Raw genomic sequence first — 57,671 nt, 5'->3', positions numbered from 1 at the left:
CAGCATCGCCTTCCACCGCGAGATCGTGGAGACGGCGGGGAACCGGCTGCTCGTCTCCGTCTGGGAGGGCCTCGGCATCGAGCTGTGGACGACGCTGTCCCTGCGCCTCCACCACACGGAGATCTACTCCAAGTCGGCCGAGCACGCGGAGCTGATCGAGGCGTTCCGCCGCCGCGCCCCGGAGGCCCCCCGCATGCTCCACGCCCACGTCATGAACTATGCGCCTTAGTTCATGCGATCCCGGCCCAGGCGCGCGCCCGCGTGCGTGGCCGAGGTCGTCGTCACTCCGGCTCTTTGTAGGCGGTGGTCAACTGGGTCTCCGCGTCGTTGAGGTAGGCGCGTAGCTCCCGCTCGGCCTCGTCGGCGGCACCGGCCGCCAGCAGGTCGTAGATGCGCCGGTTGCGGGCAAGGTACGGTTCGTGGAACTCGCGCGGCGATCCCATCTCGTGGAAGACGAGGCGCATCTCGGCCAGCAGGTGCCGGGTCATCTCGTCCACCCGGGGGCTGCCCACCAGCGCGGCGATCGCCTGGTGGAAGCGGATGTCGGCGGTGCCGACGCCGGGCCAGTCCCCGGAAGCGGCGGCGCGCTCGCCGTCCTCGACCGCCGCCCCGACCCGTCCGAGGGCCTCCGGCCCGGCGGACGCGGCGCACCGCACCCCCTCGCACTCCAGGATCCGGCGGACCCGGTACAGGTCGGCGAGTCCGTCGGCGGTGACCCGGCGGACGAACACGCCCCGGTTGAACTCGTGGACGAGCAGCCGCTCCTGGACGAGGAGCCGGAACGCCTCGCGCATGGTGTTGCGCGACACCTTGGCGGCCCGGCACAGGTCCTCCTCGGGGAGCCGCTCGCCGGGGACGAGCCGCCCGTCGGTGATCTGCTCGCGGAGCAGGTCGGCGACCCGGGCGGCGGTGCTCGACCGGCCCAGCCCGTGCCGCGCCGCCGCGATCTCGTCGAGCCACGTCCCCCGCGCAGGCACCGCCATCGGCCCGTCCCTTCCCCCGCTCCCGGAGTCCCAGCGGAGCCAAGCGTAGCCCCGCGGCACCGAGAACTTCCCTACAAGGGGATTGCTGAATTGTTGAACAATTCATACGCTAGCAGGACGCCGACGTCCCGGGAGGGGCAGCCATGACCGACCGCACCGCGCTGGACGCGTCCCCGCCCTCGACCGCGCCGTCGCGCCGCGCGGCGCTCGTCGGCGCCATGTTCCTGATGGCGACCAGCGCCATCGGCCCGGGGTTCATCACCCAGACGACCCTGTTCACCGCCCAGCTCGGCGCCGCGTTCGCCTTCGCGATCCTCGTGTCGGTGCTGGTCGACATCGCGATCCAGCTCAACGTGTGGCGCGTCGTCGGCGTCTCCGGGCGGCGCGCCCAGGACCTCGGCAACAGCGTCCTGCCCGGCGCGGGCTACGGCCTCGCCTTCCTGGACGTGTTCGGCGGCCTCGTCTTCAACATCGGCAACGTCGCCGGCACGGCGCTCGGCCTGAACGCGCTGCTCGGCCTGGACGTCAAGATCGGCGGCGCGCTGTCCGCGCTGGTCGCGATCGCGGTGTTCCTGATCCGGCGGGCCGGCGCGGCGATGGACCGCATCGTGGTCGTCCTCGGCCTGGTGATGATCCTCATGACCCTGTACGTGGCGGTCGTGTCGGGCCCGCCCATCGGCGACGCCCTGCGCGAGACCGTCGCCCCCGGCGAGGTCGACTTCCTCGTGATCACCACGCTGATCGGCGGGACGGTCGGCGGCTACATCACCTACGCCGGCGCGCACCGGATGATCGAGTCCGGGCTGACCGGCGCCGAGCACGTCGGCGAGATCAACCGCAGCGCGGTCACCGGCGTCCTCGTCACCGCGCTGATGCGCGTCCTGCTGTTCCTCGCCGTCCTCGGCGTCGTCGCGGGCGGCGTGACGCTGGCCAAGGACAACCCCGCCCCCTCGGCGTTCGAGCACGCGGCGGGCGAGGCCGGGCTGCGGGTCTTCGGCCTCATCATGTGGTCGGCCGCGATCACCTCGGTGATCGGCGCGTCCTACACCTCGGTGTCGTTCCTCGTCTCGTTCTCGCCCTGGATCGAACGGCACCGCAACCGGCTCGTCGTCGCGTTCATCGTGGTGTCCGCGGCGATCTACCTGGCGATCGGCACCACGCCCGCGAAGCTGCTCGTCCTCGCGGGCGCGCTGAACGGCCTGATCCTGCCGTTCGGCCTCGCCGTGCTGCTGTGGGTCGCGGCCCGCCGCCGCGACCTGCTCGGCGGCTACCGGTACCCGCTCTGGCTGCTCGCGCTCGGCGGCGCCGCCTGGCTGCTCTCGCTCTACCTGGGCTGGAACTCCCTGTCCGGCCTCGACGACCTGTGGAACTGACCCAGTGAAGTAGGGAAGGGGAACGGATGAGCGGTCCCATCGACCCGGGCGCGCTGTCACCGGACCAGGCCAGGGCGCTGTTCCGCACCGGCCTCCGCGTCCCCACGGCGGGCTGGTGTGCCGGCTGGACGCAGGCGAACCTGATCGCGGTGCCCCGGGAGCAGGCCTACGACCTGCTGCTGTTCGCGCAGCGCAACCCCAAGCCGTGCCCCGTGCTGGACGTGACCGAGCCCGGCGCGGTGTCGGCGTCGCTGTTCTCCGGCGACCTGCGCACCGACCTGCCCGGCTACGTCGTGTACGAGCGCGGCGAGCCGGTCGCCGAGGTCACCGATGCCACCCCCTGGTGGCGCGAGGACCTCGTCGCCTTCCTCATCGGGTGCAGCTTCACCTTCGAGGACGCGCTGCGCGAGGCCGGCGTGCCCGTCCGCCACATCGAGCAGGGCGTCAACGTCCCGATGTACCGGACGAACCTGCCGTGCCGCCGCGCCGGGGACTTCGGCGGCCCGCTCGTGGTGTCGATGCGCCCGATCCGCGCCGCGCAGGTCGCGGACGCGGTCCGGATCACGTCCCGCTACCCGTCCGTGCACGGCGCGCCCGTCCATATCGGCGACCCGGAGGAGCTCGGGATCGCCGACCTCGGCGCGCCCGACTTCGGCGACCCCGTCGAGGTCCGCATCGACGAGATCCCCGTGTTCTGGGCGTGCGGGGTGACGCCGCAGGCCGCCGTGATGGCGTCTCGCCCGAAGCTCGCGATCGGGCACGCCCCCGGCCACATGGCGATCACCGACGTCCGCGACACCCGGTACCTCGTCCCCTGAGAACCGGCGAAGCCGGACTTCGCCGGACGGAGGCGGGCATAGGCTTCGCCCATGTCCGAGATCGTCGGGCCGGGCGATCGCCTCGGCGACCGCTACGTCCTGGAGGAGCCCGCCGGGAGCGGCGGCATGGCGACCGTGTGGCGCGCCGTCGACTCCGTCCTCGACCGGTCCGTCGCGGTCAAGGTGCCGCGCGGCGACTGGACGGAGGAGTCCTCGCGGCGGCTCCTGCGGGAGGCGCAGGCCGCCGCCGGCCTGGCGCATCCGAGCATCACCGGCGTCTACGACTACGGCGAGCACGGCCGCGTCCCGTACGTGGTGATGGAGCTGCTGAACGGCGAGACCCTGGCCGCGCGGCTCGCCCGCGGCCCGCTGCCCTGGCGGGAGGCCGCCGGGGTGTGCGCCCGCGTCGCCGACGCGCTCGCCGCGGCGCACGCGGCCGGGGTCGTGCACCGCGACATCAAGCCGGCGAACGTCGTGCTGACGCCGGTGGGCGTGAAGGTCCTCGACTTCGGCATCGCGTTCACCGGCCCCGCGACCGGCGCGGGCGGCCCCCTGCTCGGCACGCCCGCCTACGTGGCGCCCGAGCTGCTCGACGGCGCGGAGCCCTCGGCCGCCGCGGACCTGTTCTCCCTCGGCGTCGTCCTCCGCACGGCCCTGCTCGGCGGACCGCCCTCGGCCGACCCGGCGGGGCTGGACGGCCCGGACGCCATCGCCGCGGACGTCCCGGCCGACGTCGCCGACCTGTGCCGCCGCTGCCTCGCGCCCGACCCCGCCGACCGCCCGTCCGCGGCGGAGGCGGCCGAGGCGCTGGCGTCCGCCGCGGGGATCGAGCTCGCGCCCTTCCCGCACGCCGCCGACCCGCCCCCGGCCGACGCGGACCCCCGGCCTCCCCGGGCCGACCCCGCCACCAAGATCCTGACCGCCCCCGAGGCGCTCGGAGCGACCGAAGCCGAGGCGGCGGAAGCCCGCGCGGCGGAAGCCGAGACCGAGGTCGTGGACGCGCCCGCGCCACCTCCCGCCCCGGCCGCGCCGCCTCCCGCCCGGGACGAGCCCGTCCCACCCGGAGCGTCCGGCACGACGGAAGCCGTGCCCCAGGAAGAAGCGACCGAGGTCTTGGACGGGCCCGCACTCCCGGTTGCCCCGGCCGCTGCGTCGCAGCCCGGAGCGACCCGCGCGGAACGTAGGGACCCGCGCGCGAAGGCGCTACCGTCGGCCGCACCCCATCCGAGCCCGCCCGGAGCGCTTGGCGGTCCCATGCAGGACGGCCGCCTGCCAGGCGGGACCCCGCTGGGCGCGAGCGGGCCGGGCAGTGGCGCGGCGGGTGAGGCGCACGCGGGTGCGGCCGTCCCAGGCGATGCGGGGCTGGGTGGGGGGTCGGCGCGGCGGCCGCTGATCATCGTGGGGGTCGTCGTCGGCGCGCTGGTGCTGGTCGGGGTACTGCTGGCGGCCCTGGCGCCGGACTCCTCGCGGTCGGCGAGCCCGGCCCCGCCGCGGCGGGGGCCCGCGAGCCCGCAGGCGAGCCCGTCCGCGAGCAGGACGGCGGCGGCGGTGCCCTGCCGGGTGTCGTACGCGATCAACGGCTCGTGGCCGGAGGGCTTCCAGGCGACGGTGCGGATCACGAACCTCGGGGACGGCGCGCTCGACGGCTGGCGGCTGGCGTTCACGCTGCCGGACGGCCAGCGGATCACCCAGATCTGGAACGGCGGCCAGGACGCGGATGGGGCCGCGGTGACGGTCACGGCCGCGGACTGGAACCGGTCGATCCCACCTCAGGGGACCGTGGAGTTCGGCTTCCTGGGCCACCGGGACGGCGGGACCGGCAGGCCCGAGCGCTTCACCCTCAACGGCACCGAGTGCCGCACCGGCTGACGCCGACGACCAGCGGAGGCGCGGTCGAGGTGGGAGCGCTCCCAGAACATCGGCGCTGGTCAAGGGCGTGATCGCGGAATTCGTGGGGAGCGGCCTATTGTGTCGTGGCTCACGGTGGGCTTAGCATCCCGGTCAATCGAAGCGCTTCGACAGCGCCTCCGTCCCACCCCGGAGGAAGACCATGTTCAAGACGGGCAGGAGCGCGGCGCTGCTCGCCGCCCTCGCCGCGGGATCCCTGGTCCTGGCCGCCTGCGGCGGCGACGGCGATGGCGACGGCGGCGGCTCGGGCGGCAAGGAGTTGCGGCTCTGGCACTACGAGACGCCCGACAGCGCCATGGGGCAGGCGTGGGCCGAGGCGATCAAGGAGTTCGAGGCGGCCCATCCGGGCGTGAAGGTGAAGTTCGAGGAGAAGGGCTTCGAGCAGATCCAGAAGACCGCGCCGATGGTCCTCAACTCCAAGGACGCCCCCGACGTCATGGAGTACAACAAGGGCAACGCGACCGCCGGGCTGCTGTCCAAGCAGGGGCTGCTCCAGGACCTCACCCCGGAGGCGACCAAGCGCGGCTGGGACAAGCTGGTCAAGCCGAGCGTCCAGGTCACCGCCAAGTACGACGCCAAGGGCACGATGGGCGGCGACAGGTGGTTCGGCGTCCCGAACTACGCCGAGTACTTGCAGGTCTACTACAACAAGGACCTGTTCGAGAAGCACGGCGTGAAGATCCCGACGACGTTCGCCGAGCTGACCGCGGCGATGGACGCGTTCGTCGCCAAGGGCGTCACGCCGATGACCAACGCGGGCGCCGAGTACATGGCGCACCAGTTCGTCTACCAGCTCGCCCTCGACCGGGCGAACCGCCCGTGGGTGGACGCGTTCCAGCGGTACACCACCAAGGCGGACCTCAAGGACGCCGCCTGGACGTACGGGGCGACCACGTTCGCCGACTGGGTGAAGAAGGGCTACGTCGCCAAGAACTCCGTGAGCCTCAAGGCCGAGGACGCTGGAGTGGCGTTCATGCAGGGCAAGTTCCCGATGATGTTCTCCGGGAGCTGGTGGTTCGGACGGGTGGCCAAGCAGGCGAAGTTCCAGTGGGAGACCTCGACGTGGCCGGGCGCGAAGATGACGCTCGGGTCGGGCGGCAACCTCTGGGTCGTCCCGAAGGGGTCGAAGAACAAGCAGCTCGCGTACGACTTCATTGACATCACGATGAAGAAGAAGGCGCAGGACGCGCTCGCCAACGCGGGCGGCGTGCCGGTCGCCGCGGACCCGGCCGCCGTCACCGAGCCGAAGACGAAAAAGCTGATCGCCGACTTCGACGCGATGGCGGGGTCGGACGGGCTGGCCTACTACCCGGACTGGCCGGTCGCGGGCTTCTACGACGTGTGGGTGTCGCAGGTGCAGAAGCTGATGAACGGCACCGCGCCCGGCGAGGTCCTCGGCAACGTCCAGAAGGCCTACGACAGCGGCCTGCCGAAGTGACCACGCGCGACGGCGGGGCGGGCCGGCCGCGGGCGGGGCTGCGGTCCCGGGAGCGGCTGGCCTACCTGCCCTACCTGGTCCCCGGGGTGCTGCTGTTCACCGCGGTCATCGGGGTCCCGTTCCTGATGAACCTCGGGACGAGCTTCACCGAGTGGTCCGGTGTCGGCAGCCCGCGCTGGGTCGGGCTGGACAACTACCGGGAGCTGGCGGAGGACGCGGAGTTCTGGGCGTCGTTCCGGCACAACGTCCTGGTCATCGTCGGGATGGCGATCGTCCCGACGGCGGTCGGGCTGGTGCTGGCGAGCGTGCTCACCGACGTCATCGACCGGCGTTTCGGGCCGCGGACCGCGGCGGCGCTGCGGGCCTGCGTCTACCTGCCGCAGGTGCTGCCGGTCGTGATCACCGGTGTGGTGTGGAGCTGGCTGCTGGCGCCGGAGAACGGCGCGGTGAACGAGCTGCTGGACGCGGTGGGCCTCGGCTCGCTCGCGCACGACTGGCTCGGCGATCCGGCGACCGCGCTGTGGAGCGTGCTCGGCGTCATGGTGTGGATGCAGATCGGGTTCCCGCTGGTGGTGTTCATGTCGGGGCTCCAGCGCGTCGATCCGTCGCTCTACGAGGCGGCGGAGATCGACGGCGCCGCGTGGGCGCGGCGGTTCTGGCACGTGACGGTCCCGCAGATCCGCCCGGAGATCTTCGTGGTGCTGCTGTGGACGACGATCGCGGCGCTGAAGGCGTTCCCGCAGATCTTCGTGCTGACCAAGGGCGGGCCGGGCGGCGCGACGAACGTGCCGTCCTACTACTCCTACGTCAGCTTCTTCGAGAAGACCGACGTCGGCTACGGCTCGGCGATCGCGACCGTGCTCACGCTGATCATCATCGCGCTCACCGTCGTCTTCCTGCGCGTGCAGGGCCGTGACCTGGGGGAGGAGCGTTGACCGCGACGATGACGAAGGCGAAGGCCCCGAAGGCGTCCGCCCGCGACCGGCGCGGGGCCCCGCGCGCGGCCCGCCGCCGCGGCCCGTCGGCGTACGCGGTGCTGGTGGCGCTGATTGCGCTGGCCGGGATCATGCTGATCCCGTTCCTGGTGGTGGTCGCGAACGCGCTGAAGACGCCGGAGGAGTACGCGGCGAACGGCCCGCTCGCGCCGCCCGAGGGGTTCAACCTGGACGGCGTCCGCGACTTCTGGGAGCGGGTCGACTTCGGGCACGTCCTGCTGAACAGCGTGCTGATCAGCGGTTCGGTCGCGGTGCTCGCCGTCCTGCTGTCGGTGCTGAACGCCTACGCGCTCGGCATCGGCCGGATCCGGGGGCGGATGTGGGTGCTGGTCCTGCTGCTGATGGCGAACACGCTGCCGCAGGAGGCGCTCGTCTACCCGCTGTACTACCTGTCCAAGCAGCTCGGCCTCTACGACACCCGGCTCAGCGTGATCATCGTGTTCACGGTGGTGCAGAGCGCGTTCGGCACGTACCTGCTGTCGTCGGTGATGTCGGCGTTCCCCCGGCCGCTGCTGGAGGCGGCGCGGATCGACGGCGCGAACCGCTGGCAGGTCCTGTGGCGGGTGGTCGTCCCGGTGGTCCGGCCGACGCTGTCGGTGCTGCTCGTGTTCTTCTTCGTGTGGACGTGGAACGAGTTCCTCATCCCGCTGGTGTTCCTCATCTCCAACGAGAACCAGACGGTCTCGGTCGCGCTCGGCGTGCTGCAAGGGCAGCGGCTGATGGACGCCACCATGTCCAGCGCCGCCGCGCTGCTCGGCCTCCTGCCGACCGTCCTGTTCTTCCTCGTCTTCCAGCGCACCCTGTCGCGCGGACTAACGGCTGGAGCCATCAAGTGAAGTTCAGCGACGGCTACTGGATGATGCGCGAGGGCGTGCACGCGGTCCATCCGGTGGAGGTCCTCGACGTGGACGCCGGGGCGGCGTCGTTCACGGTGCACGCGCCGACGCAGCGGATCCGGCACCGCGGCGACCTGCTGAAGGGGCCCGTGGTGACGGTGACGTGCGCGTCGCCGATGCCGGACGTCATCGGCGTGACGCTCACGCACTTCGCGGGGGAGCGGCGCCGCGGCCCGGACTTCGAGCTCGCCACCGATCCGTCCGGCGAGGTCCGTGTGGACGACGAGGCGGCGACGCTGACGTCCGGCGCGCTGTCGGTGCGGGTCGCGCGGGGCGGCGCGTGGGCGCTGGACTTCCTCGCGGACGGGCGGCGGTTGACCGGCAGCGCCCCGAAGGCGGCGGCGGTCATCGACACCGACGACGGCCGGCACTACGTCCGCGAGCAGCTCGACCTGGGCGTCGACCACTTCGTGTACGGGCTCGGCGAGCGGTTCGGGCCGCTCGTGAAGAACGGCCAGTCGGTGGACGTGTGGAACGCCGACGGCGGGACGGCGAGCGAGCAGGCGTACAAGAACGTGCCGTTCTACCTGACCAACGCGGGGTACGGCGTGTTTGTCGACCATCCCGGGCGGGTGTCGTTCGAGGTGGCGTCCGAGGCGGTCGCGCGGACGCAGTTCAGCGTCGAGGGCCAGTCGATGCGCTACTTCGTCATCTACGGGCCGACGCCGCGGGAGATCCTCCGCAAGTACACCGCGCTCACCGGACGGTCCGCGAAGCTCCCCGACTGGTCGTACGGGCTGTGGCTGTCGACGTCGTTCACCACGTCCTACGACGAGGAGACCGTCACGTCGTTCATCGACGGGATGGCCGAGCGGGACCTGCCGCTCAGCGTGTTCCACTTCGACTGCTTCTGGATGCGCGAGTACCAGTGGTGCGACTTCGCGTGGGACCCGCGGGTGTTCCCCGACCCGCCGGGAATGCTGCGGCGGCTGCGGGAGCGCGGCCTGCGGATCTGCCTGTGGATCAACCCGTACATCGGGCAGCGGTCGCCGCTGTTCGAGGAGGGGCGGGCGCGCGGCTACCTGCTGCGCCGCCCGGACGGCGACGTGTGGCAGTGGGACAAGTGGCAGCCCGGCCTCGCCGTCGTCGACTTCACCAACCCGGAGGCCCGCGACTGGTACGCCGAGAAGCTGGACGCGCTGCTCGACATGGGCGTGGACTGCTTCAAGACCGACTTCGGCGAGCGCATCCCCACGGACGTCGTCTACCACGACGGGTCCGACCCGGAGCGCGCGCACAACTACTACACCTACCTCTACAACCAGACCGTCTTCGAGCTGCTGCGCAAGCGGCGCGGTGAGGGGGAGGCGGTGGTGTTCGCGCGGTCGGCGACGGTGGGCGCGCAGCGGTTCCCGGTGCACTGGGGCGGCGACTGCGAGTCGACGTTCGAGGCGATGGGGGAGAGCCTGCGCGGCGGCCTGTCGCTGGGCATGTCGGGGTTCGGCTACTGGAGCCACGACATCGGCGGGTTCGAGGGGACGCCCGACCCGGCGCTGTTCAAGCGGTGGATCGCGTTCGGGCTGCTGTCCTCGCACAGCCGGCTGCACGGCAGCTCGTCCTACCGGGTGCCGTGGCTGTTCGACGAGGAGTCGGTGGACGTGCTGCGGCGTTTCACCCGGCTGAAGATGCGGCTGATGCCGTACCTGGCGGGGGCGGCGCGGCAGGCGCACGGCGAGGGGCTGCCGATGATGCGCGCGATGGTCGTGGAGTTCCCGGACGACCCCGCCTGCACGCACCTGGAGCGCCAGTACATGCTCGGGGACGACCTCCTCGTCGCGCCGGTGTTCTCGTCCGATGGCGAGGTGTCCTACTACGTGCCCGAGGGGACCTGGACGCACTACCTCACCGGGGAGCGCGTGCGGGGAGGCCGGTGGGTGCGGGAGCGGCACGGGTTCGGCAGCGTGCCGCTGCTGGTGCGGCCGGGCGCGGTCGTCCCGGAAGGGGCGGTGGACGACCGTCCCGACTACGAGCACGCCGACGGCGTCACGCTGCGGGTGTACGAGCTTCCCGACGGCGCGAACGTGGTCACCCGGATCGGGGATGGCGCAACCTTCACCACCGTGCGGGACGGCGCGACGGTCCGCGTGACCGGCGAGGGCGACTGGAACGTTCTGCTCGTCAACGCGCGCGCGGCGGCGGTCGAGGGCGGCGAGGCCGAGGAGCGTCCGGACGGCGTCCTGGTGAGGGCGACCGGGGCTGAGGTCGTCGTCACTTTGGAAGGGGAGAGCTGATGGGGTTCCCGGACGGGTTCCTCTGGGGCGCGGCCACGGCCGCCTACCAGATCGAGGGCGCGGCGGACGAGGACGGGCGGGCGCCGTCCATCTGGGACACGTTCAGCCGCACGCCCGGGAAGGTGCTGGACGGCGACACCGGCGACGTCGCCACCGACCACTACCACCGGTGGCGGGAGGACGTCGCCACGATGGCGCGGATGGGGATCGGCGCCTACCGCTTCTCCCTCTCCTGGTCGCGGGTGCTGCCGGACGGCGAGCCCAACCGCAAGGGGTTCGACTTCTACTCTCGGCTCGTCGACGCGCTGCTGGAGGAGGGCATCGCGCCGGTCGTCACCCTCTACCACTGGGACCTCCCGCAGGCGCTGGAGGACGCGGGCGGCTGGCCCGAGCGCGACACCGCCCGCCGGTTCGCCGACTACGCCGAGCGGGTCGGGCGGGTCCTCGGTGACCGCGTCCACACCTGGACGACGCTGAACGAGCCGTGGTGCTCGGCGTTCCTCGGCCACGCGTCCGGCGTCCACGCGCCGGGGCGCACCGACGCGGCGGCGGCGCTCGCGTCCGCGCACCACCTGAACCTGGCGCACGGCCTCGCCGTCCGGGCGCTGCGCGGGGTGGTGTCGCCGACCGCCCGGCACTCGGTCACGCTCAACCTGCACCACCTGCGCGGCGACGCGGAGGCGGTGCGGCGCGTGGACGCCGTGTCCAACCGGATCTTCCTCGGCCCGATGCTGGACGGCGGCTACCCCGTCGACCTGCTCGCCGACACGGCCGGACTGACCGACTGGTCGTTCGTCCGGGACGGCGACGCCGAGCTGATCGCGGCGCCGATCGACGTGCTCGGCGTCAACTACTACTCGCCGACGCTCGTCCGCGACTGGGACGGGGTGTCGCCCCGCGCGCACGCCGACGGGCACCGGCGCGGCGCGGCCTCGCCGTTCGTCGGCTGCGACGACGTCGAGTTCGCCGAGCAGCCCGGCCCGTACACGGCGATGGGCTGGCCCATCGACGCCACCGGGCTGGAGGAGCTGCTGCTCCGGCTGCACCGCGAGCACCCGGACGTCCCGCTCATGGTCACGGAGAACGGCGCCGCGTTCGACGACTCCGTGGACGCCGACGGCCGCGTCCGCGACGAGCGCCGGATCGCCTACCTGCGCGACCACGTCGCGGCCGTCGAGCGCGCGATCACCGCGGGCGCGGACGTCCGCGGCTACTTCGCCTGGTCCCTGCTGGACAACTTCGAGTGGGCCTACGGATACTCCAAGCGGTTCGGCCTCGTCCACGTGGACTACGCGACCGGCGAGCGGACCTGGAAGGACAGTGCGTCCTGGTACCGCGGCGCGATCGCGGGGCTACGATCGGCCGGAATCTGAACCGCTACGACGACGGGACGGTCCGTGGTCAAGATCACTGACGTGGCGCGGCACGCGGGGGTGTCGCCGAGCACGGTCTCCTACGTGCTCAGCGGCAAGCGCTCGATCTCCGAGGAGACCCGGCGGCGCGTCCGCGCGAGCATCCGCGAGCTCGGGTACCGGCCGCACGCCGGCGCCCGCGCGCTCGCGAGCAGCCGCTCCAACGTGCTCGCGCTGATGCTGCCGCTGCGCAGCGGCATCGCCGTGCCCGTCGTCATGCGGTTCGCCGTGTCGGTGGTCACCGCCGCCCGCCGGCACGACCACGACGTCCTGCTGCTGACGCAGGACGAGGGCGACGACGGGCTGCGCCGCGTCGCCGACAGCGCGCTCGTGGACGCGCTGATCGTCATGGACGTGCAGATGGACGACCCGCGGCTGCCGCTGCTGCGCTCGCTCGACCGGCCGAGCGTGCTCATCGGCTTCCCCGCGGACGCCGGCGACCTGACCTGCATCGACCTGGACTTCCACGCCGCCGGCGCCGTCTGCGTGGAGCACCTCGCCGGGCTCGGGCACCGCGAGGTCGCGCTGATCGGCTCGCCGCCCGAGGTCTACGCCCGGCGGACGGGCTTCGCGCAGCGCGTCGCGGACGGGTTCGGCGCGGCGGTCCGCGCGCACGGCATGACCGGCGGCGTGCACCCCTGCGAGGCGACCCCGGAGGCGGCGCGGGAACTGGTCGGCCGCCTCCTCGCCGAACGGCCCGGCCTGACCGGCGTCCTCGTCCACAACGAGCCCGTCGTGGACGCGGTCGTGCGGGCGCTGCGGAGCGCCGGGCGCCGCGTCCCCGAAGACGTGTCCGTCGTCGCGATCTGCCCGGACGAGATGGCCGAGCACGCCGAACCGCCGCTGACCTGCGTCGCCATCCCCGCCGAGGAGGTCGGCGGCCGGGCCGTCGACCTGCTCATGGGCAAGCTCGGCGGGACCGCCGTCCCGTCCGCCACCCTGCTTCCGCCCACCCTGACCCCCCGCGCGAGCAGCGCGGCGGCCGCCTTCTAACCCGAGAGGAGGACCACGGGCTCCTGGACGGCCCATCGTCGAAGCGCTTCGACAGTCCGAGGCGCGTCCAGATCGGGGGACAGCCATCCGGCCTCACCGACCGCACTGAGGAGACTCGATGCGCACCACCCGTCGGAACCACCGCCCCCCGGGCCGCCTCTCGCGGCGGCCCCTCGCCCTCGTGCTGGCCGCCGTCGTGGCGGCCCCCGTCGCCTGGACGGCGCCCGCCGCGACGGCCACCGCCCGCCAGGCGTACCCGTTCCGGAACCCGCGGCTCGGCGTGGACGCCCGCGTGAACGACCTGCTCGGACGGCTCACGCTCGACGAGAAGATCTCGCTGCTGCACCAGTACGAGCCCGCGATCCCGCGGCTCGGCATCAAGCGGTTCAAGACCGGCACCGAGGCGCTGCACGGCGTCGCCTGGTCCACCGACATCAACGCGGGCGGCGCCGTCCGCACCGCGCAGGGGACGGTGTTCCCCCAGTCCGTCGGGCTCGGCGCCACCTGGGACCCGCCCCTGCTGGCGAAGGTCGGGTCGGCCGTCGGCGACGAGGCCCGCGGCTACAACAGCGAGAACTCCGACCTGTGGGGCCTCCAGCTCTGGGCGCCGGTCGTCAACCTGCTGCGCGACCCGCGCTGGGGGCGCAACGAGGAGGGCTACTCCGAGGACCCGCTGCTCACCGGCCTGCTCGCCACCGCCTACGGCAAGGGGATCACGGGCGGCGACCCGGAGCACCTGAAGGCGGCGCCCGTCCTGAAGCACTACATGGCGAACAACAACGAGGTCCGCCGCGACCAGACGTCGTCCAGCGTGCGGCCGCGCGTGCGCGAGGAGTACGACCGGGTGCCGTTCCGGATGCCGCTCGCGGCGGACGCGGCGACCGGCATCATGACCTCCTACAACCTGGTCAACGGGCGCCCCGCGACGGTCACGCCCGACGCGGGCGGGGTCGTCCGCTCGTGGGCGGACCAGACGCTCTTCAACGTCACCGACGCCGGCGCCCCCAACAACCTCGTCGGCTCCCAGCAGTACTACCCCGACCTGCCGTCGGCGGACGCGGCCGTCCTCAAGGCGGGCGTGGACAGCTTCACCACCGACGACACCGACGCGTCCAAGACGGTGAACGCGGTGAAGGAGGCGCTGGCGCGCGGGCTGCTCGCCACGTCCGACATCGACCGGACCGTCCGGCACATCCTGTCCCTGCGGGTCCGGCTGGGCGAGTTCGACCCGGGCGGCGGCCCCTACGGGAAGATCACGAAGGCCGCGGTCGACACCCCGGAGCACCGCGCCCTGGCCCGCAAGGCCGCGACCGAGCAGACGGTCCTGCTGAAGAACCAGAAGGGCGCGCTCCCGCTCGCCAAGGGCGGGAAGGTCGCCGTGGTCGGGCCGCTGTCGGACACCCTCTACACCGACTGGTACTCGGGCGCTCTGCCGTACAAGGTGACCCCGCTCGACGGGATCAGGAAGCGCGCCGGGTCGGTCGCCACGAGCGAGGGCGCCGACCGGATCGCGCTCAAGGACGCGAAGACCGGCAAGTACATCGCGGGCGGCACGGACGCCGCCGGGGCCGTCCTGAAGACCGGCCCGACCACCGCCGACGCCACGACGCAGTTCGACGTCTTCGACTGGGGCCAGGGCGTCGTCACCCTGCGCAGCGCCGCCAACGGCAAGACGGTCGGCCGCTACAACTGGGGCGACACCTTCGCCAACGACCAGGACCAGCCGAACGGCTGGTTCGTCCAGCAGATGTTCAAGCTGGAGGAGCAGGACGGCGGCTACCTGCTGCGCTACGCGGGCTATGAGAAGGCCTACGACTGGGCCGACCCCGCCAAGACCTACGTCAAGGCGCAGGACGACGGGACGCTCGTCCTCGCGACCAAGGCCGAGGCCACCACCTTCACCAAGGAGGTGCTCAGCAGCGGCGTGGACGCGGCGGTACGGGCCGCCAAGAGCGCCGACACCGCCGTCGTCGTGGTCGGCAGCATGCCGTTCATCAACGGCCGCGAGGACCACGACCGCACCTCGATGGCGCTCGCCGAGGGCCAGTCCGCGCTGGTCAAGGCCGTCCGCGCCGCCAACCCGAACACCGTGGTCGTGGTGGAGAACAGCTACCCGACCACGCTGAACTGGGAGCAGGCCAACGTCCCCGCCATCCTGTGGACGAGCCACGCCGGAGCCGAGACGGGCAACGCCCTGGCGTCCGTCCTGTTCGGCGACGAGAGCCCCTCGGGCCGGCTCCCGCAGACCTGGTACCGCTCCGAGAGCGACCTGCCCGACATCCTCGACTACGACATCATCAAGTCCGACCGGACGTACCTCTACTACAAGGGCACGCCGCTCTACTCCTTCGGCCACGGCCTGTCGTACACGACGTTCCGCTACGGCAAGCCCAAGCTGAGCTCCACGTCCGTGGGCCGCGACGGCACCGTCACCGTCTCCGTCCCGGTCACCAACACCGGCACCAGGGCCGCGGACGAGGTCGTCCAGCTCTACACCCACCAGCGCACGTCCCGGGTGAAGCAGCCGGTGCGGCAACTGCGCGGCTTCCAGCGCGTCCACGTCGAACCCGGCCGCACCGCGACCGCGACGCTCCGGCTCAAGGCGTCCGACCTCGCCCTCTGGGACGTCACGCGCGGCCGGTGGGCGGTCGAGAACGCGACCCACGACCTGCTGATCGGCTCCTCGTCCACCGACATCCGGCAGCGCGCCGTCCTGGCCGTGCACGGTGAGACGATCCCCGCCCGCGACCTGTCCCGCACCACCCGCGCCGCGGACTTCGACGACCAGAGCGGCGTCCAGCTCGTGGACGAGACCAAGGTGCGCGGCGACGCCGTCGGCGGCACCGCGAACTCCTGGATCTCCTTCGCGGGCGCCGACCTCCGGAAGGCCCGCACGCTCACGGCACGCCTCGCGAGCACCGCCGCCACCACCGTCCAGGTCCGCCTAGACCGGCCGGACGGCCCCCTCGCGGGCACCCTGAACGTCCCGTCCACCGGCGACAAGTACGCCTACCAGGACGTCGCCACCGGGATCACGGCCACCGGCCGCCATGACGTCTACCTCGTGTTCGGCGGCGAAGCGCGCCTCAGCACGTTCTCCGTCACCGGATAGCCGAACAGCCCGCCGGCCCGCCCCGCCCCATGGGGCGGGCCGGAGAGAGGACGCTCCCCATGGGTGCCAGCAGACTCCTCGCCGCCGCGGCGGCCCTCCTCACCACCGTCGCCCTCCTCTGGACACCGCCGCCCCCGGTCGCCGCCGCACCGCGCCCGGCGGCCGTGCACAAGATCACGTACGACCGCTACTCGCTCTCCGTGGACGGCCGCCGCGTCGTCCTGTGGGCGGGCGAGTTCCACTACTTCCGCCTGCCGAGCCCCGAGCTGTGGCGGGACGTCCTGGAGAAGATCCGCGCGGCGGGCTTCAACGGCGTCTCGCTCTACTTCGACTGGGCCTACCACTCGCCGCGTCCGGGAAGCTACGACTTCACCGGCGTCCGGGACGTCGACCGGCTGCTGCGCCTCACCGACGAGCTCGGCCTCTACGTCGTCGCGCGGCCCGGGCCGTACATCAACGCCGAGACCACCGGCGGCGGTCTTCCCGCCTGGCTGAAGACCGTGCCCGGCCGCGCCCGCTCCAGCGATCCGAACTACACGCGCGCGTACCGGGAGTGGCTGGCGCACATCGATCCCATCATCGCCCGGCACCAGCTCACCCGCGGCGGATCGGTCATCGCCTACAACGCCGAGAACGAGTACGCGGCCAACACCGACGCCTCCTACATGGAGGACATCCAGCGCCAGGCGCGCGCGCACGGTATCGACGTCCCGATCACGCACAACCAGTGCTGCGACGCGTCCTGGACCCCCACCTGGGCCACCGGCCAGGGCGCCGTGCAAATCCCCGGAGTGGACGACTACCCGCAAGCCTTCGAGTGCCGCGAGCCCGACGTCTGGGGGACGTGGGGCGACGGCGTCACCGAGCGCCTCAGCCCCGACGCCCCCGCCTACGCCGCCGAGTACCAGGCCGGAGCGATCGACGGAAACCGCGCGGGCTACGACAAATGCCGCGAGCTGACCGGCCCCGCGTTCATGAAGGTCTACTACAAGTCCAACCTCATCGCCTCCGGCGCCACCATGTTCGGCTACTACATGGCGTACGGCGGCACGAACTGGGGGCGGCTCGCCCAGCCCAACGACGTCTACACGTCCTACGACTACGGCGCCCCGATCACCGAGAACCGGGGCTTGACCGCCAAGTACGACGAGTTCAAGCGGCAGGGCTACCTCGTCACCACGGTCGAGCCGCTAGCGCGGACCGACCCGTCCGCCGCGCCCGCGTCCGACAACGCGGCCGTCCACACCGAGGCCCGCGCCAACCCCGAGACCGGGACGCAGTTCGTCCTCGTCCGCCACGCCGACCGCAAGACGAACGCGGACGAGTCCGCCACCCTCACCTGGAACACCCCGGATGGCACGTACCGGCTCCCCGTCCGGCTGAAGGGCCGGGACGCCAAGATCCTCCTCGGCGGATACACGATGGGCGGGCAGCGGCTGGCCGCCACCACGTCCGAACTGCTCACCCACGTCACCGCCGACGGCCGCGACATCGCCGTCCTATACGGCACCGAGGGCGTGGCGGGGACGACCGTCCTGCGCTACGCGTCGCGCCCCAAGGTCAAGGTGCTCTCCGGCTCCGTGCGCGCCTCCTACGGCAACGGCGACCTGCGGCTCGACTACGCCCACCACGGCCTCGCCCGCGTCGAGGTCACGGGCGGCGGGCGGCGCCCGCTCCTTCTCCTGCTCGGCACGGACGCCGAGGCCGCCCGCTTCTGGCGCTCGGACGGCGTGCTCGTGCGCGGGACGTCCCTCGTCCGCTCGGCCGCGCTGCGCGGCGGCACCGCGACGCTGCGCGCCGACCTGGCCGAGGCGGGCGACGTCGAGGTCTTCGCGCGGGTCCGCCGCCTTCGCGTGAACGGCGAGGACGTCCCCGTCCACACCACCCCGAGCGGTACGGCACAGGGCCGCGTGGCCGGTCCGAAGCCGGTGCGGCTGCCCGCCCTCACGGGCTGGCGCGGCACGACCGAGGCACCGGAGGCGCAACCCGGCTTCGACGACTCCACCTGGACACCCGCGGACCACACCACCACCGCGAGCCCGATCAAACCGCCGCGCCCGCCCGTCCTCTACGCAGACGACTACAGCTTCCACCACGGCCACGTCTGGTACCGGGGCCGGTTCACCCCATCGGGCGCCGAGACGTCCATCAAGCTCAACGCGATCACCGGCAAGGGAGGCGTCTACCAGGTCTGGCTGAACGGCCGCTATCTCGGGTCGGCGGCGGGCGGCGAGCAGAAGGACGCCGACGCGCCGGTCAACACCGACCCCGGGCCCGGCACGTTCCCGGTGCCCGCCGGGCTGCTGCCCGCGGGCGAACCGGCGGTGCTGTCCGTCCTGGTCGAGAACATGGGCCACAACGACGACTGGACGGCCGACGACGTCCGGCAGAAGCAGCCGCGCGGGCTGGTCACCGCGAGCGTGGACGCGGCGTGGCGCATCCAGGGCACGGCCGCCGACGACCCCGTCCGCGGCCCGCTGAGCACCGGCGGCCTCTACGGCGAGCGGCACGGCTGGCACCTGGCCTCCACGACGCCCACCGGCTGGGCTGCCGCCTCACCGACCGAGCCCACCAACCCGGGCGTCCGCTGGTACCGCACGAACGTACGGCTCAACATCCCGGACGACCAGGACATCCCGGTCGTCCTCCGCTTCGGCGGCGGCTCGGGCCGCTACCGCGTCCTGATCTTCGTCAACGGCTGGAACATGGGCGAGTACGTCAGCGGCGGCGTGCAGCACGACTTCGCCCTGCCGAACGGCATCCTCCGCCCCCGCAGCGGCAACGCCCTGGCCCTCGCCGTCATCGCCGAAGAGACGGCGACGGTGGGTCCGGTGACGCTCGCCGCCGCGGGCAACGTCCGCACACCCCGGTAACCGCTGCCCGTCCGGACCGGTTCGTGGCAATCTAGTCACAGCTCCACCGGTCCGGATGGGAGGCTTCTTGCGGACGCGCCTGCTCGTCGCCCTGGTCCTCACCGCCTGCACCGCCCTCGCGGGCTGCGGGAGCGACAAGGAACCGTCCATCATGGACAAGGACACGCTCGTCGCCGGTGTCCGCCCCGACCTCCCCGGCCTCGGCCTGCGCCGCGCGGACGGCCAGTTCGAGGGCCTGGACGTGGACGTCGCCCGCTACGTCGCCGGACGCCTCGGCAAGCGCGTCCGCTTCGAGCCCGCGCTCGCCGCGGACCGGGAGCGGCTGCTCCTGGACGGCAAGGTCGACCTCGTCCTGACGTTCTGGGTCGAGCCCGAATGGAAGGTCCGCCTGGCGTTCGCCGGTCCCTACTACCTGTCGTACCAGGACATCCTGATCCGCTCCGGCGAGAGCGGCATCCGCGGCGTCCACGACCTCAAGGGCCGCAAACTCTGCGACGTCGCCGGCTCGGGCGCCGCCGACCAGGTCACCAGGGAGCGGCAGGTCGCCGCCGTCCGCGTGCCGGTCGCGAACTACGCCCAGTGCGTCGCCAAGCTGCAAAACGGCCAGATCGACGCGATCACCACCAACGACACGATCCTCGCGGGCCTGAAGCGCCAGAACCCCGCCGCCGCGTTCACCCTCCTGAACGTCCGCTTCGGCGAGCGCCGTACCGGCATCGGCATGCGTCCCGACGACCCGGACGGCTGCGAGGCCGTAAACAAGGCCGTCACGCAGATGTACCAGGACGGCACGATGCGGCGCCTCATGCACAAGTGGTTCGACGGCACCGGCCTCGACCTGTCCGACATAGCCGTCCCCCAATTCGAGGGCTGCCTGTAGCACGAGCCTGAACGATCACGAACCGCTACGTTGCGATCGCGTGCGAAGCCAAGTTCGAGCCTGCGAGAACTTGATCGCGCAGTGAGCCGCCAGGCGAGCCGGAGCGATGCAGCAATCGCCGCAAGGCCCGTTGAAGGAAGGCCCGCCAGGGCCTGACACCGAGGGCGATGCAATAAATACAGTTACGCGGATTCGCGGAGTACTAGGTAGGGCTGGAGGATCACTACTGGGTCCTCCAGGTGTTCGCCGCGGATGCGGGAGACCAAGAGGCGGGCCATCTCGCGGCCCATCTCGTCAGGGGCCTGGTGGACGGTGCTGAGCGGCGGGTCGGCGAGCGGCGCGGCGGCCGAGTCGTCGAAGCCCATCACCGCGACGTCGTCGGGGACGCGGCGGCCGTGCCGGTGCAGGACGCGCAGCGCGCCGAGGGCCATCGGGTCGTCGGCGGCGAACACCGCGTCCAGGGACGGCTCGCGGGTGAGGAGCTCCTCGGCGGCCGCGATGCCGCTGGCCTCGCCGAAGTCGCCGTAGGCGACGAGCTCCGGCAGGCCGGCCTCGGCGAGGGCCTCGCGGTAGCCGGCGAGCCGGTCGAGGCCCACCCCCATGTCCTGCGGGCCGGCGATCGTCGCGATGCGCCGCCGGCCGCCGGAGATGAGGTGGCCGACGGCCTCGCGGGCGCCGAGGCGGTTGTCGACGTCGACGTAGCTGACGGGGGACAGGCCCGGCGGCCGGCCGCCGAGGACGGTCGGCACGCCGTTGGCCTCCAGCTTGGCGGGCAGCGGGTCCTCGGCGTGCAGCGAGGTCAGGAGCACCCCGTCCACGTGCTGGGTGGTGAGGTAGTGCTCCAGCCGCGCGTACTCGTCGGGGGAGCGGGCGAGGGCGAGCAGGAGCTGGAGGCCGGTGTCGCCGAGGCCGTTGCTGATCCCGCGGATGATCCCGGCGAAGTACGGCTCGCCGAACAGCCGCTGGTCCGACTCGGCGACCACGAGGGCCACGGTGTCGGTGCGGCGGGTGACGAGCGTGCGGGCCGCGCGGTTCGGCACGTACCCGAGCTCGTCGATCGCCTTCAGCACCGCCTCGCGGGCCTGCGCGCTCACCCGCGGCGACCCGTTGACGACGCGCGAGACCGTGCCGCGGCCGACCCCGGCCCGCGCGGCGACCTCCTCCAGGGTCGGGCGCAAGCTCCTGCCCGTCATTCGGCCCCCTTCTCCCCATGCCCTCCGCCGCGCTCCAGGAGCAACCTAGTGCTGCCCCGGCAGGCCGCCCTGGCGGATGACCTCGGCGTACCAGCGCGCGCTGTCCTTGGGCACCCGGCGCTGCGTGGCGTAGTCGACGTGGATCAGCCCGAAGCGCTTGGAGTACCCCCACGCCCACTCGAAATTATCCAGCAGCGACCACGTGAAGTAGCCCCGAAGCGGTACGCCGGCGGCGATGGCCTCGTGGCACGCCCGGAGGTGCGCGTCGAGGTAGGCGATGCGGTCCGGGTCCTGGACCGTGCCATCCCCGTCCGGTTCCTCGTCGTAGCCGGCGCCGTTCTCGGTCACGTACAGCGGGACGGCCGGGTACTCCCGGTGCAGCCGGACGAGGATCTCCGACAGGCCGCTCTCGTCGATCTCCCAGCCCATCCCGGTGACGGGACGGCCCGCGGGCACGAAGCGGACGTGCTCGCTGCCGACCCACGGGGAGTGGGACGAGAACGGCGAGGACGCCGTCTGCGCCGCCTCGCCGGGCGTCCCGGCGACGGTGTGCCGGGCGTAGTAGTTCACGCCGAGCTGGTCGAGCGGCTGGTGGATCATGGCGAGGTCGTCGGGGTCCGGGTCGAAGCCGTGCCGCGCGGTGTCGGCGAGGACGTCGTCCGGGTAGCGGCCGAGCAGCAGCGGGTCGAGGAACAGCCGGTTCTGGAGGCCGTCGATGCGCCGGGCGGCGTCGGCGTCCGCGGGGTCGGCGGTCGCCGGGGACACCGCGTACAGGTTGACGGCCGCGCCGAACTGGTTCCCGGGGGTGCGGGACCGCATCGCCTCGACGGCCAGCCCGTGCCCGAGCATCAGGTGGTGGGCGGCGAGGAGCGACGCGGACGGCTCGCGGCGGCCGGGCGCGTGCTCGCCGGACGCGTAGCCGAGGAACGCCGCGCACCACGGCTCGTTCACCGTCGTCCAGTGCCGGACGCGGTCGCCGAGCGCCTGGTGGACGCAGTCGGCGTACTCGGCGAACCGGTGCGCGGTGTCCCGCTCGGGCCAGCCGCCCGCGTCCTCCAGGGGCTGCGGCAGGTCCCAGTGGTAGAGCGTCGGCCACGGCTCGATCCCGGCCTCAAGCAGCGCGTCCACGAGGCGGCGGTAGAAGTCGAGCCCCGCCTCGTTGTACGCGCCGGCCCCCGCGGGCTGCACCCGGGACCAGGAGATCGAGAACCGGTACGACGTCAGCCCGAGGCCGGCCATGAGCCCGACGTCCTCGGGGAACCGGTGGTAGTGGTCCACGGCGACGTCCCCGGTGTCGCCGCCGAGCACCTTGCCGGGCGTCCGGCAGAAGGTGTCCCAGATGGACGGGCCGCGGCCGTCCTCGGTGGCGGCGCCCTCGATCTGGTAGGCCGCGGTCGCGGCGCCCCAGCGGAATCCGGCGGGGAACGGCGCGGCGGGGCGGCCGACCGCGCTGGTGTCGTCCTGTACTGAGGTCACGCCTTCACCGCACCTTCCATGATTCCGCCGATGATCTGGCGGCCGAACACGATGAACACGACGAGCAGCGGCAGGATCGCCAGCGTGGTGCCGGCGAACATGAGCGTGTAGTCCTTGAAGTAGGCGTTCGCGAGGTTGTTGATGGACAGCTGGACGGTCGGGTTCTCCGGGTTGAGCACCGCCAGCGGCCACATGAACTCGTTCCAGGTCTGCATGAACGTGAACAGGCCGAGGACGCCCGCGGCGGGGCGCAGCGCGGGCAGCACGACGCGCCAGTAGATGCCGAACGTCGTGCAGCCGTCCACGCGGGCGGCCTCGATCAGCTCGTCCGGGACGGCCTGGTCGGCGTACTGCCGCATCATGAACACGCCGAACCCGGTCACGAGGAACGGGACGATCACCGCCTGGAGGTGGTTCTGCCAGCCCAGCTTCACCATGATCATGTAGAGCGGGATGATGCCCATCTGCACCGGGATCATCATGGTCGCGATGATCGTGAGGAGCAGGGCGTTCTTGCCGCGGAAGCGGAGCTTGGCGAACGCGAACCCGGCGAGCGAGGCGAAGAACACCGTCGAGACCGTCACCGCGGACGAGGCGATCGCGGAGTTCAGCAGGCCCTTGGCGAAGTAGGCGTCGGGGTTGTCGAACAGCCGGCCGACGTTGTCGCCGAGGTGGCCGCCCGGGAGCACCGGCGGCGGGACGTCCGCGACGACGTCGTTGGTGCGGGTCGCGACGACGATCATCCAGTAGATCGGGAAGACCGACAGCGCCACCGCGACGACGAGCGTCAGGTAGGTGAGCGGGCTGGCCTCCCACAGGCCGCGGAAGCGGCCCTCGCGGCGGCGCCCGTGCCGCCCCTCGGTGCCGGGACGGGCGAGGAGCGTGGTCACTTGGTGCCTCCCGCGCGGCGCACGAACGCGAAGTTGATCAGAGAGAAGACAATGATCATCACGAACAGCGCCCACGCGATCGTGGCGCCGTAGCCGTACCGGTCGTGGCCGAAGGCGTTGTCGAACATGTACATCGTGATGGTCTGGAACTGGTGCAGCGAGCCGCCGTCCATCTTGTTCGGCGTGCCGACGCTGAACAGCACGGGCTCGGTGAACAGCTGGAGCCCGCCGATCGTCGAGATGATCACCGTGAAGATGATCGTGGGGCGCAGCATCGGCACGGTGATCTGCCAGAACTGCCGGATCCGGGACGCCCCGTCGATCGCGGCGGCCTCGTACAGGTCCTTGGGGATCGCCTGCATGGCGGCCAGGTAGATCAGCGCGTTGTAGCCGATCCAGCGCCAGTTCACCATCGCGGCGATCGCGATCCACGACCAGCCGCGGCTCACCGACCAGTCGATCTTGCCGATGCCGACCAGCCCGAGCGCCCAGTTGACGAAGCCGAAGTCGTGGTCGAAGAGCTGGGTGAACACGATCGCGACCGCGGCGGTCGAGGTGACCAGCGGCGCGACCATCCCGATCCGGAACAGCGTCGGCATCCGCATCCGCCGGTTCAGCGCGTTCGCGACGAACAGCGCGACGAGCAGCTGCGGGACGGTCGCCACGACGAAGATGCCGAGCGTGTTGACCGTCGCGTGCCAGAAGTCCGGGTCGGACAGCAGGTAGTCGTAGTTGTCGAGGCCGACCCACTCGCGCTTGCCCGAGGCCAGCTCCCAGTCGTGCAGGGAGACCCAGAGCGTGTAGACGAGCGGGAACGCGCCGAAGATCAGGAAGACGATGTAGAACGGCGAGATGAAGGCGTACGGGGCGCCCTTGACGTCGAGCCTCGCCAGCCGGGCCCGCCACGCCGGACGCCGCCGGGGCGGGGGCTGCGCCGGCGCGGCCTGCGGGCCGTTCCGGCTGGGGCGCAGATCGGTGGTCATGCGCCTCCTTTCCAGGGCGGAGCGCTCGGGGGTGGGGCGAGCGCGCCGGAGGTCGGTGCTTGGGGGAACGGCGGCGGCGCCCGCCGGGAGGTAGGAGCGCGGCGCCGCCGCCGTGGTCGCGCGGCCCGGGGTCGCCGGGAAACGCAGGCTTCGTTACCGGGCGGCCTTCTTCGCCTCGTCGACGGCCTTGCTCCAGGCGTCCTCCGGCTTGGTCTTGCCCTGGCCGACCGAGATCAGGACGTTCTCGACCGCCTGCCGGACGTCCTCGTTCTTCGGGCCGAGGTAGACGGGCTTCACCTGGGCGGCCATGTCACCGAAGATCTGGCCGGTCGGGGCGTCGCTGAAGTAGGCGCTCTTCGCGCCCGCGACCGCCGGGTCCTTCGCGGCCTGCGGCGAGGACGGGAAGGTGTTCTTGTCCTTGTAGGCGCCCACCTGGCCCTGCGGCGAGGACAGGAACTTCGCGAGCTCCGCGGCCTCCTTCGCGTGCTTGGTCTGCTTCGGGACGGCGAGCCACGAGCCGCCCCAGTAGCCGCTGCCGCCGGGCGTCGCGGCGACGTCCCACTTCCCCTTGCCGTAGTCGCCGGAGAACTCCTCGATGCCGCCGAGCATCCAGGACGGGCAGGGCAGCGTGGCGAAGGTGTCCCGCTTGAGCGCCGTCTGCCACGGCGGCGTGAAGATCGACATGTCGGCGGTGAGCTTGGCCTGCTCGAACTTCAGCGCCGTGTCGTAGGCCTGCTTGACCGCGGGGTTGCTGTCGAAGACGAGGTTGTTGCTCTTGTCGAAGTAGCTGTAGCCGGGGCCGTTCCCGGCGTTCTGCAGAACGGTCGCGCGCAGCACGGCGGTCGGGCCGTCCAGCCACTTGGTGCCGGGCACCTTCTGCTGGAACTTCTGCCCGGTCGACAGGAACGCGTCCCACGTCGTCCAGAGCTTGCCGACCTCGGTGCGGTCGGTCGGCAGCCCCGCCTTCTTGAACAGGTCCTTGCGGTAGCACATGCCGAGGGGCCCGATGTCGGTGCCGAGGCCGACGAGCTGCTTGCCGTCCGGGGTGACGCCCATCTGCCACTTCCACGGCAGGAAGTTGCCCTGGAGGTCCTTGCCGCCGTAGTCGAAGAGGTTCAGGAACTTCGAGCTCTGCTGCATGTAGAGGGGCAGGATGCCCTCCTCCAGCGCGACGACGTCGCCGGCGCCGCTGCCCGTCGCGATCCACTGCTGGATGCGCGGCTTGTACTCGTCGAGCGTGGAGACCTTCCGCTGCTTGATCTTCACATTGGGGTGGGACGCCTCGTACTGCTTGTAGAGCTGGTCGTAGCCGAACTCGCCGAAGACGTCGACGGTGAGCGAGACCGGCCCGGAGCCGCTGTCGTCGCCGTCGTCGTCCCCGCCGCAGGCGGCCGCGAGGCCGCCGACGAGCATCGCCGCCATCGCCGTGCTCAGTCCGCGCCGCATGATGGCCCTCATCGCGGACCCCTCTCAGGTCGTGTCGTGCCGTGGGTGGGATGTGTGTGGGAGCGCTCCCACGAATGGAAGACCGTGAGCCGGGTCACTGTCAATGCGCCGAAACCCAACCGTTACCTGAAAGGCGGCGCCCCCGGGCCCCTCCTCAGGTCTCCCTCAGGCCTCGCTGACGGGCGTCAGCCGCGCCGCGGCGGGCGCCGGCGCGGTGGACCGCCGGACGACCAGCTCGGGCCGGAACAGCAGCTCGGTGCGGGGCGCGGGGGCGCCGCGGATCTCGTCCAGGACCGTGCTGACCGCGGCCATGGACATCTCCCGCACCGACTGCCGGACGGTCGTCAGCGGCGGGTCGAGGTAGGCGGTGAGCAGCGAGTCGTCCATGCCGGTGACGGACACGTCCTCGGGGACCCGCAGGCCACGCGCCCGCGCCGCGCGGATCGCGCCGAGCGCCATGATGTCGTTGCCGCCGCAGATCGCGGTGCAGCCCGCGTCGAGCAGCCGGGACGCCGCCGCCTGCCCGCCCTCGACCGTGTACATCGTGTTGACGACGAGCGCGTCGACCTCGTCCGGCGGGAGACCGGTGTGCGCCGCCATCCCGCGCCGGAACCCCTCGGTCTTGCGCCGCGTCGGCACGTACACGTCCTGGCCGATCGCGAGCCCGATCCGCCGGTGGCCCATTGCGGCCAGATGCGCGACCGCCGCCTCCAGCGACGCGACGTCGTCGTTGGAGATGAACGGCGCGTCGATGTCGGCGCGGTACCCGTTGATCAGGACGATCGGCAGCGCCTGCTCCAGCAGCCGCCGGTACCGGGCGCGGTCGGAGCGCGCGTTGGCGTGCAGCCCGTTCACGAAGATGATCCCGGCGACGCCGCGCTCCAGCAGCATCTCGATGTACTCGTCCTCGGCGACGCCGCCCGGCGCCTGCGAGCACAGCACCGCCATGTACCCGTGCCGGGCCAGCGCGCTCTCGATGACCTCGGCGAACGCCGGGAAGATGGGGTTGGTGAGCTCGGGGATGATGAGCCCGATCAGCCCGGCCCGCTGCTGGCGCAGCCGGGCCGGGCGCTCGTAGCCCAGCACGTCCAGGGCGGTCAGCACCGCCTGGCGCGTGGTCGGGGACACGCCCGGCTTGCCGTTGAGGACCCGGCTCACCGTCGCCTCGCTCACCCCGGCGTGGGCGGCGATGTCCGCCAGGCGCGTCGTCATGGGTTTCAAGTTATCTCTCCTCGGCGTCCCACCACAGTGCGGTGTCCGGGGGCAACGCGACGCAGTCGCCGTCCGCGCGGACCGGCCCGCTCGCGAGGAGCGGCGCCCCGCGAACGGGGATCCGGACCGTGCGGTCGCCCATGTTCACGGCGCACGCGAGGGACCGGCCGGTGCCGTCGGGGGAGGTCTCCCGGACGAAGAACAGTGTGCCCGGCGGGCCGACCAGCCAGCGCAGCGTCCCGTCGCCGAGCGCGGGATGCTCTCGCCGCACGCGCAGCGCCTCCCGGTACAGCGCGAGCATCGAGTCCGGGTCCGCCGACTGCGCGGCGACGGTCAGGTCCCGCCAGGCCGGCGGGATCGGCAGCCACGTCGCGGCGTTCGGGCCGAACCCGAACGGCGGCTCGTCGCCCTCCCACGGCATCGGGACGCGGCAGCCGTCCCGGCCGGAGTCGGCGCCGCGCTCGCGCTGCGGGTCCATCTGGAACTCCTCCGGCAGGTCGAGGACCTCCGGCAGGCCGAGCTCCTCGCCCTGGTAGACGTACGCCGAGCCGGGCAGCGCGAGCGTCAGCAGCGCGGCGGCGCGGGCGCGGCGCAGCCCGCCGGGGCCGCCGCCGTACCGGGTGACGTGCCGCTTGACGTCGTGGTTCGACAGCACCCAGGTGGCGGGCGCACCGACCTCCCCGGCGGTGCGGAGGGTCTCCTCGATGACGTCCCGCATCCGGGACGCGTTCCACGGCGCGGTCAGGTAGTGGAAGTTGAACGCCTGGTGCAGCTCGTCCGGGCGGGTGTAGCGCGCGAGCCGCTCGGGCGTCGGCGCCCACGCCTCCGCGACGGCGATCCGCTCCCCGTCGTAGGAGTCGAGGAGCCGCCGCCACGCCCGGTGGACGTCGTGGACGGCGTCCTGGTCGAAGTACGGCAGGACGGCCGTGCCGAGCATCTCGACCTGGCCGGCGTGGCCGACGTCCGGCAGGCCGGGCGCCTTCGCCATGCCGTGCGCGACGTCCACCCGGAAGCCGTCCACGCCGAGGTCGAGCCAGAACCGCAGGATGTCCTCGAACTCGGCGTGGACCTCGGGGTTCTCCCAGTTCAGGTCGGGCTGCTGCGGCGCGAACAGGTGCAGGTACCACTGCCCGTCCGGCAGCCGCGTCCAGGCGGGTCCGCCGAACACCGACTCCCAGTCGTTGGGCGGTTCGGCGCCGTCCGGGCCCTTCCCGTCCCGGAAGACGTACCGCGCGCGCTCGGGGGAGCCGGGCGCGGCGGCGAGCGCGGCCTGGAACCAGGCGTGCCGGTCGGACGTGTGGTTCGGGACCACGTCCACGATGACGCGCAGGCCGTGGGCGTGCGCGTCCTCGACGAGCCCGCGGGCGTCGGCGAGGGTGCCGAACATCGGGTCGACGTCGCGGTAGTCCGCCACGTCGTAGCCGAAGTCGGCCATCGGCGACACGTAGAACGGCGTCAGCCAGACCGCGTCGACGCCGAGCCCCGCGAGGTAGGAGAGCCGGGCCCTGATGCCCGGCAGGTCGCCGACGCCGTCGCCGCTGGAGTCGGCGAAGCTGCGCACGTACACCTGGTAGATGACGGCGTCGCGCCACCAGCGGGTGGCGTCCCCGGCGGAACCGCGTGCGGCGGGAACGGCGAGGGTGTCCTGCGTCATGAACGTCCTTCGGGTCGGAAGCGGGTAGGACGGGAGCGTCGTACCCGGGCGCGCGGTGCTACTTGACTCCTCCGGCGGTGAGACCCGCCACGATCCGGCGCTGGAATACCAGCACCACCACGAGCAGCGGCACGGTGACGATCACGCCCGCCGCCATCTGCGTGCCGAACGGCTGGTCGAAGCCGGACACGCCGGTGAACTTGGAGATCGCCACGGTGGCGGTCTGCATCTCCTTCTTGTTCACCATCGACAGCGCGATGAGGAACTCGTTCCACGCCGCGATGAACGTGAGGATCGCGGTGGTGAACACCCCGGGCGCGGCCAGCGGCACGATGACCTTGCGGAACGCCTGGCCGCGCGTGCAGCCGTCCACCATCGCGGCCTGCTCCAGCTCGAACGGGAGCTGGCGGAAGAACGCGGTGAGCAGCCACACCGACAGCGGCAGCGCGAAGCCGAGGCTCGGCAGCACCATCGCCTGGTAGGTGTTGATCCACTTGATGTCGGTGAACAGCTTCAGCAGCGGGACGAGCTGGGAGATGCCCGGGAACATCGTGGTCGCGATGATCAGGCCGAGCACGGCGTTCTTGAACCGGAACTCCAGCCGCGCCAGCGCGTACGCGGTGAAGATCCCGATGATCAGCGTGAGGGCGGTGGTGCAGCCCGCCACGATGACGCTGTTGAGCAGCGCCCGCCCGAACCCGTTGTCGCCGGAGAAGACCGCGGAGAAGTTCTCCCACGACCACCGGGCCGGGACGGGCGAGTTGTCGAACTGGTCCTGCGGGCGGCGGAACGCCGAGATCGCCATCCAGTAGAACGGCGCGAGGCAGTACGCCGCCACCGCGGCGATGCCGAGGTAGGACAGCGTCCGCCGTGTCACCGACCCGGTCATGCGGCCACCTCCGCGCCCTTCCTACGGCCCTTCACCGGATGGTTCCGCCGCGCCCGCCTCGTCTGCTGCCGGGCCTCGCCGATGATGTCGGCGCCGAGCAGCTTCACGAACAGGTAGGCGATCAGCGCGATGTACAGGAACAGCACCGTCGCGTACGCCGCGGCGGACCCGTAGCGCAGGTTCGACGCCTCGAACCACGCGATCATCGTGAGCGTCTCCACCGACTTCTGGTTGACGCCGATCAGCACGGCGGGCAGGTCGAACATCCGCAGCACGTCCAGCATGCGGAACAGCACCGCCACCAGCAGGGCGGGCTTGACCAGCGGCAGCGTGATCCGCCAGAACTGCTGGAGCGCTCCGGCGCCGTCCACCCGCGCCGCCTCGTAGACGTCGCGCGGGATCATTTGGAGCCCGGCGAGCACGAGCAGCCCGATGAACGGGGACGTCTTCCACACCTCGGCGATGACGACGGCCATCTTCGCCGGGAAGCCGTCGGCGGTCCACAGGATCTCCTGGCGCAGGACGGCGTTCGCGGCGCCGTCCGCCTGGAAGATCCACCGCCACAGCAGGCCGGAGATCGCGGTGGGGATCGCCCACGGGACGAGGATGCTGGCGCGCACCAGCGCCCGCCCGCGGAACGCCTGGTGCATGATCAGCGCCATCGTCACGCCGATCAGCGTCTCCAGCACGACCGTGGTCAGCGTGAAGAACGTGGTGTTCCAGAACGCGTTCCAGAACGCGTCGGCCCGGTCGCCGCTGAAGATCGCGGTGTAGTTGTCGAGGCCGACGAACCGCTCGCCCTCGACCACGAACCCGTCGGCGTCGAGGCCCTGCCCGCGGGCGTAGAGCGACTCGCGGAACCCGGCGAGCACCGGGTAGCCGATGACCAGGCCGAGGACGAGCAGGGTGGGGGACAGCAGCACGGCCGCGAGCTGCCTCGTCCCCTGCGCGTCCCGCCTCTTCCTGCGCGGGGCGTCCGCCGCGGCGGGGGCCGCGGCGGACGCGTCGTCGTACGTCGTCATGTTGATCATTGTTGGCCGACCGGTCACTGCGCGGTCAATGGCGTCAGCTTGCTCTGAAGGCCGGACAGTGCCTGGTCGACGGACGTCCTCCCGGTGACCGCGTCGTACACCGAGCCCTGGATCGCGGCGGTCACGTCGCCGTACTTCACGACGACCGGACGCGGCTTGGCGCTCGCGATCGCGCTCTTGAGCACCGGCAGGTAGGGGAACTTCTTCACCATCTCCGGGTCGTCGTAGAGCGCGGCGACCGTCGGGGCCTGCGAGGTGGCGAGCAGGTTCGCGCGCTGCGACTGCTCGCCGGTCAGGTACCGGATGAAGTCGAGCGAGGTCGCCTTGTTCTTGGCGAACGCGGAGATCGCGAGGTTGTGGCCGCCGAGGTTGGCGACGCCGGGGCCGTTCGGCCCGGGCAGCGGCGCGACCGCGAACCTGCCCGCGACCTTGGACGAGCCGTCGCCCTTGTCGGCGAGCGCGTACTGGTACGGCCACTGCCGCTGGAACAGCAGCTTGCCGGACTGGAAGTAGCGGCGCCCGCCCTCGGTGTCGAGCGTGACCGCCGCCTTCGGCATCCGGCCGTCCTTGCGGGCGTTGACGAGGAACTCCAGCCCCTGCTTGGCGGCCGGGGTGTTCAGCGCAGGCTTCCCGCTCGCGTCGACGATCGTCCCGCCCGCGCTGCCGATCGCCTCGACCGCGCTGATCGTGATGCTCTCGGTCTTGTTGACCTCGGTGAAGAAGCAGTCGACGTCCTTGCCCTCGGGGAGCTTCTTCACCTTGTCGCACGCGGACCACATCTCCGCGTACGTCTTCGGGGGCGCGGAGATTCCCGCCTTGTCCAGCAGGTCCTTGCGGTAGTAGAGCATCCCGGCGTCGGACGTCGACGGCACCGCGTACAGCTTGCCGCGGTACTGGCCGGTCGCGATGGTCGCCGGGAGCATCGTCGACAGGTCGATCGCGGCGCCCTTCGCGGTCGCCGCGCCGGACCCGCCGGACGGGACCATCGGGAGCTGCGTCAGCCACCGGTTCGCCGCGAACTCGGCCGTCCAGACCACGTCGAGGTTGAGGACGGAGTAGGCGTCGGATTTGGTCGTGGCGTTCTGGATCATCTGCTGCCGCTGGTCGTTCGGCTCGTCCGGCAGCTCGATGACCCGGGCCTTCTCGTTCGGATGGTCCTCGTTCCAGTTGTCGATCTGCTTCTGGAGGTAGCCGGAGCGGTCCTTGCCGGTCACGAACGTGATGGGGCCGCGGCCTTGCAGGCCCTCGGCCGTGGTGCCCTTCGAGCCGCCGTCGTCATCGCCGCCGCAGGCGGACAGCGACAGCGCGAGGGCGGCGCAGGCGACGGTGGCGCCGGTCAGGGGGATGCGCCGCATGGGTCCTCCTTCGCGGGACGAGCCGCACGCGTCGTCCCGCCGGTCCAGGGAATGGGGTGGCTGGACCGGGACGTTAGCAACGCGTTTCAGCATTGTGAAGCTCTTGCAGAAAGTTTCAGCAAGTTCGTGTCCGAGGTGTAACGCGCTTGCAGCGGGCCGGGCAACCGGGTTGGTGCCGCCGCGCGTCCTGCGCCAGGCTTTCCGCCGTGACCCCTGCCCCGGACGCCGCGCCCGCCGCCGCGCTCGACCTCGTGCGCGACCACACCATCCTGTCGGTCGTGGTCGGCTCCCGCGCGTACGGGCTCGCGACCGAGGACAGCGACGTCGACCGCCGGGGCGTCTTCGCGGCGCCCGCGCCGCTGTTCTGGCGTTTCGACAAGCCGCCCACCCACCTGGACGGGCCGCTGCCCGAGCAGTTCTCCTGGGAGCTGGAGCGCTTCTGCACCCTCGCGCTCGCCGCGAACCCGACCGTCCTGGAGTGCCTGTGGTCGCCGCTGGTCGAGCGGGTCACCCCCGACGGGCAGGAACTGCTGGCGATCCGGAACGCTTTCCTGTCCCGTCATGCGCACCGGACATTCCTGCGCTATGCGGACGCCCAGTTCCGCAAGCTGCAAGGCGACTTGCGGAACGCGGGACGGCCGAACTGGAAGCACGTCATGCACCTGCTGCGCCTGCTCCACAGCGGCGCCCGCCTCGTCGCCGAGGGCGTCCCGCTGCTGGACGTCGGCGACCTCCGCGACCGCCTGCTCGCCGTCCGCCGCGGCGAGGTCGGCTGGGACGAGATCGACGCCTGGCGCCGCGCCCTCACCGCGGACATGGAGGCGGCCCTGGACCGCAGCCCGCTACCGCCCGAACCCGACCGCGCCCGGGTGGAGGACTACTTGGTCTCCGTCCGCCGAAGGAGCCTTCTTAGGAGCACGGACCGGTGAACCCCCTCCCCGACGGCATGCTCGACCGGCTCGACGCCGACCACCCCTACCCGCGCGCGTTCGTGACGATCAGCGGCGCCCACCTGTACGGCTTCCCGTCCGACGACTCGGACGTGGACCTCCGCGGCGTCCACCTCACGCCCCTTGAGGACATCGTCGGCCTGGACACGGTCGAGCAGACCCTCACGCTCGGCTGGGACCACGCGGGCGTCGAGGCCGACGTCGTCACCCACGACCTGGCGAAGTTCTGCCGCCTCCTCCTGCGGCGGAACGGCTACGTCCTCGAACAGGTCACCTCCCCGCTCGTCGTCGCCACGTCCCCCGTGCACGACGAGCTGCTCGCCCTGGTGCCGGGCCTGCTGACGTCCAACCACGCCCACCACTACCTGGGCTTCGCGCGCACCCAGTGGGGCCTGTTCGAGAAGACCAAGGAGCTGAAGCCGCTCCTCTACACGTTCCGCGTGCTGCTCACGGGCATCCACCTCATGCGGGCGGGGGAGATCCAGGCCGACCTGCCGCGGCTCATGGACTACGGCCCGTCCTACCTTCTCGACCTGGTCGAGGCGAAGCGCGCCGCCGAGCACGGCGCGCTGCCGTCCGGGGCGCCCAAGCCCAAGCGCCTGCGCGCCGACGTCGAGGCGCTGACGGCCCGGCTGAACGAGGAGCGGGACGCCTCGTCGCTGCCCGCGCAGCCGAGCGTCCACCGTGACCTGCACGACCTGGTCGTCCGCACCCGCCTGGCCGGGTACCGCCCCGCCTGAATCAGGGCCGCTCCGCGCCGGCCACCGTCCGCGTCCGCGCCGCCGCACTCCGGATCGGGATCCGGCTGAACCCTCCGGGGGTCTCCCGCCGTGTTCACCGGTGACACACCCGCCCGTTACCGTTCAGGGTCTGAATGATTCAAAAGCAGAGTGATTTGGGACGCAACCGGACGGCCGGATCTCCACGTACTCACTGGTGGATCGCCGAGCCGAAGAGGGGGAACGATGCGTGACCAGGGCATCGACCACGACGACATCGCGGAGGCCGACCTGAGGACGCGACGGGGCGTGTTCCGCGCCGTCGCGTTCCGGGACCCGGTCGACGGACACGAGCACATGGCCCTCGTCCGGGGGAACGTCAGGGGGAGCGAGAACGTCCTCGTCCGGATGCACTCCGAGTGCATGACCGGCGACATCTTCGGCGCGACGCGCTGCGAGTGCGGCGACCAGCTCGGCGCCGCGCTCGACGCGCTCGTCCGCGAGGGCGCCGGCGTCCTCGTGTACCTGCGCGGCCACGAGGGCCGGGGGATCGGCCTGGTCGCGAAGGTCCGCACGCACGTCCTCCAGGACGACCAGGGACTCGACACCGTCGACTCCGCCACCGCCATCGGCCTGCCGGTGGACGTCCGCGACTACGGACCGGCGGCGCGCGTCCTGCGCCACCTAGGCGTCCGGTCGGTGCGGCTGCTGTCGAACAACCCCGACAAGGTCAGCGCCCTGGAGTCGTACGGGATCGACGTCGCCGCCCGGGTCCCGCTGCTCGTCCCGGCCAGCGACGACAACATCCGCTACCTGACCGCCAAGCGCGACCGGCTGGGCCACGACCTGCCCCACCTCGACGCCCGCGACCTGCCGGCCGTGAACGGCCACGACCTGCCCCGCCTCGACGCCGCGTGCGGAAGCGGCGAGGTGCGCGGATGACCCCGCAACAACTGGCGCCCGCCCAGCTGCTTGCGCCACCCGAACTGTCGGCACCACCCCTCGACACGGCACCACGGGTTGATACGGCACCGTCTCTAAGCGCGGCACCACGGTCGGATGCGGCACCGCTTCGGGAGTCGGCATCGCGACTGGACACGGCATCGCGACTGGACGCGGCACCGTTTCGGGAGTCGGCGGCACCGGGCCGGGAATCGGCACCGCGCCGACACGCGGCGACGCGCCGGACGTCTGCGTCGCGCGGGGGGATGTCGTCGCGTGTGGAGCTGAGTGTGGCGGTGGCCGCGCAGGGGGCGCTGCTCGCGGCGCTGCGGCCGGGGGTGTTCGGCTGGGCCGCGGGTGCCGTCTACGCCGTGGCGTTCTGGAGCGTTCTGTCGGCCGCGTTCCGGCGGCGCCCGCTCGGCCCCGCCGACCACGTCACGCTCGTCCGGGTCGTCCTGGCCGGTGCCGTGACCGCGCTCGTCGCCGACAGTGCGGCGCGCCACGTGGCGCACGGCCCGGCGACCGGCGGCGGGTCCGTCGCCGCGCTCGTCGCGATCGCCGCCGTCGCGCTCGTCCTGGACGGCGTGGACGGCCGGGTCGCGCGCCGCACCGGGACGTGCTCGCCGCTCGGCGCGCGCTTCGACATGGAGGTCGACGCGTTTCTGATCCTGGTGCTCAGCGTGCAGGTCGCCGCGTCCGCCGGGGCGTGGGTCCTGGCGATCGGCGCCATGCGGTACGCCTTCGCGGCGGCCGCGTGGACGGCGCCGTGGCTGCGCGCGCCGCTGCCGCCGAGCCTCGCCCGCAAGACGGTCGCCGTCGTGCAGGGCGTGGTGCTCGTGGTGGCCGCGGCCGGGGTCGTCCCGCACGCCGACATCGCCGTCGCGGCGGCGCTCACCGTGCTCACCTGGTCCTTCGGACGTGACATCGTCTGGCTGTCCCTGCGACGGCGGGACGAGCTGCGAGTGAGGAGGACAGGTGCCGCACGACGCCCGCGCGTTCTGGATCCGGTCACCCGGTGAGGGCGAGATCAGGACCGAGACGCTGCCCGACCCCGGTCCGGACGACGTCCTGGTCAGGACGCTCTGCACCGGCGTGAGCCGGGGGACCGAGGCGCTCGTCTTCCACGGCCGCGTCCCGGCGGGCCAGCACGAGGTGATGCGCGCCCCGTTCCAGTCCGGCGCGTTCCCCGGCCCGCTGAAGTACGGCTACCTGAACGTCGGCGTGGTCGAGCAGGGGCCGTCCGGTCTCCTGGGCCGTCCCGTGTTCTGCCTGTACCCGCACCAGACGCGGTACGTCGTCCCGGCGGCCGCGGTCAGCCCCGTCCCGGACGGCGTGCCGCCCGAGCGCGCCGTCCTTGCCGGGACCGTCGAGACCGCGGTCAACGCGCTGTGGGACGCGGCGCCCCTGGTCGGCGACCGCATCGCCGTCGTCGGCGCGGGGATGGTCGGCTGCGCCGTCGCCGGGGTCCTGTCGGGGCTCCCCGGCGTCGACCTCCAGCTCGTCGACACCGATCCGGCGCGCGCGGACACCGCCCGCGCCCTCGGCGTCCCGTTCGCGTCCCCGGACGACGCCGAGGGCGACCGCGACCTCGTCGTCCACGCCAGCGCCACCGAGGCCGGCCTCGCCCGCTCGCTCGAACTCCTCGCGCCGGAGGGCGAGGTCATCGAGCTGAGCTGGTACGGCGACCGGCGGATCAGCGTCCCGCTCGGGGAGCACTTCCACCCGCGGCGCCTCGCGATCCGCGGCAGCCAGGTCGGGACCGTCTCGCCCCGCCGCGCGCGGCGGACCTTCGCCGACCGGCTCGCGCTCGCGCTCCGCCTGCTCGCCGACCCCCGGTTCGACGCACTGATCACCGGCGAGAGCCCGTTCGACGACCTGCCCGAGATCATGCCCCGGCTCGCGGACGGCGCGCTCCCCGCCCTCTGCCACCGCATCGCCTACTGAGCGCCCACGCGCGTCCCAAGGAGGATCCGCCTTGTTCGGCATCACCGTCCGCGACCACGTCATGGTCGCCCACAGCTTCCGCGGCGAGGTCTTCGGCCCGGCCCAGCGGCTGCACGGCGCCACGTTCGTCGTGGACGCGACCTTCCGCCGCGCCGAGCTCGACGCCGACAACATCGTCGTCGACATCGGCCTCGCCACCCGCGAGCTCGGCGAGGTCCTCGGCGCGCTGAACTACCGCAACCTCGACGACGTCCCCGAGTTCGCCGGGACGAACACCTCGACGGAGTTCCTCGCCAAGGTGATCGCCGACCGGCTCGCCGACCGCGTGCACGCGGGCGCCCTCGGCGAGAACGCGCGCGGCCTCTCCGGCATCACCGTGACGCTGCACGAGTCGCACGTCGCCTGGGCCAGCTACGAGCGGACCCTGTGAGCGGCCGGCACGCCGTGATGGGCGCCCGGGGGACCGCCGGCCTCACCGCCGGCGAGGTCTTCGTGGTCGTCCCCGGCGACGTCGACGACGCGTCCGTCCCGAGCGGCGGGAACGTCTACGACCGGCGGCTCTGCCAGGGCCTCGCGGCGGCGGGACGGCCCGTCCGCGAGCTGAAGGCCGCCGGATCCTGGCCCCGCCCGGACGCGCCCGCCCGCGACCTCCTGGCCCGCTCGCTCGCCGCGCTCCCGGACGGCGCCGTCGTCCTCCTGGACGGCCTCGTCGCCTGCGGCGTCCCGGAGATCGTCGTCCCGCACGCCGCCCGGCTGCGGCTCGCGGTCCTCGTCCACCTCCCCCTCGCGGCCGAGACGGGCCTCGCCCCGGACGTCGCCACCGCTCTCGACGCTCGTGAGCGGCGGACACTGCGCGCCGCGAACGCCGTCGTCGCGACGAGCTTCTGGGCGCGGCGCCGCCTGATCCGCCACCACGGCCTCGAACCCGACCGCGTCCACACGGTCACGCCCGGCACCGACCCCGCCCCGCTCGCGCCCGGCACCGACGGCGCGACCCGCCTGCTGTGCGTCGCGTCCGTGACGCCCCGCAAGGGCCACGACCTGCTCGCCGACGCCCTCGCCACCGTCGCGCACCTGCCCTGGACCTGCGAGTGCGCCGGTCCGCTCGACCGCGCCCCCGACCACGTCACGCGGCTGCGCCGCCTCATCGGCCGCCACCGCCTCGCCGACCGGATCCTCCTCCCCGGCCCGCGGACCGGCACCGCCCTCGCCGCCTCGTACGCCGCCGCCGACCTCCTCGTCCTGCCGTCCCGCGCCGAGACCTACGGCATGGTCGTCACCGAGGCGCTGGCCCGCGGCGTCCCCGTCCTCGCCACCGCCGTGGACGCCGTCCCCGAGACCCTCGGCCGCGACCCGAACGGCGCCGTCCCGGGCGTCCTCGTCCCACCGGACGACGCCGCGGCGCTCGCGTCCGCGCTCCGCCGCTGGCTCGTCGAACCCGACCTGCGCAGCAGCCTCCGCGCCGCCGCCCGCCTCCGGCGCGGCACCCTCCACGGCTGGGACGACACCGCCCGCCGCATGACCACCGTCCTCGACACCCTCCGCCGGGACCCCCAATGACCACCCCCCAACACCCGAGCGGCCAAGACCCAGACGCCCCGACCACGAGCACACCGGACGCAGACGCACCGACCACGGGCACGCCGGACGCGGGTGCGGCGACCAGCGGCACGCCGGGCGGGGGCGCGCAAGCTACGAGCACACCGGGCGCGGCGGATGGGGAGGTGCGGGACGTGGCGCCGGAGAGTCTGCGCGGGACCGGCTCCGGCGGGTACGACGCGTTGTGGTTGGCGCTGCGCGAGGGGGCGGACGCCGACGCCCGCGCCACCGAGCTGCTGGAGCCGCTGCGGGCCGCGCTGCCGCCCGGCGGGCCGCTGGTGATCTGGGACCTCGGCTGCGGCACCGGCTCCCTCGGCCGCTGGCTCGCCCCCCGCCTCGCGGACCGTCCGCAGCGCTGGGTCCTGTTCGACGGCGATGCCGGGCTGCTGGCCAAGGCGCACGTCCCGGCGCCGTTCACCACGCGCGAGGGCGACCTGTCGGCCCTGCGCGCCGCCGACCTCGCGGACGCCTCGCTCGTCGCCGCGTCCGCGCTGCTGGACGTCCTCGACCCGGCGCGGCTCGACGGGCTCGCCGCCGCGATCACCACCGCGGGCTGCCCGGCGCTGTTCACGCTGACCGTCGCCGGGGACGTCCGGCTCGACCCGCCCGACCCGCTCGACGCCGACCTCGTCGCCGCGTTCAACGACCACCAGCGGCGCACCGGCCTCCTCGGCCCGGACGCCGTCGCCGCCGCCACCGAGGCGTTCGCCCGCCGCGGCGCCGCCGTGCTGACCAGCCCGAGCCCGTGGCGGCTGGGGCCCGACCAGGCCGCGCTGACCGCCGCGTGGCTGCGCGGCTGGGTCGCCGCGGCCGTCGAGCAGCGGCCCGACCTGGCCCCCGCCGCTGCCCGCTACCTGCGCCGCCGCCTCCCCGATGGCGGCCTGCGCGCCGAGATCTCCCACACCGACCTGCTCGCCGTCCCCGGAGGAATCACGTGATCGATACGACCGGGGTTCCCCGCGTGCCCGCCGTGACGCGGAGGGCCTGGCCCTGGCTGCGGCTGCTCACCGGCCTCGGCATCCTCGCGGGACTGCTGTGGTGGCACAGCACCGCCGCGTTCGTAGACGCCCTGCGCGCCGTCACCGGGCCCTCGGTGCTCGCCGCGCTCGCGATCGGGCTGCTCACCACCGTCCTCAGCGCCGCCCGCTGGCGTGTCGTCGCGCGCCGCCTCGGCCTCCGGCTGCCGCTCGGCACCGCCGTCGCCGACTACTACCGCTCGCAGTTCCTCAACGCGGTCCTGCCCGCCGGGATCCTCGGCGACGTTCACCGCGCGGTCAGCCACGGGCACCGCTCCGGCGACGTCGCCCGCGGCGTCCGCGCCGTCGTCCTCGAACGCGTCGCCGGCCAGGCCGTCCTCGTCGCCGCCGGGCTCGCGGTGGTGCTCGCCCGCCCGTCCCTGCTCGGCGCCCTCACCCCGGCGCTGATCCCCGCCACCGTCGTGCTGAGCCTCCTCGCGGGCGCCTTCGTGCTGATCCGCCGCCGGACGGGCGCCGCGCGCACCGACGTCCGCGCCGCGCTGGACGCGTGGCCGTCCGTCGCGGGCCTGTCCGCCGGGGCGCTCGCCGGGCACGTCACCCTGTTCCTCATCGCCGCCCGCATCGCCGGCGCGACCGCCCCGCTGATCGACCTCGTGCCGCTCGTCCTGCTCGCCCTGCTCGTCATGGCGCTGCCCGTGAACGTCGGCGGCTGGGGACCGCGCGAGGCCGTCCTGTCGCTGGCGTTCGGCGCCGCCGGGCTCGGGTCAGCGGAGGGCCTGACCGTCTCCGTCGTGTACGGCGTGCTCACCTTCATCGCGGCGCTGCCCGGCGCCGCCGCCCTCCTGCGCAAGGACGGCCAGGCAGTCCCCGAACGAGCGGACGAGGCTCGCGAGCACGTCCCGGCCCTTGCGGGCCGACCCGAGTGACGGCCGCCCCACGACCCCCGACCTCGTGTAGGGCGCCATCCCCGCCGTGAGCAGATGCCTGCGGTCGCCGGACAGGTGATCGGCACTCTCGTACCCCGCCCGCACCATCTCCGGGTGGGCGTGCAGCAGGATCGACGTCTCCAGCTCACCGGCGTGCATGTCGGCGTCGGCGTCCGTCTCCAGCCCCGCCGCCGCCCTCGCCTCGTCCCAGTCGCCGGGGCCGGGGAACAGCGCCATGTCGCCGCCGGCCTCCTGGACGACGTTGCCGAGCACGTAGTTGCCGCCGTGCCCGTTAACGAGCACCAGCTTCGGCGCACCGGCCCGCCGCAGCGACGCCGCGACGTCCGTCACCACCGCGATGAGCGTCGCCGCCGAGATGCTCACGGTCCCCGGCCAGCCCGCGTGCTCGTGCGAGCACGAGATCGTCACCGGCGGCAGCAGCCGCACCGGATGCGCACCGGCGAGCTCCCGCGCGATCGTGCACGCGATGACCGTGTCCGTCGCCAGCGGCAGGAACGGGCCGTGCTGCTCGTGGCTCCCGACCGGCAGGACCGCCACCGGGACGTCCCGCTCCTCGGGACTCGTGTTCAGAGGAAGCATGCCGTCCACCCTGCCACCTCCGCGCCGCCGCCCACCGCTCCGCGGGCAGCCACCGCACCGCCCGGGCCGCCGCCCACGGCTCCGCGGGCAGCCACCGCGCCTGCGCCCGCACCACCAGCATCGCGCCGCCCAGGAGTGCGGCGGCGACGAGCCCGTCCGTCCAGTAGTGGTTCGCCGTGACGACCACCACGAACACCGTCACCGGGGCGTGCAGCGCGACGACCCACCGCCACCGGCTCGACGACACCCGCACCACCGCCACCGCGACGAGCAGCGCCCACCCGATGTGCAGCGACGGCATCGCCGCGTACTGGTTCGCGATCCCGTCCGCCGCCTTCGGATACGCCGACGGGCCCACGGTCAGCATCGTGTCCACGGCGCCGATCCCGGCGAGCCTGGGCGGCGCCAGCGGGAACAGCGCGTGCACGACCAGCCCCGCCGCCGTCATCAGCACCAGCTCGTTCCGCACCCTCTTGTAGGACGACCGGTGCCGCGTGTACAGCCACACCAGCAGCAGCGCCGTCCCCGGGAAATGGACGCTCACGTAGTACAGATTCGCGAGGAACGCCGTATGGCCCCACTCCAGCGCCCAGTGCTGGAGGCCCACCTCGTCCGGTAGCCACGACCGCTCGAACGCCCACAGCGACCTCGCGTTCGCCATCGCCTCGCCGGGCCCGCTCTCGAACAGGGTCCGTCCCCACTTGTAGAAGGCGAACAGGCCCAGCAGCAGGGCCACCTCCGTCACCAGGGGCCGCGCCGACCGCAGCGCCCAGCCCCCGCGAACGCCGATCACTTGGTTCGCCATTCCGTCCTCCGTGCCGGGCCGTCTCCGTCAACGCACAACTCTGGCCGCCGGAAGGCCCGCTCGACACTGGGCCCAGCCACCCGAGCACCGGGGGAGAAATCCCGCCACAGCGGTGGAGGAAACCCCACCTCTGCCGTAGATTCCGCGAGATGTTCACCGGAGAATGGCTGAACCCGCCGCCCGCCGTCGCCGAGGACGGCCCGCACCTCCTCGTCACCGCCGAGCGCGGCAGCGACTTCTGGCGGACGACGTCCTACGGCTACGACCGCGACGGCGGCCACGCCCTCCTCGCGCCCTTCGCCGCCGAAGCGGCCGTCGAGGTGTCGTTCGTCGCCGCCTACGACACCCAGTTCGACCAGGCGGGCGTGCTCGTCCGCCTCGACGCGGCCACCTGGATCAAGGCCGGCGTCGAGTACTGCGACGGAGCGCTTCAGCTCGGGGCCGTCGTCACGCACGGCGCCTCCGACTGGTCGTCCGCCCCCGTGGACTGGGCGGGCCGCGAGGTCACCGTCCGCGCCAGCCGCAGCGGCGACGCGGTCACCGTCCGCGCCCGCGCCGGCGACGACCCCTGGCACATGATCCGCCTGGCCCCCTTCCCCGCCGGCGTCCCCGCCCAGGCGGGCCCCTACTGCTGCGCCCCCGAGAACGACGCCCTCACCGTCCGCTTCACAAGAACGCTAGTAGGCCCCCCCGACAAAACCCTCCACCCCTGAACACGCGCGACGGTCGTCCGCGATCCCCGGCCGCTGAGTCGGAGATGTCGCTAATGTGTGCCGATGCTCCGTGGGCGACTGGTCATCTCACTCCTGCTGCTCGGGCTCGCCGCAGGCTGCACGGGCGGCGAGTCGGGCGACACCCCGCGATCACCGCGTGCCGCCCAGGCGGAAGCGACGAAGGCCGTGTCCTCTCCCCCCGGACGGTCGGCGTCCGCGGGGAAGCTCGACCCCGGGAAGGTGCAGGGCGACTGGTGGAGCTGGGCCGCCGGCGCGCCGTCCGGCCGCAATCCTGTGGAGGACAGGTCCGGCGCCCACTGCGCCGTCGGCCAGGCCGGAGACCTCTGGTTCCTCGCGGGCACGTTCGGCGGTTCGGTGCGGCGCCGGTGCGCCGTTCCCGCGCGGCGCACGCTGGTGGCGCCCATCGTCAACCTGCACGGCTCCGCGAACGACTGCGCCGGCTTCATGGCGTCCGCGTCCGGCTCCGTGACGGTCGACGGCCGCAAGCTCCCCGTCCTGCGCTGGAACGCCACCCCGATCACCGTGACGGGCGTGGAGGGCAACCCCGTCACCGAGTCGGACGGACGGATCGACACCATGGGCTGCGGGCTCTGGGCCTCCTCGGCTCCGCTGGCCGCCGGTCGGCACGCGGTCGCCATCCGCGGGACCAGCGGCGACTTCCGCGTCTCCGTCGACTACGTCCTGACCGTCGCCGGATGACGTCGGCCCCGCCGGTGCGGAGTGGCCGGTGGGTGTGCGGGGGCCTCCCGGCGGGTTTGGGGGGCGTTCGGGGGTCGTTCGTTCTGCCCGCCGGGAGGCGCGTTCGCGTCAGATGACGGCGCCGGAGTTGCCTGGGTGGTGGTGGGGTTTGTGTTTCGTCTCGGGACGGGGTGCTGGGGCCTTGCTGCGGTGTTGGAAGACGACCGCGAGGGGCGTGGCGGTGAAGACGCTGGAGTAGGTTCCGACACCGATGCCGACGAGGAGCGCGATGGCGAAGTCCGTCAGGGAGTCGCCGCCCAGCAGGGCCAGCGCCGCCAGGATGAAGATCGCGCCCATGCCGGTGTTCAGCGTGCGCGGGACGGTCTGGAGGGCGCCCTGCCCGGCGATCCGCGCGAACGGGGCCCTGGGGGCGGCCCGCCAGAGCTCGCGGATCCGGTCGAATACGACGACCGAGTCGTTCACCGAGTAGCCGATGATCGTCAGCAGCGCGGCCAGGAAGACGCCGTCCACGGGCTTGCCGAGCCACGCGAACAGCCCGGTCACGATGGCGATGTCGTGGAACATGGCCAGTACGGCGCCCGCCCCGAACGTCCAGCGGAACCGGATCGCCAGGTAGCCGAGCTGCGCCGTCAGCGCCACGGCGAGGACGATCACGGCCTTGCGGCGCATCTCGCCGCCCAGCGTGGGGCCGATCAACTCGTCGCGCTGCTTGGTGACGGTGCCGCCCCGCTCGGCCAGCGCGTCCTGGACGCGCCGCTCCTCGGCGTTGGTGAGCGCCCGCGTGCGCACCGAGATGCCGTCCTTGCCGGACGTCTGCACCACCGCGCGCGGGAACCCGGCCGACGAGACGGCGGCGCGGGCGTCGTCGGCGTTCACCGGACGGCTCGTCGAGTACTGCACCAGGCGCCCGCCGGTGAACTCGACGCCGAGGTCCAGCCCGCGGACGAAGATCCCGGAGACGGCCACCGCCACGGCCAGTCCGGAGACGGCGAGGTACAGCCGCCGGTGCCGCATCAGGTCGGGATCGCGGCGTTCCAGCCAGGCGCGCAGGCGTCCGGCGGTGCCGAGGCCGGTCAGCCACGGCCGGCGCGCGACGGCGCGGCGGCCGACCGCCGCCTCGGTGAGGACGCGACTGATCAGCATGGCCGACACCAGCGAGGCCAGCACGCCGATGGACAGCGTGACGCCGAAGCCGCGCACCGGCCCGGACGCCAGAAAGAACAGCAGCCCGGCGGCGAGCAGCGTGGTGATGTTCGAGTCGGCCACCGCCGACCAGGCCCGGTCGAATCCGGTGGCCAGAGCCGACCGGACGCCGCGTCGCGGTGCCGCCCGGTACTCCTCGCGGGCCCGCTCGAACGCCAGCACGTTCGCGTCGATCGCCATGCCGATCGCCAGGACGAACCCGGCCAACCCGGGCAGGGTCAGCGTCGCGCCGACCGCGACGAGCGCGGCGTAGGAGATCAGCGCGTAGCACGCTAGCGCGGCCGCGGCCAGGAGACCGACCAGCCGGTAGACGGCGACGATGAACACCCCGGTCAGGACGACGCCGATGACCGCGGCCTGCCGGCTCGCCTTGATCGCTTCATCGCCCAGCGTGGGCCCGACCACCCGCTGCTCGATGATCTTCACGGGGACCGGCAGCGAACCGCCCTCGATGAGGGCGGCCAGGTCCTTGGCCTCCCCGGCGGTGAAGGTGCCCGTGATCCGCGTGGAGCCGCCGGTGATCCCCACGCCGCAGGGCGTGTCCTCAGCGACCTGTGGGGACGAGATCACCCGTCCGTCCAGGACGAACGCGATCCGGCGCTCGTCCCCGGCGGCGCAGGCGGCCTGGGCGGTGACCCGCTGCCAGGCGCGGTCGCCGGAGCCGCGGAAGTCGACGTTGACGTACCAGCCGCCGTTCTGCGGGTCGAGCCCCGCGTCGGCGCCGGAGACGCCCTCGCCGGTCAGCGCGGCCGGACCGATGATGATGCGCCCGCCCCGCTCGTCGGGCACGACCCGTTCGCCCTGTTTCGCGCTGCCGTCATCGGTCCGGACGGGATGCGCGGTGAGCTGCGCCGTCCGTCCGAGGACGGCCGCGGCCTGGCTCGGGTCCTGCACATCGGGCAGTTCAACGATGATGCGCCGCTCCCCGGACCGGGTGAGCGACGCCTCCGCCACGCCCAAGGCGTTGACGCGGCGTTCGAGCACCTTCCGGGCACGGTCGGTGGACTTGGCGTCCACCTTGGCCTGCGGCGAGTCCTGTGCTTCGAGCACGATCTGGGTCCCGCCTCGAAGGTCGAGGCCCAGCCGTGCGGGTTGGGTCAGGGCAAGGAAAAGCGACGCGGCGAGCACTGCCAATGCCAGCAGTGCCCGCGCCGCGTTGGCGCGGGACAAAGGTCTACCTCCACGAATCCGGTCAGGTCAGTTCGGAATTCGTGGAAGACGGAGGGGAACGACCGCGCGCAGCTGGACCCCGAAGGGTGGACGGACGTCCTGCACGGGCCGCAGCGCGCCCGATGAAGTGCGCCGCGACGTCCAAGCGCATCTCGGACGGAAGGACAGCAATCGCCGCGAAGCCGGTGACCCCGGCGTCCCGAACGGCCACCGCGACGGCGCGCGATGAACGGACCGCCGCGACCGGGCTCGCCGCGGCCCGCTGCTCCCCGCTGGCGGATGCCGTGGCGGGAGTGCGGACGGTGAGTTGGGCGGCGGCGGTGGGCGAGGCGGCGACGAACCCCAGCAGACCGGCGATGACGACCAACAGCCGGAGGCCGACAGCGGTGACGGGAGGCCGTGGATCGCGCACGCGTCTCCTCCCGCTCACAGCGACAGAAGCCGCTATCCGTCATCAACCGGTCCTGGCAGTGTCTCAGACCCGCCTCGCGCGGACACCCGCTCGACTCAGGCGGGCATGAGGGCCCAGACGACCTTGCCGATCCCGGTACCGGACGGGCGGACGCCGATGTCCTTCGCGTAGGCGGCGACGAGCGCGAGCCCGCGCCCGCTGACGTCGTCCAGCTCCGCGTCCCGCGGCACCGGCACCCCCGGCGCCGGATCCCAGCACTCCAGCAGTGGGGCACCGCCCAGCACGGCGATCCGAATCCGGATATGCCGCCCGGGCGCCGCCTTGATGGCATTCGTCGCGATCTCACTCATGACGAGAATCGATTCGTCGACCAGTGTCCGTCCATAACACCAGTTGGTGAGCGTGTATCGCACCAGCTCCCGCGCCAGCGCCACCGATGAGTCCACCGCGAGCAGAGTCATCCGTATTTCGCCCGAATTGCAGTTAATCTCTCGTGTCCCGTGATCGCCCATCTCCGCCGCCCTGTCATCCGATAACTGCCGTACAGGATCGGCTTCCGCGTTCTACTCTGCGATGAATTGCAAACCACGCGATACAACGGAGCCGTCATGAGCGTGCGCGAGACCATCGACCCGAACTCGTCGCTGTGGGCCTGGCTGGCCTTCGACCTGTGGTTTCACCGCACCCAGCGAGGCCTCTCGCTGGCCCAGACGGCGTTGATCGTCAAGGTCACGCGCGGCACCGTATCGAATTGGGAGGCCGGACGGTTCCGTCCCAACGACGATCACATGGTCCTTCTCGACGAGGCATGGAACACGGGCGGGCACTTCCAGCGCCTGCTCTACTACGCCCGCACCGGCCACGACCCCGACTGGTTCAAGCAGTACATCCAATATGAGAGGGCTGCCGGGATCATCCGGATGTACCACGGGAAGACGGTCCCTTCGCTTGCCCAGACCGCAGCGTACGCGCAAGCGCTGCTGCGAGTGGCAGGCCGATTGACCGAGGTCGAAAGCGAGAGCCAGGCGCGGATGAAACGGCAGGAGATCCTTGATCGTCCAGAGCCGCCCTATCTCTGGATTCTGCTGGACCAGGAGGTCATCGAAAGCCCGCCCGGTGACCGCGGGGTCATGCGCGATCAGCTCGCGCATCTTCTCAAACTGGTCGAGAGTCCGCGCAACATGGTTCGCATCGTCTCTAGATCGGTTGGATGGCATCCGGGGCACGACGGCTCGTTCCAGCTCCTTAAGATCAACTTTCGGGAGCTGGCCTATGCCGGAGCCCAGATCGGCGGACGCCTCATCGAGGCCGGTGACGAGGCTGCGACCCTTGCGATACGGTTCGAGCAGATCGGGGCGCTCGCCCTTTCCCGGGACGCCTCGTTGGAACTGATCGATCGGACGATGAGGACGTACGAGTGATCACGTGGCGGAAGAGCACGTATAGCGGTGGTGGGAACGATGATGCGTGCGTTGAGGTGGCTTGGCTGGGGGATCGGGTCGGGGTGAGGGACTCGAAGGATCCTGCTGGGGCTCGGCTCGGATTCGCGCCGCGAGAGTTCGGCGATCTGGTGGCGCGGATTCGGAATGGGGAGCTCGGTCGCTGATCGCCTCCACCGCCTGGCCAATGATGCTCAGAGTGGCAGTTGCCAGGCCAGGCTGCCTTGAGGTCCTGGACGGCCATACAGGAGAGGTGTTGTGACCGAGTGGCGGAAGAGTTCCTATACGGGTAGCGGCAATGACGACGTGTGCGTCGAGATTGCCCGGCTAGGTGAGTCGGTCGGGGTACGGGACTCGAAGGATCCGCGCGGACCTCGACTTGGGCTCGCGCCCCGTGCTTTCCTTGGGCTGGTGACGCGCATCCGCCGAGGCGACTTCGATCGTTGAGGACGGCCGCTGGCTCACTGGCAGCCCTGGAGCAGAGCGGCCGGACGCTGTCGCGCGTTCTTGAACGGGAAGGTCCAGGCAGGTGTCGTGACCGAGTGGCGGAAGAGTTCCCATAGCGGCGGTGTCAACGACAATGCGTGCGTTGAGGTCGCGCGGGTGGGTGAAGTGGTCCGGGTGAGGGACTCTAAAGATCCTTCAGGGGCTCGACTCGGGTTCGCGCCCCAAGGGTTCGGTGGGTTGGTGGGGCGGATTCGGCGTGGGGAGTTTGATCGCTGAGCTGTTTTCCGGCTGGCCGATAGTGGCCCAGTGCCGCGCACCGGTAGTCGCCTGATTCGTCGATGCCCTGGACGTGGCGGAAGGCGCGCTCGGACGTGGAGTCGGCAGCACGATGGGCGGCTTTTCGCAATGGCGGAATACGTACATTGGTGCCGATGGATCACACATGCTGGTTTCGTGTGTCCGATGCTGCGGATGGCGCCCTCCGAGGGCGAGGAGTTGTCCGACGTCACCCGGCGGCTCGCCGATGCCGTCTGCGCGGCCGAGTGGGAGGCTCTGGGGCGTCTCATCGGTGGGCCGGGCAGGCCGGACGGGGTGGAGATCGTCCTGCATGCGGGTGCCGACCCCCGGTCGTGCTCGTGGGGTGAGGACGTGCTGGCGGACTGGCGTGAGCGGCGGCCGGTCTGGTTCGCCGTCGTCGGCGGGCCGGGCAGTGGGAAGACCGCCCGGATCATCGACCTCGTCCTGCGCATACTCGCCGAACGCGGATCCGGAGACCCCGTCCCGGTGCGCCTCGACCCCGACCGGCGTCCGGCCGGTGCCGACCTCGGCGGCTGGATCATCGCCGTGCTGGAGGGACACGGCCTGAGCGCGGCCGACGCCCGGCTCCTCGACCGGGAGCAGATGGTCCTGCCGGTGCTCGACGACCTTGGCGAGGACGACGTCGAGCGGGTCGTGAAACACCTTCGTCGGCGTCCGCGGACCCGGGTGATCGTCGGCCAGCGTGCCCGCACGCCCGAGGAGCCGCCGGCGCCCTGCACGGTCGCGGAGATCGTCCCGATGCGGCCGGGTCGGCAGCGCGTCGAGGTGGCGCGGACGGCCGCCGAGCCGGAGCGTTGGCGGCCCGTCCTCGATGAGATCGCGGCACGCCCCGGTACGTTGCTCGGCCGCGAGCTGTCGCGGCCCTGGCGGTTCTCGCAGGCCGTCGCCGCCTTGGAGGAGCGGGACGCCGACGGCCGGTACCTGCGCGAGCCGGGCGATCTTCTTCGGGGCCTGTCCGTCGCCGAGCTCCTCGCGGACGCTCCCGGCGCCGACCGCACGTCCCTGTGCGGTGACGAGGAGCGCATACTCGTCGAGCACGCCCGCGCATGCTTGGACGACCAGCGCGTCAGGGGCTATGTCCAGGACGGTCACGTTGAGGCCGACGCCGTGCTCGTCCGGCTTGACCTCGCTTATGTGAGTGAGGAAGCCCGCAAGCTCGCGACGCACGAGCGCGCCGCGGAGACAAGGCGCAGCCTGAACCAGCTGGAGGAGAAGTTCACCCGGTTGCGCCGGCAGGCCGCCGACCGTCCAGGTGGGCGGTGGCAGCTCGTCATCACGGTGAGTCGGAGCCTGCTGTTCCTCGTGGCGTTGCGTGCGGGGCCCGCCGCTTTCGCCGTATCGAGTTTCTTCAGTGCCAGTTCCCTGTTGTTCCTTCTCGGCGGGGCGCTCGTCGGGATGGGCGTCGCGGCCTTCCAGTTTCGGCGCCCGCTGCACGGGGCGTTCTTGCTCTTCGCCGGGGCTGCTCTCTCCGGAGTCTGCCTGGTACTTCCCTTGGGACAGCCGAAGGCCTTCCTGCCCGGCCTCCTCAGCTATTTCGTGGTCCTCTATCTTGCGAGAAAGGCGGACCCGAAGCATTGGGGATCTGGGTACCCGGCCATTCTCATCCTCGGGGACGGGCCCTACCGCAAGGCCGCCGCGGAAGCCGAGAAGGCATGGCTGGAGGAGGCTCGGGACGCGGTGCTCGTCCCCGAGTTGACGCGGATCGTCAACGGGCTGCTCGGCGCGGACTTCTACCGCTACCTGTACGAGTACGAGACCGGTGGGCTCAAGCGCGTCCACGACCTCGGGCTGTTCGTACCGACCAGGTCCAGGGCCCGGGTGGAGGCCACGCTGGACCGTTCGGACTCGGCGAGCATCGCGATCGCCGGGCCCAGAGGGGCCGGGAAATCGACGCTCCTGCGCTCACTCGTCCAGGAACCCGACCAGTTCGCGCTCAAGGTGTCGGCGCCTGCGGAATACGTGCCCAAGGACTTCCTTGTGGAACTCTTCCAGCGGCTCTGCGAGAAGTATGTCGAGTGCCATGAACGGCGTTCGAGGGGCGACCGGGAGCGAATTCCGCGGTTGGCGCGGGCCGCGCTCAGCCTGGTAGGGCAAGCGCTCTTCTGGCTGTCCCTGTTCGCACTGATCGCGTGGCGTCTGGGTTGGGAGAGGTCTCTCAATACGGCATACCACTGGACGGGAGCGCACCTGGAGCGAGTCCTCTCCCAGCTACAGCGATCTCTCCAAGGCTGGAAGGGGCTGGCGCTTCTCGGCTCCGTGCTCCTCGTCCTCGTCGCCGTGGCCGTCGTCGTGTACGCGAGGCGCCGGCGTCCGGAGCAGGCGCGGCTGGTACGGCGGGCGCGGAGCCACGTGGCGAGGCTGCGCAAGGAGCACACCACCACCTGGACGCTCACCGCGAACGTGCCGGGCGGCCGGGGCGGGTTCGCGCGCGGCGGGACGGCCAAGGAACTGCCGTGGAACCTGCCCGAGCTGGTCGGGGAGTTCCAACGGTTCCTGGCGGACGTCGCGGAGGCCGAGGCGGCACGCGGGCGGCGGGTGCTGATCGCGATTGACGAGGTGGACCGCATCGGGTCCGTCGCGCAGGCCGAGCGGTTCGTCAGCGAGATCAAGGCGGTGTTCGGGATCCCGCACTGCTTCTACCTGGTCTCGGTGGCCGAGGAGGTCGGGTCGGTGTTCGCGCGGCGGGCGCTGGCCGGGCGGTCGGTGTTCGAGAACGCCTTCGACGAGGTCGTGATGGTCGAGGCGCTGTCGTGGGCGGAGGCGCAGGAACTGCTGCAGAAGCGCGTCCTGGGAATGACCGACCCGTTCGTGTACCTGGTGCACGCGCTGTCCGGAGGGCTGCCGCGGGAGCTGATCCGGGTGACGCGCCGCCTCATCGAGGTCAACGACGAGACCGAACCCCGGGCGCCGCTGTCCGCGCTGGCGTGCAGGCTCGTCCGGGAGGAGGTGTACGACGCGCTTGCCGGTACTCGAAGCCATCTGGCTCACCTGGCGCCAGGCCCCGATTGGGCCCCGGTCTTCGACGAGCTGCGCACCCGGATGGCCGCCATCGAGAACGACGCGCCTCTTCAGCCCGTCCTGGCCGCCCTCGCCACGTTCGACGACCGGCTGCCCCCGTCGGACGCCGCGCAGGGGACGTCCGAGGCGCGGGCGGCCGTGGTCGCGCTGGCGGCGCTCGCCGACCACGGACGGACGGTGGCCGCGGCGTTCGACGAAGCCCGCTTCGACATCGACGCCGTCCGGGCCGCCGCTCCCGGTTCCGACGCCTCGTACACCGAACTGTCGGCGGCGCGCCGGGAACTGAGCGTCTCCCCGCAGAGCGCCCGCGCGGCCCTCACCCGCTTCCGCCGCGCGAACCCCTGAGGTCCCCGGGGTGGTGGCTTGGGGTCCTTGGGCCCTAGTTGGTGCCGGAGCGCGATCCGTAGCTTTTTCTCGCATCGAGAACGAGATCGGAAGGGCCGGCGCGCAGAGGGTGCGGCGGGCTTCCCATCACGCTCCGGGAAGGAACCTCCATGCGTAAGATCGTGCCCCTGTCCGTGGCGGCCGCGCTAGGGATCGGCGGGCTGGCCGCCGCGCCGTTAGCGCTGGCGTCCTCGGACGGCTCGCAGGTCAGGACGGTCAGCGCGGCGGCGCCGCACTGCGATCCGGCGAACAAGGTGAAGGTCGTCTCCAAGACGACCAAGCAGAAGATCAGCGAGCGGGACGTCATCAGCAACCGCACGCGCGACACCATCACCCGCCAGGTCCACTTCGAGAAGACCGAGACGCTGAAGTGGCACGTCTCCGGCGGTGTCGAGCTCACGTTCAAGGCGCTGATCTTCTCGGAGGTCAAGGCGCACGTGAACGCCGGGATCGAGAGGGACTACACCGTCAAGAAGGGCTACGCGGACACCGTCAAGGTGCGCAAGGGCTACAAGATGACGGCGACGCGGGGCTGGCGGCAGCAGTTCGTGACGGGCATCGTGCAGCACACGTACAGCAACTGCAAGGTGGAGTCCCGGGGCGGCTTCAAGTTCGACGCCCCGTACACGGAGTACGTGACCTACAAGACCTCGAAGCTGTAAGTCCACCAGCGCGGAACGGCCGGTGACCGCGAAAGCGGGAACCGGCCGTTCCCTTTTCGCGGCGCGGTCTCCGCGGCGGAACCAAGGGGCGTCAGGGGTGGGCGTCGATCGTGGCGGGGGACAGGATGCGGTCGAGGACCATGGCGGCGCAGCCGGCGAGGCCGGCGGACTCGCCGAGGCGGCTCGGCTCGATGCGGAGGCTGCGGGTGGCGAGGACGGTGGAGCGCTGGTAGACGACCTCGCGGACGCCCGCGATGAGGGCCTCCTCGGCGCCGACGAGGTCGCCGCCGAGGACGACGACGGCGGGGTTGAGGAGGTTGACGGCGGTGGCGACGACCTCGCCGATGCGGCGGCCGGCGTCGCGGAGGAGGGTGATGGTGCCGGCGTCTCCGGAGCGGGCGAGGGCGGCGAGGCCGGGGAGGTCGTCGGCGGGGGAGCGGGCGAGGAGGGCCGTGCCGCCCGCGACGGCCTCGACGCAGTTGAGGTTGCCGCAGCGGCAGGGGGCGGCGGGGACGTCCGGCGGGACGGGGACGGGCACGTGGCCGATCTCGCCGGCGGCGCCGAGCGCGCCGCGCTGGATGCGGCCCCCGGCGATGAGGCCGGCGCCGATGCCGGTGGAGACCTTGACGAACAGCAGGTCGTCGACGCCGGGGTGGGCCTGGTGCTCGCCGAGGGCGGCGGCGTTGACCTCGTTGTCGAGGTACGCGGGGACGCCGAAGCGCTCGCGGATCGGGGGGCCGACGTCGACGGCGTCCCAGCGTCCGGCGACGTGCTCGATGGCGTCGGGGACGCCGAGGCCGACGCCGCGGACGGACGCGGGCGGGACGCCGGAGCCGTCGAGGAGCTCGGACCACTGGTCGAGGAGGCGGGGGAGGGTCTTGCCGGCGGACACGTCGGCGGGCGGCCCGTCGACGCGGGCGAGGACGGTGCCGGCGAGGTCGCACACGGCGAGCTGGCCGCGGGACTGGCCGAGGTTGGCGACGAGGACGGTGCCGCCGGCGGCGTTGAACGCGAGGCGGGCGGGGGGACGGCCTCCGGTGGACGGTCCGTCGGCGTGCTCGACGACGAGGCCCCGGCCGATGAGGTCGGCGACGCGGGAGGCGACGGCGGGACGGGACAGCCCGGTGATCCGGCCCAGTTCGGCGCGGGTCGCGACGCCGTCCTCCCGGATCAGGCGGAGCACGTCCCCGCTGGTGGAGGGACGGGTGACGGGGCGGGGCATCCGGCCAGTCAAGCACGGGTCTCTTCGGTACGTCTAGTTGGTGTAAGGGTAGGGGTTTTGTAAGCCGAAGTTCATAAGTGGGGTTGTCGGGGTGACCTATGTCTCGGTAGCTTCTCGGACAGCGGCATCGCATCACCACGCCGGTCGTCCTCCCCGCACGTCCCTCCTGGTCTGGAGCATTCGCATGGCTGTCCATCCCGTCCTCGAACGCGTCACCCGGCGTGTCGCCGAGCGGAGCGCCGAGCGCCGCGCCGCGTACCTGAACCGGATCCGGGACGCCCGGACCGAGGGCCCCGTCCGCGCCGGGATGGGGTGCGCGAACCTCGCCCACGGGTTCGCGGCCTGCGGTGCCCAGGACAAGCTGTGGCTGCGCGGGAACACCACGCCGAACATCGCGATCGTGTCCGCGTACAACGACATGCTGTCCGCGCACCAGCCGCTCAAGGACTACCCGGACGTGATCAAGGGGGCGGTCCGGGCGGCGGGCGGCACGGCGCAGTTCGCGGGCGGCGTGCCCGCGATGTGCGACGGGATCACGCAGGGCCGCGCGGGCATGGAGCTGTCGCTGTTCAGCCGGGACGTGGTGGCGATGGCGACGGCGGTGGCGCTGTCGCACGACATGTTCGACGGGGCGCTGCTGCTCGGCGTCTGCGACAAGATCGTTCCGGGGCTGGTGATCGGGGCGCTGTCGTTCGGGCACCTGCCGGTGATCCTCGTCCCGGCGGGGCCGATGGCGTCGGGGCTGCCGAACGCGAAGAAGGCGCAGGTCCGCAAGCGGTACGCGGCGGGCGAGATCGGGCGGGACGAGCTGCTCGCCGCGGAGGCCGCGTCCTACCACTCGGCCGGGACGTGCACCTTCTACGGGACGGCGAACTCCAACCAGCTCCTCATGGAGGTCATGGGCCTGCACCTGCCGGGCGCGAGCTTCGTCCCGCCGGGCACGCCGCTGCGGGACGCGCTGACCGAGGCGGCGGCGCGGCGCGTGCTGAAGCTGACCGATCTCGCGTCCGAGTACACGCCGGTCGGGGAGCTGCTGGACGAGCGCGCGTTCCTCAACGGGATCGTCGCGCTGCTCGCCACCGGCGGGTCCACCAACCACACGCTGCACCTGGTCGCGATGGCCGCGGCCGCGGGCATCGAGCTGACCTGGGACGACTTCGACGAGCTGTCGAAGGTGACGCCGCTGCTCACCCGGCTCTACCCGAACGGCACCGCGGACGTGAACCACTTCCACGCGGCGGGCGGCACGGCGTTCCTCATCGGTGAGCTGATCGACGCGGGCCTCCTGCACGAGGACGCCCGGACGGTCGGCGGCGAGACCCTCGCGGTGTACCGGCGCGTCCCGGAGCTCGCGGACGGGCGGGTCGTGTGGCGCGACGCCGCGTCCGAGTCGGGCGATCTGTCGGTGCTGCGGCCGGTGGCGGAGCCGTTCGACACCCACGGCGGCCTCCACACGGTCGGCGGGAACCTCGGCCGCGCGGTCGTGAAGGTGTCGGCGGTGAGGCCCGAGCACCGGGCGATCGAGGCGCCCGCCCGGGTGTTCGAGTCGCAGGAGCAGCTGCAGGCCGCGTTCGCCGCCGGTGAGCTGGACCGCGACGTCGTCGCCGTCGTCCGCTACCAGGGGCCGCGCGCGAACGGGATGCCGGAGCTGCACCGGCTGACCCCGCCGCTGGCCGTCCTCCAGGACCGCGGCCACCGCGTCGCGCTGGTCACCGACGGGCGGATGTCGGGCGCGTCCGGCGCGGTGCCCGCCGCCATCCACGTCTCGCCGGAGGCCGCCGCCGGGGGCCCGCTGGCCCGCGTCCGGGACGGCGACGTGATCCGGCTGGACGCCGACAAGAACCTCCTCGAAGTGCTCGTCCCGGACGAGGAGTTCGCCGCCCGCGAGCCCGCCGGGGCCGCGCCCGCCCCGCACGCGTGGACGGGCACGGGACGAGAGCTGTTCGAGACCTTCCGCGGCGCCGTTGGCCCGGCGGAGCGCGGCGCGGGCGTGTTCGCGTGAGCGGCCCGTGGCTGGTCGCCGACGTCGGCGGCACGAACGCCCGGTTCGCCCTGGTGGACGGCCCGGACGGCGTCCCGGGGAACGTGGAGTCGCTGCCCACGCGCGACCACGCCGGGCTCGCGGAGGCCGCCCTCGCCTACCTGGAGCGGCACGCGCCGGGGGTCCGCCCGTCCGCCGCGTGCCTCGCGGTGGCCGGGCCCGTCGCGAACGGCCGGTTCCGGCTGACCAACGCCGGATGGCCGTCCGAGACGCCCGAGGCGGTGCGCGAGCGGCTGGGAGTCCCGCATCTGGAGATCCTCAACGACTTCGAGGCGCTGGCGCTCGCGCTCCCGCGCCTCGGCCCGGACGACCTGATCGCCGTCGGCGGCCCGATCCCCGCTCCCGCCGGGGGCGCCGGGGCGCCGCCGGTCGCCGTGGTCGGCCCCGGGACCGGCCTCGGCGTCGCGGGCCTCGTCCCGACGCGGGACGGATGGGTGCCGCTGCCCGGCGAGGGCGGCCAGGTCGACATCCCCGTCGCGACCGACCGCGAGGTCGCGGTCATGCGCCTGCTGCGCGCCGAGCGCGGCGAGGCCAACGCCGAGCACGTGCTGTCCGGCGCCGGGCTCGTCCGCCTGCACCGGCTGCTCGCGGCGCTGGACGGCGTGGAGGCGGAGCCGCTCGACCCCGCCCGGATCTGCGTCCAGCGCGACGACCCGCACTGCGCGGAGGCGCTGCGCATGTTCTGCGCGCTGCTCGGCTCGCTCGCGGGCAACGTGGCGCTGACGCTCGGCGCGCGCGGCGGCGTCTATCTTGGCGGGGGAATCCTTCCGCGCATCGCCGACGTGCTGGGCGCGAGCGCGTTCCGCAGCCGGTTCGAGGCGAAACCGCCCGTCGAGGACTACCTGCGGGCGATCCCCACCGCGCTGATCGTCCATTCCGGCCCGGCGCTGGTCGGCGCCACCGTCCGGCTGGCGCAGAGCCTGTCCGCCCACGAGTTCCTGGAGCCCGCATGAACGCCGAGAAGACCGCCGAGCTGAGCGCCGACGGCGTCCTGGACCTCGCCCCCGTCATCCCCGTCGTGGTGCTGGACGACGCCGAGGCCGCCGTCCCGCTCGCCCGCGCCCTCGTCGACGGCGGCCTCCCGGCGATCGAGGTGACGCTCCGCACCCCGGCGGCGCTGGACGCGATCGTCCGGATCGCCGCCGAGGTCCCGGACGCCGTCGTCGGCGCCGGGACGGTCGTCCGGCCCGAGGACGCGGAGCGGTCCGCCGCCGCGGGCGCCCGCTTCCTCGTCAGCCCCGGCTGCACGTCCCGGCTCCAGGTGGCGATGGCCGCGACCGGGCTGCCGTTCCTGCCCGGCGTCGCCACGGCCTCCGAGGCGATCGCGCTGCTGGAGGACGGGATCACGGCCATGAAGTTCTTCCCCGCCGAGGCCGCGGGCGGCATCCCCTACCTGAAGTCGATCGGCGGGCCGCTCCCGCAGATCCGGTTCTGCCCGACCGGCGGGATCAGCCCCGGCAACGCCGCCGACTACCTCGCCCTGGGCAACGTCGGCTGCGTCGGCGGCTCCTGGCTCACCCCCGCCGACGCCGTCCGCGCCGGTGACTGGGAGCGCATCCGCAAGCTCGCCGCCGAAGCCGCCGCCCTGCGCTAGCCACCCCGCCGGTGGACGGTCAGTGCGTGGCGGCGGCCAGGGCCCGGGCGACGGCCTCGGTGAGCTGGGTCGCGTCCGCCACGCAGCGGTAGTCGGCACCGTCGCGGGGACCGGCGCCTTGGCGGGCGGTGGAGGTCAGGCACGCCGCGGTGTAGCCGGCGCGCAGCGGGACGGAGCCGGCGGAGCCGCCGAACGACCGCGGGACGCGGCGGAGCGCGAGGCCCTGCTCGACGGCGCAGCGGGCGATCAGCTCACCGAACGCGGGATCGTAGGCGCGGCCGCGCAGCCGCCCCTCCGCGCCGAGGAGCACCAGCTCGCCCGAGCCGACGCCGTCCAGGACGAGGAACCAGGTGGTGGTGCGGGCGAGGCTCGGGAAGTGGCTGAGCGCGAACCCGGCCGCGCCGTCCTGCCAGGCCGGGTCGCCGCCCGCGGACAGCAGCACGATCCGCAGCCCGTGCAGCGGCCGCCGATGGACGGACTCGGCCAGCGCCACCAGCACCGGCACGCCCGTCAGCCCGTCGTCGGACCCCGGGACGGGCCGCCGGACGAGCGCGGCGGCACCTGCCGCCACCGCGACGGCCGCGCTCAGCGCCGTGCCGGTGACGCGCACGGCGCGGCGTCCGGCGACCGCGCCGAACGCGACCAGGACCGGCCCGGCGACGGCCGTCCACCACACGGGCACGTGGCGGAACCGCTCCGGAACGGCGAGGGACCCGGGGCGCGGGACGGCGCCGCAGCGTGACGCCGTGGCGCGCCAGCCGCAGGTCCGCGGTGTCGTAGTAGCGGGCGAGCAGCGTGTGCCGCTCCGGTTCGCCCACGCCCGAC

At 72.6% G+C, this 57,671-nt stretch carries 47 protein-coding genes and 3 pseudogenes (1 of these 50 running past the window's edge); 33 read left to right on the top strand and 17 right to left on the bottom strand.

The genetic code is table 11. The annotated features are described in order from the left end of the window. A protein-coding gene (locus tag E1300_RS15600; RefSeq protein WP_242619165.1) for a GntR family transcriptional regulator crosses the window boundary here: on the top strand, window positions 1-229 show its 3' portion. 404 nt of this gene lie to the left of the window's left edge; the window shows 229 of its 633 coding nt (coding positions 405-633); its start codon lies beyond the left edge, outside the window; its stop codon occupies window positions 227-229. A gap of 52 nt (window positions 230-281) precedes the next feature. On the opposite strand, the gene E1300_RS15595 is transcribed toward E1300_RS15600, so the two are convergent. Beyond that, window positions 282-983 (bottom strand): GntR family transcriptional regulator, encoded by a 702-nt coding sequence (locus E1300_RS15595; protein ID WP_131757714.1) that lies wholly within the window; start codon window positions 981-983, stop codon window positions 282-284. A gap of 143 nt (window positions 984-1,126) precedes the next feature. On the opposite strand from E1300_RS15595, the gene E1300_RS15590 reads away from it, so the two are divergent. The 12 genes from E1300_RS15590 to E1300_RS15535 all read left to right on the top strand — a co-directional run bounded on the left by E1300_RS15590 (window position 1,127) and on the right by E1300_RS15535 (window position 19,912). Continuing rightward, window positions 1,127-2,356, top strand: coding sequence for an NRAMP family divalent metal transporter (locus E1300_RS15590; RefSeq protein ID WP_131757713.1), 1,230 nt, complete (start codon window positions 1,127-1,129; stop codon window positions 2,354-2,356). A 26-nt stretch (window positions 2,357-2,382) separates the two neighbouring features. After that, the gene (locus tag E1300_RS15585) at window positions 2,383-3,174 is read left to right on the top strand and encodes a putative hydro-lyase (protein WP_131757712.1); all 792 of its coding nucleotides are present in this window, start codon (window positions 2,383-2,385) and stop codon (window positions 3,172-3,174) included. Between the two features lie 51 nt (window positions 3,175-3,225). Then, window positions 3,226-5,043, top strand: a complete 1,818-nt coding sequence (locus E1300_RS15580) for a protein kinase domain-containing protein (protein ID WP_131757711.1) — start codon at window positions 3,226-3,228, stop codon at window positions 5,041-5,043. A 181-nt stretch (window positions 5,044-5,224) separates the two neighbouring features. Continuing rightward, window positions 5,225-6,520, top strand: coding sequence for an ABC transporter substrate-binding protein (locus tag E1300_RS15575; protein ID WP_131757710.1), 1,296 nt, complete (start codon window positions 5,225-5,227; stop codon window positions 6,518-6,520). Further along, window positions 6,517-7,455, top strand: coding sequence for a carbohydrate ABC transporter permease (locus E1300_RS15570; protein WP_131757709.1), 939 nt, complete (start codon window positions 6,517-6,519; stop codon window positions 7,453-7,455). Before E1300_RS15575 ends, E1300_RS15570 begins: the two co-directional genes overlap by 4 nt. 8 nt (window positions 7,456-7,463) lie before the next feature. Next, window positions 7,464-8,351: a carbohydrate ABC transporter permease gene (locus tag E1300_RS15565; RefSeq protein WP_131757708.1), complete on the top strand. Its 888-nt coding sequence runs from the start codon at window positions 7,464-7,466 to the stop codon at window positions 8,349-8,351. Further along, complete coding sequence (gene yicI, locus E1300_RS15560) at window positions 8,348-10,642, top strand: alpha-xylosidase (protein ID WP_131757707.1); 2,295 nt, start codon at window positions 8,348-8,350, stop codon at window positions 10,640-10,642. The genes E1300_RS15565 and yicI overlap by 4 nt, the downstream gene beginning before the upstream one ends. After that, window positions 10,642-12,015: a GH1 family beta-glucosidase gene (locus tag E1300_RS15555; RefSeq protein ID WP_131757706.1), complete on the top strand. Its 1,374-nt coding sequence runs from the start codon at window positions 10,642-10,644 to the stop codon at window positions 12,013-12,015. The genes yicI and E1300_RS15555 overlap by 1 nt, the downstream gene beginning before the upstream one ends. A 24-nt stretch (window positions 12,016-12,039) precedes the next feature. Then, the gene (locus tag E1300_RS15550) at window positions 12,040-13,047 is read left to right on the top strand and encodes a LacI family DNA-binding transcriptional regulator (RefSeq protein WP_131757705.1); all 1,008 of its coding nucleotides are present in this window, start codon (window positions 12,040-12,042) and stop codon (window positions 13,045-13,047) included. A 118-nt stretch (window positions 13,048-13,165) separates the two neighbouring features. Continuing rightward, window positions 13,166-16,159 carry a glycoside hydrolase family 3 protein gene (locus tag E1300_RS15545; RefSeq protein WP_131757704.1) on the top strand — a complete coding sequence of 998 codons (2,994 nt, stop codon included), beginning with the start codon at window positions 13,166-13,168 and terminating at the stop codon, window positions 16,157-16,159. A gap of 59 nt (window positions 16,160-16,218) precedes the next feature. Then, window positions 16,219-19,032, top strand: a complete 2,814-nt coding sequence (locus E1300_RS15540; protein WP_131757703.1) for a beta-galactosidase — start codon at window positions 16,219-16,221, stop codon at window positions 19,030-19,032. Window positions 19,033-19,099: 67 nt separating this feature from the next. Next, complete coding sequence (locus tag E1300_RS15535; RefSeq protein WP_165502853.1) at window positions 19,100-19,912, top strand: transporter substrate-binding domain-containing protein; 813 nt, start codon at window positions 19,100-19,102, stop codon at window positions 19,910-19,912. Between the two features lie 182 nt (window positions 19,913-20,094). Here the strand turns inward: E1300_RS15535 and E1300_RS15530 are convergent, their stop codons facing one another. The 10 genes from E1300_RS15530 to E1300_RS15485 all read right to left on the bottom strand — a co-directional run bounded on the left by E1300_RS15530 (window position 20,095) and on the right by E1300_RS15485 (window position 32,041). Further along, window positions 20,095-21,105: a LacI family DNA-binding transcriptional regulator gene (locus tag E1300_RS15530; RefSeq protein ID WP_131757701.1), complete on the bottom strand. Its 1,011-nt coding sequence runs from the start codon at window positions 21,103-21,105 to the stop codon at window positions 20,095-20,097. A 45-nt stretch (window positions 21,106-21,150) separates the two neighbouring features. Continuing rightward, window positions 21,151-22,581: a GH1 family beta-glucosidase gene (locus tag E1300_RS15525; protein ID WP_131757700.1), complete on the bottom strand. Its 1,431-nt coding sequence runs from the start codon at window positions 22,579-22,581 to the stop codon at window positions 21,151-21,153. Further along, entirely contained in the window at window positions 22,578-23,471 is an 894-nt protein-coding gene (locus E1300_RS15520) for a carbohydrate ABC transporter permease (RefSeq protein ID WP_131757699.1), read from the bottom strand. Before E1300_RS15520 ends, E1300_RS15525 begins: the two co-directional genes overlap by 4 nt. Then, window positions 23,468-24,454 (bottom strand): carbohydrate ABC transporter permease, encoded by a 987-nt coding sequence (locus tag E1300_RS15515; protein ID WP_131757698.1) that lies wholly within the window; start codon window positions 24,452-24,454, stop codon window positions 23,468-23,470. The genes E1300_RS15520 and E1300_RS15515 overlap by 4 nt, the downstream gene beginning before the upstream one ends. Before the next feature lie 153 nt (window positions 24,455-24,607). Beyond that, entirely contained in the window at window positions 24,608-25,900 is a 1,293-nt protein-coding gene (locus E1300_RS15510; RefSeq protein ID WP_242619164.1) for an ABC transporter substrate-binding protein, read from the bottom strand. A gap of 165 nt (window positions 25,901-26,065) precedes the next feature. Then, window positions 26,066-27,112: a LacI family DNA-binding transcriptional regulator gene (locus E1300_RS15505; RefSeq protein WP_131757697.1), complete on the bottom strand. Its 1,047-nt coding sequence runs from the start codon at window positions 27,110-27,112 to the stop codon at window positions 26,066-26,068. Window positions 27,113-27,122: 10 nt separating this feature from the next. Continuing rightward, a complete protein-coding gene (locus tag E1300_RS15500) occupies window positions 27,123-28,766 on the bottom strand; it encodes a glycoside hydrolase family 13 protein (RefSeq protein WP_131757696.1) in 1,644 nt (547 codons plus the stop codon). Between the two features lie 58 nt (window positions 28,767-28,824). Further along, a complete protein-coding gene (locus E1300_RS15495) occupies window positions 28,825-29,655 on the bottom strand; it encodes a carbohydrate ABC transporter permease (RefSeq protein WP_131757695.1) in 831 nt (276 codons plus the stop codon). Then, window positions 29,652-30,677: a carbohydrate ABC transporter permease gene (locus E1300_RS15490; protein WP_131757694.1), complete on the bottom strand. Its 1,026-nt coding sequence runs from the start codon at window positions 30,675-30,677 to the stop codon at window positions 29,652-29,654. Before E1300_RS15490 ends, E1300_RS15495 begins: the two co-directional genes overlap by 4 nt. 23 nt (window positions 30,678-30,700) lie before the next feature. After that, window positions 30,701-32,041: an ABC transporter substrate-binding protein gene (locus E1300_RS15485; protein ID WP_131757693.1), complete on the bottom strand. Its 1,341-nt coding sequence runs from the start codon at window positions 32,039-32,041 to the stop codon at window positions 30,701-30,703. A gap of 206 nt (window positions 32,042-32,247) precedes the next feature. Here E1300_RS15485 and E1300_RS15480 point away from each other — a divergent pair, with 206 nt between their 5' ends. The 9 genes and pseudogenes from E1300_RS15480 to E1300_RS15440 form a co-directional block, all read left to right on the top strand. Further along, window positions 32,248-32,970 (top strand): nucleotidyltransferase domain-containing protein, encoded by a 723-nt coding sequence (locus E1300_RS15480; protein ID WP_131757692.1) that lies wholly within the window; start codon window positions 32,248-32,250, stop codon window positions 32,968-32,970. Continuing rightward, the gene (locus E1300_RS15475) at window positions 32,967-33,731 is read left to right on the top strand and encodes a nucleotidyltransferase domain-containing protein (RefSeq protein ID WP_242619163.1); all 765 of its coding nucleotides are present in this window, start codon (window positions 32,967-32,969) and stop codon (window positions 33,729-33,731) included. The genes E1300_RS15480 and E1300_RS15475 overlap by 4 nt, the downstream gene beginning before the upstream one ends. A 225-nt stretch (window positions 33,732-33,956) precedes the next feature. Next, window positions 33,957-34,652, top strand: a complete 696-nt coding sequence (gene ribA, locus E1300_RS15470) for a GTP cyclohydrolase II (protein WP_131757691.1) — start codon at window positions 33,957-33,959, stop codon at window positions 34,650-34,652. Window positions 34,653-34,936: 284 nt separating this feature from the next. Beyond that, entirely contained in the window at window positions 34,937-35,671 is a 735-nt protein-coding gene (locus E1300_RS15465; RefSeq protein ID WP_242619168.1) for a CDP-alcohol phosphatidyltransferase family protein, read from the top strand. After that, entirely contained in the window at window positions 35,628-36,596 is a 969-nt protein-coding gene (locus E1300_RS15460; RefSeq protein WP_131757689.1) for a zinc-dependent alcohol dehydrogenase, read from the top strand. The genes E1300_RS15465 and E1300_RS15460 overlap by 44 nt, the downstream gene beginning before the upstream one ends. Before the next feature lie 31 nt (window positions 36,597-36,627). Further along, entirely contained in the window at window positions 36,628-37,026 is a 399-nt protein-coding gene (locus E1300_RS15455) for a 6-pyruvoyl trahydropterin synthase family protein (RefSeq protein WP_131757688.1), read from the top strand. Further along, complete coding sequence (locus E1300_RS15450) at window positions 37,023-38,156, top strand: glycosyltransferase family 4 protein (RefSeq protein ID WP_242619162.1); 1,134 nt, start codon at window positions 37,023-37,025, stop codon at window positions 38,154-38,156. The genes E1300_RS15455 and E1300_RS15450 overlap by 4 nt, the downstream gene beginning before the upstream one ends. Window positions 38,157-38,329: 173 nt before the next feature. Next, complete coding sequence (locus tag E1300_RS15445; protein ID WP_242619161.1) at window positions 38,330-39,133, top strand: class I SAM-dependent methyltransferase; 804 nt, start codon at window positions 38,330-38,332, stop codon at window positions 39,131-39,133. Continuing rightward, window positions 39,130-39,933, top strand: a pseudogene (locus E1300_RS15440) (lysylphosphatidylglycerol synthase transmembrane domain-containing protein); the annotation flags it as partial. The gene E1300_RS15445 and the pseudogene E1300_RS15440, both read left to right, overlap by 4 nt. 3 nt (window positions 39,934-39,936) lie before the next feature. On the opposite strand, the gene E1300_RS15435 reads toward E1300_RS15440, so the two are convergent. Further along, the gene (locus E1300_RS15435; RefSeq protein WP_207399758.1) at window positions 39,937-40,698 is read right to left on the bottom strand and encodes a creatininase family protein; all 762 of its coding nucleotides are present in this window, start codon (window positions 40,696-40,698) and stop codon (window positions 39,937-39,939) included. Window positions 40,699-40,825: 127 nt separating this feature from the next. Continuing rightward, window positions 40,826-41,359: pseudogene (locus E1300_RS52480) on the bottom strand (phosphatase PAP2 family protein); the annotation flags it as partial. Between the two features lie 293 nt (window positions 41,360-41,652). Between E1300_RS52480 and E1300_RS15425 the strand changes: the two are divergent. Further along, window positions 41,653-42,216 (top strand): DUF1349 domain-containing protein, encoded by a 564-nt coding sequence (locus E1300_RS15425; protein ID WP_131757686.1) that lies wholly within the window; start codon window positions 41,653-41,655, stop codon window positions 42,214-42,216. A 63-nt stretch (window positions 42,217-42,279) separates the two neighbouring features. Next, on the top strand, window positions 42,280-42,936 hold the full coding sequence (locus tag E1300_RS51565) for a signal protein (RefSeq protein WP_207399757.1): 657 nt from the start codon (window positions 42,280-42,282) through the stop codon (window positions 42,934-42,936). A 108-nt stretch (window positions 42,937-43,044) separates the two neighbouring features. Here the strand turns inward: E1300_RS51565 and secD are convergent, their stop codons facing one another. After that, window positions 43,045-45,309, bottom strand: coding sequence for a protein translocase subunit SecD (gene secD / locus E1300_RS15415; RefSeq protein WP_131757685.1), 2,265 nt, complete (start codon window positions 45,307-45,309; stop codon window positions 43,045-43,047). A 507-nt stretch (window positions 45,310-45,816) separates the two neighbouring features. Beyond that, window positions 45,817-46,182, bottom strand: a complete 366-nt coding sequence (locus E1300_RS15410; RefSeq protein ID WP_165502851.1) for an ATP-binding protein — start codon at window positions 46,180-46,182, stop codon at window positions 45,817-45,819. A 147-nt stretch (window positions 46,183-46,329) separates the two neighbouring features. On the opposite strand from E1300_RS15410, the gene E1300_RS15405 reads away from it, so the two are divergent. The 6 genes from E1300_RS15405 (at window position 46,330) to E1300_RS15380 (ending at window position 51,989) form a co-directional block, all read left to right on the top strand. Beyond that, window positions 46,330-47,142 carry a helix-turn-helix domain-containing protein gene (locus E1300_RS15405; RefSeq protein WP_131757683.1) on the top strand — a complete coding sequence of 271 codons (813 nt, stop codon included), beginning with the start codon at window positions 46,330-46,332 and terminating at the stop codon, window positions 47,140-47,142. Further along, window positions 47,139-47,327, top strand: a complete 189-nt coding sequence (locus E1300_RS15400; RefSeq protein WP_131757682.1) for a DUF397 domain-containing protein — start codon at window positions 47,139-47,141, stop codon at window positions 47,325-47,327. Before E1300_RS15405 ends, E1300_RS15400 begins: the two co-directional genes overlap by 4 nt. Before the next feature lie 91 nt (window positions 47,328-47,418). Beyond that, a complete protein-coding gene (locus tag E1300_RS15395) occupies window positions 47,419-47,607 on the top strand; it encodes a DUF397 domain-containing protein (protein ID WP_131757681.1) in 189 nt (62 codons plus the stop codon). An 87-nt stretch (window positions 47,608-47,694) separates the two neighbouring features. Then, window positions 47,695-47,883: a DUF397 domain-containing protein gene (locus E1300_RS15390; protein WP_131757680.1), complete on the top strand. Its 189-nt coding sequence runs from the start codon at window positions 47,695-47,697 to the stop codon at window positions 47,881-47,883. A 195-nt stretch (window positions 47,884-48,078) separates the two neighbouring features. Then, window positions 48,079-51,288 (top strand): ATP-binding protein, encoded by a 3,210-nt coding sequence (locus tag E1300_RS15385; protein ID WP_131757679.1) that lies wholly within the window; start codon window positions 48,079-48,081, stop codon window positions 51,286-51,288. Between the two features lie 149 nt (window positions 51,289-51,437). After that, window positions 51,438-51,989 (top strand): hypothetical protein, encoded by a 552-nt coding sequence (locus E1300_RS15380; protein ID WP_131757678.1) that lies wholly within the window; start codon window positions 51,438-51,440, stop codon window positions 51,987-51,989. A 91-nt stretch (window positions 51,990-52,080) separates the two neighbouring features. On the opposite strand, the gene E1300_RS15375 is transcribed toward E1300_RS15380, so the two are convergent. Beyond that, the gene (locus tag E1300_RS15375; protein ID WP_131757677.1) at window positions 52,081-53,211 is read right to left on the bottom strand and encodes an ROK family transcriptional regulator; all 1,131 of its coding nucleotides are present in this window, start codon (window positions 53,209-53,211) and stop codon (window positions 52,081-52,083) included. 184 nt (window positions 53,212-53,395) lie between these two features. Here E1300_RS15375 and edd point away from each other — a divergent pair, with 184 nt between their 5' ends. From edd to eda, 3 genes are read left to right on the top strand one after another with little or no spacing between them, the layout of a single operon-like run. After that, window positions 53,396-55,213: a phosphogluconate dehydratase gene (edd, locus tag E1300_RS15370; protein WP_131757676.1), complete on the top strand. Its 1,818-nt coding sequence runs from the start codon at window positions 53,396-53,398 to the stop codon at window positions 55,211-55,213. Continuing rightward, window positions 55,210-56,205, top strand: coding sequence for a glucokinase (glk, locus tag E1300_RS15365; RefSeq protein ID WP_131757675.1), 996 nt, complete (start codon window positions 55,210-55,212; stop codon window positions 56,203-56,205). Before edd ends, glk begins: the two co-directional genes overlap by 4 nt. Then, window positions 56,202-56,846: a bifunctional 4-hydroxy-2-oxoglutarate aldolase/2-dehydro-3-deoxy-phosphogluconate aldolase gene (eda, locus tag E1300_RS15360; protein ID WP_131757674.1), complete on the top strand. Its 645-nt coding sequence runs from the start codon at window positions 56,202-56,204 to the stop codon at window positions 56,844-56,846. The genes glk and eda overlap by 4 nt, the downstream gene beginning before the upstream one ends. Before the next feature lie 19 nt (window positions 56,847-56,865). On the opposite strand, the pseudogene E1300_RS15355 reads toward eda, so the two are convergent. Continuing rightward, window positions 56,866-57,671 (bottom strand): annotated as a pseudogene (locus E1300_RS15355) (hypothetical protein); the annotation flags it as partial.

This window comes from Actinomadura fibrosa, from assembly GCF_900659615.1.
In the GTDB taxonomy this organism is placed as follows: domain Bacteria; phylum Actinomycetota; class Actinomycetes; order Streptosporangiales; family Streptosporangiaceae; genus Spirillospora; species Spirillospora fibrosa.
Note: the sequence above shows the minus strand (reverse complement) of the source record. Positions and strands in the feature narration are given on the sequence as shown.

What these genes read in the sequence shown, in the direction of transcription:
- E1300_RS15595 (WP_131757714.1), bottom strand. Translation starts at nt 983, where the DNA reads ATGGCGGTGCCTGCGCGGGGGACGTGGCTCGACGAGATCGCGGCGGCG.
- E1300_RS15590 (WP_131757713.1), top strand. Translation starts at nt 1,127, where the DNA reads ATGACCGACCGCACCGCGCTGGACGCGTCCCCGCCCTCGACCGCGCCG.
- E1300_RS15585 (WP_131757712.1), top strand. Translation starts at nt 2,383, where the DNA reads ATGAGCGGTCCCATCGACCCGGGCGCGCTGTCACCGGACCAGGCCAGG.
- E1300_RS15580 (WP_131757711.1), top strand. Translation starts at nt 3,226, where the DNA reads ATGTCCGAGATCGTCGGGCCGGGCGATCGCCTCGGCGACCGCTACGTC.
- E1300_RS15575 (WP_131757710.1), top strand. Translation starts at nt 5,225, where the DNA reads ATGTTCAAGACGGGCAGGAGCGCGGCGCTGCTCGCCGCCCTCGCCGCG.
- E1300_RS15565 (WP_131757708.1), top strand. Translation starts at nt 7,464, where the DNA reads ATGACGAAGGCGAAGGCCCCGAAGGCGTCCGCCCGCGACCGGCGCGGG.
- E1300_RS15555 (WP_131757706.1), top strand. Translation starts at nt 10,642, where the DNA reads ATGGGGTTCCCGGACGGGTTCCTCTGGGGCGCGGCCACGGCCGCCTAC.
- E1300_RS15545 (WP_131757704.1), top strand. Translation starts at nt 13,166, where the DNA reads ATGCGCACCACCCGTCGGAACCACCGCCCCCCGGGCCGCCTCTCGCGG.
- E1300_RS15540 (WP_131757703.1), top strand. Translation starts at nt 16,219, where the DNA reads ATGGGTGCCAGCAGACTCCTCGCCGCCGCGGCGGCCCTCCTCACCACC.
- E1300_RS15530 (WP_131757701.1), bottom strand. Translation starts at nt 21,105, where the DNA reads ATGACGGGCAGGAGCTTGCGCCCGACCCTGGAGGAGGTCGCCGCGCGG.
- E1300_RS15515 (WP_131757698.1), bottom strand. Translation starts at nt 24,454, where the DNA reads ATGACCACCGATCTGCGCCCCAGCCGGAACGGCCCGCAGGCCGCGCCG.
- E1300_RS15510 (WP_242619164.1), bottom strand. Translation starts at nt 25,900, where the DNA reads ATGCGGCGCGGACTGAGCACGGCGATGGCGGCGATGCTCGTCGGCGGC.
- E1300_RS15505 (WP_131757697.1), bottom strand. Translation starts at nt 27,112, where the DNA reads ATGACGACGCGCCTGGCGGACATCGCCGCCCACGCCGGGGTGAGCGAG.
- E1300_RS15500 (WP_131757696.1), bottom strand. Translation starts at nt 28,766, where the DNA reads ATGACGCAGGACACCCTCGCCGTTCCCGCCGCACGCGGTTCCGCCGGG.
- E1300_RS15495 (WP_131757695.1), bottom strand. Translation starts at nt 29,655, where the DNA reads ATGACCGGGTCGGTGACACGGCGGACGCTGTCCTACCTCGGCATCGCC.
- E1300_RS15490 (WP_131757694.1), bottom strand. Translation starts at nt 30,677, where the DNA reads ATGACGACGTACGACGACGCGTCCGCCGCGGCCCCCGCCGCGGCGGAC.
- E1300_RS15485 (WP_131757693.1), bottom strand. Translation starts at nt 32,041, where the DNA reads ATGCGGCGCATCCCCCTGACCGGCGCCACCGTCGCCTGCGCCGCCCTC.
- ribA (WP_131757691.1), top strand. Translation starts at nt 33,957, where the DNA reads ATGCGTGACCAGGGCATCGACCACGACGACATCGCGGAGGCCGACCTG.
- E1300_RS15435 (WP_207399758.1), bottom strand. Translation starts at nt 40,698, where the DNA reads ATGCTTCCTCTGAACACGAGTCCCGAGGAGCGGGACGTCCCGGTGGCG.
- E1300_RS15425 (WP_131757686.1), top strand. Translation starts at nt 41,653, where the DNA reads ATGTTCACCGGAGAATGGCTGAACCCGCCGCCCGCCGTCGCCGAGGAC.
- E1300_RS51565 (WP_207399757.1), top strand. Translation starts at nt 42,280, where the DNA reads ATGCTCCGTGGGCGACTGGTCATCTCACTCCTGCTGCTCGGGCTCGCC.
- E1300_RS15410 (WP_165502851.1), bottom strand. Translation starts at nt 46,182, where the DNA reads ATGACTCTGCTCGCGGTGGACTCATCGGTGGCGCTGGCGCGGGAGCTG.
- E1300_RS15405 (WP_131757683.1), top strand. Translation starts at nt 46,330, where the DNA reads ATGAGCGTGCGCGAGACCATCGACCCGAACTCGTCGCTGTGGGCCTGG.
- E1300_RS15385 (WP_131757679.1), top strand. Translation starts at nt 48,079, where the DNA reads ATGGCGCCCTCCGAGGGCGAGGAGTTGTCCGACGTCACCCGGCGGCTC.
- E1300_RS15380 (WP_131757678.1), top strand. Translation starts at nt 51,438, where the DNA reads ATGCGTAAGATCGTGCCCCTGTCCGTGGCGGCCGCGCTAGGGATCGGC.
- E1300_RS15375 (WP_131757677.1), bottom strand. Translation starts at nt 53,211, where the DNA reads ATGCCCCGCCCCGTCACCCGTCCCTCCACCAGCGGGGACGTGCTCCGC.
- edd (WP_131757676.1), top strand. Translation starts at nt 53,396, where the DNA reads ATGGCTGTCCATCCCGTCCTCGAACGCGTCACCCGGCGTGTCGCCGAG.
- eda (WP_131757674.1), top strand. Translation starts at nt 56,202, where the DNA reads ATGAACGCCGAGAAGACCGCCGAGCTGAGCGCCGACGGCGTCCTGGAC.